This is a genomic window from Halomonas sp. MMH1-48, assembly GCF_022348105.1.
Taxonomy (GTDB): domain Bacteria; phylum Pseudomonadota; class Gammaproteobacteria; order Pseudomonadales; family Halomonadaceae; genus Vreelandella; species Vreelandella piezotolerans.
In genome coordinates this window covers 1-42849 of record NZ_JAKRFL010000024.1, presented here as the reverse complement: position 1 = coordinate 42849, position 42849 = coordinate 1, and the positions used below count along the sequence as shown (strand labels likewise).

Sequence of the window (42849 nt, the reverse complement as noted above, 5' to 3'; positions counted from 1 at the left end):
GGCAAGCGCCCACATGAATTACCTGATCAAATTGTTAAAGAGCAACTTTCTTAATGTCGCTGCGGCGGGCTCGATGACCTGACCCGTGTTGCCTCAGCGAGGAAGGCGTATTCTACGCATTCCGTGGCGTTTGTCAACCGCTGTTTTCAGCGGGCGAAGCGAGCGATCTGACCAACCTACCACAGAACTCTAACTTCCTGACAAACAAGAGGTTTTTCAACCTCATCACCGCTGGTAACGCTGAGCGTCCCCGGCAGCGGATGCGTACTTTACGGATTCGATGCCGGGTTGGCAAGGGCTAGTGTGAAAAAGTTTTCAAAATGTTCAGCGTTTGGGTTTTGCCTTACGCATGACGGCCAAGATGGGCCCTGAACATACGTAAGCCGCAAACAGCAGCAGCAGCATGACCGACGGCTCGACGGAGATCATTACGAACCCCAGCACGACCGCCAACAGTACCACGAAAGGCACGGGCTTCTTGAAGTCCAAGTCCTTGAAGCTGTAGTAACGGATGTTACTCACCATCAAGATCCCCGCCGCACCAACGACAACGAGCATCAGCAGCTTGAAGCCAAAGGCATCGGCATCGAAGCTGTGAAACGTCCATACGCTAGCGGCCACTAACGCCGCCGCCGATGGGCTAGGCAAGCCGATGAACCATTTTTTATCGACACTGCCGATTTGCACGTTGAAACGCGCCAAGCGCAGCGCAGCGCAGGCGACATAAAGAAAAGCGACCACCCAACCTGTTTTTCCAATATCTTGGAGAATCCAGGTGAAGGCGACCAGTGCCGGCGCCATACCGAACGAGATCATATCGGCCAAACTGTCGTATTCAGCACCGAACTCACTCTGGGTATTGGTCATACGCGCCACGCGACCATCCAGACCGTCCAGCACCATAGCAATGAAAATGGCGACGGCTGCCGAGGTGAACTCACCGTTGATACCGGCCACGACGGCAAAAAAACCGGAAAAGAGCGCAGAAGTCGTGAACAGGTTGGGCAGTAGATAGATCCCTTTACGGCGAATCTTTTTACCATCTTCGACGGCTTCTTCCACGACCTCGGTTTCTCGCAAAAACGCGGCGGCAAGATCTTCATTGCCGACGTCTTCGTCTTTGGCAGACGAAGACGGAAGGGTGTCATCGGCAGCCGACGTCTCGGAAGGCTGCGTGCTGCCGTGCTTTTGGTCGCGAGCATCCTGGGTCATAAGCATCATCCATTTGAAGTGAATTCACACGAAAAGGGTTCTCTTCTCATTCTACACGGTGACGCCCAGGCGACCAGCCAATTGCCCTGGACAACGAAAAACGCCCCGAAACAGCGCTTCGGGGCGTGGATAACGCTATGCGCCGTTTAGTTCTTGGACTTATCGACGAGCTGGTTAGCAGCAATCCACGGCATCATGCCGCGCAGCTTGGCACCGACCTGCTCGATCTCGTGTTCCGCATTCAGGCGACGACGAGCCGTCATGGACGGATAGTTGGTGTTGCCTTCCTGAATGAACATTTTGGCGTATTCACCGGTTTGGATACGCTTAAGAGCATTACGCATCGCCGCGCGAGACTCATCGTTGATGACCTCAGGCCCCGTCACGTACTCACCATACTCGGCATTGTTGGAGATGGAGTAATTCATGTTGGCGATGCCGCCTTCGTACATCAGGTCGACAATGAGCTTGAGCTCATGCAGACACTCGAAGTAAGCCATTTCCGGGGCATAACCGGCTTCGGTCAGCGTCTCGAAGCCCGCTTTCACCAGTTCGACCGCACCGCCACACAGGACAGCTTGTTCACCGAACAGGTCGGTTTCGGTCTCGTCTTTGAAGGTCGTTTCGATGATACCGCTACGGCCACCGCCGACACCGGCCGCATAGGAGAGTGCCAGTTCTTTGGCGCTGCCTGACGCGTCTTGGTGAATAGCGATCAGATCCGGAATACCACCGCCCTTGACGAACTCAGAGCGAACGGTGTGGCCCGGCGCTTTCGGCGCGATCATGATCACGTCGAGGTCTTTGCGCGGCTCGATCTGGTTGTAGTGAATGTTGAAGCCGTGGGCGAACGCCAGGGTTGCGCCTTCTTTCAGGTTCGGCTCGACTTCCTGCTCGTAAATCGCCTTTTGGTTTTCGTCCGGCGCCAGAATCATGACGAGGTCAGCGGTTTTACACGCTTCCGGTACGCTGGCGACTTTCAAGCCAGCCGCTTCGGCTTTTGCTGCAGACGAGGAGCCTTTGCGCAGGGCAACGGTGACGTCGACGCCCGACTCTTTCAGGTTGTTAGCATGCGCATGACCTTGCGAGCCATAACCCACGATGGTGACTTTCTTAGCCTGAATGAGAGAAAGGTCACAATCTTTATCGTAATAAACGTGCATGGCGAAACTCCAGAAGTCGATGAAACCAAAAGTTTTTATTGCGTAAGTGTCAGCGTTGATGGCCACCCGTGCCGTCTTTTGCAGCACTAGGATTTGGCGTTGAGGCCACTCTACGCCAGCGCAGCTATTGCGTAAAACGCTATGTTTGCAACATACTATTTCATATTATGAAATATCGTTCAGTCCAAAGGCTCTCATGGATTTCCGCTTACTCAGGCATGTCACCATCCTGGCCGATACGCTGCATTTTGGCCGCGCTAGCGAGCTTTGCCATATCAGCCCCTCGACGCTGAGCCGCTCCATCCAACAGGTGGAGAGCGAGCTCGGTACGCGCCTGTTTGAACGGGACAACCGCCATGTAACGCTCACTCCTCAAGGCATCACCTTCCAACGCTATGCCAAGGAGACGCTCGAGCAGTGGGAAACGCAAAAGCGCACACTGGCGGCGACGACGGCGCAGCTCAGCGGCGAGATCAGCATTTACTGCTCCGTCACCGCAAGCTATAGCTTTCTCTATGAACTGCTCAGCGATGTGCGCACCCGCCACCCCGGCATCGAGCTCAAGCTGCATACCGGCGATCCCGCCGATGCGATGTCCCGGGTACTGGAAGGCGCTGATGACATGGCGATCACGCCGCGACCGCGCATCCCGCCCAGCGCACTGGCCTTCAAGTCGCTGACCCGCTCACCGCTGCTATTCATTGCGCCTACCGACGCGCATGCGTGGCTGCCACCGCAGCCGGACAGCTCCACCGCCGAGCAGTGGCAGCACGTGCCGATGATCTTGTCGGAAGCCGGTCTCTCTCGGGAGTACGCCAACACGTGGTTCAAGGCCATGGGCATTACCCCACGGATTTATGCCCAGGTCGCGGGGCACGAAGCCATCGTCAGCATGGTCGGGCTTGGGTTTGGTGTGGGCGTGGTGCCCAAGATCGTTTTGGACAATAGCCCACTGGCAGAGCGCGTGCAGATACTCAATGTCAAACCCGAGCTCCCCCACTACGACGTTGGCCTCTGCGTACTGAACCGGCGGCTCAAAAATCCGATGATCGACGCGTTTTGGACGGCGGTGATCCCACGCTGAGGCGCCCCTTACGCACGAAAAAGCCGCCCGGCGAAGGGCGGCTTTGAACGTTGCAGCGTTGAGTCGCGATTTAAAGCGACAGGACTTTATCGCCCCGTGCAATACCCGACACCCCTGTACGTGCTACTTCGAGAATGCCCACGGGTGCCATGGCCTGCAGGAAAGCGTCCAGTTTCGACGCGTCGCCAGTGATCTGTACGGTGTACAGGCTGGGCGTGACGTCGACGATCTGCGCGCGAAAGATATCCACCGTGCGCTTTACTTCATCGCGGGCTGCACCGAGTGCTTTCACCTTCACCAGCATCAGCTCGCGCTCGATGTGGTTGCCTTCGGTGAGGTCCACCAGCTTCACCACATCGATCAACTTGTTGAGGTGCTTGGTGATCTGCTCGATCACTCGGTCGTCGCCCACCGTGGTGACCGTCAGGCGTGACAGCGACGGATCTTCCGTCGGCGCTACGTTCAACGTTTCAATGTTGAAGTTACGCTGGGAGAAAAGCCCGACCACACGCGACAGCGCACCCGGTTCGTTTTCCATCAGAATCGAGATGATATGACGCATCAGGTACGCTCCGTTTTGGACAGCAGCATGTCACGCATAGCACCCAACGGTACCTGCATCGGATAGACGTGCTCATGGGGATCGACCTTGACGTCCAGGAAGACCAGCTCATGCTTGTCGGCAAAGGCACGTTCCAGCGCCGGTTCCAACTCGTCTAGCGTCGTGACGGTGATCGCGGTGAACCCGTACGCCTCTATCAGCATATGAAAGTCGGGTAGCGACTCCATATAGGAGTGCGCATGGCGGGACTTGTAGTTCAAATCTTGCCACTGGCGCACCATGCCGAGCGATGCGTTATTCAGGTTGACGATCTTGACGCCCACGCCGTACTGCTTACAGGTGGAGAGTTCCTGCATCATCATCTGGAAACTGCCTTCGCCGGTAACGCACACCACATCGTCGTCCGGGAAGTTTTGCTTGATCCCCATGGCCGCCGGGAAGCCAAAGCCCATGGTTCCCAAGCCACCGGAGGTAATCAGGCGGTTGGGCTTATCGAACTTGTAATACTGCGCGGCAAACATCTGATGCTGACCTACGTCGGTGGTGACGTAGGCTTCGCCACGGGTGACGCGGCACAGCGCCTCGATGACTTCTTGCGGCTTCAGCGCCTCGCCAGCCTTGGAAGGCTCGTAGAGCTTACCTTCACGCTCGGCTCGCCAGCCGTCGATCTTCTGCCACCAGTCGGTCAACGCGTCAGGATGCGCAATGGCATTCCCCTGCACTAGGCTAATCATTTCGTTGATGACGCTGGAGGCCGGGCCGACGATCGGCACGTCAGCTCGCACGGTCTTGGAGACCGAACTGGGATCGACGTCGACGTGAATGATTTTCGCCGTCGGGCAGAACTTCGACGTATTGTTGGTCACCCGGTCATCAAAACGCGCGCCAATGGCAATGATCAAATCAGCGTGGTGCATGGCCATGTTGGACTCGTAGGAGCCGTGCATCCCCAGCCACCCCAAACACTGGCGGTCACTTTGCGGATACGCGCCGATGCCCATCAGCGTGGTGGTAATCGGAAAACCCAGCTGCTTCACCAAATCGGTCAAGCCTTCGCTGGCCTTGCCGGTCACCACGCCACCGCCGGTGTAGAATACGGGGCGCTTGGCCTTCAGCATCATTTCGACGGCTTTTTTGATCTGTCCCGTATGGCCACGGGTCACCGGGTTATACGAGCGCAGCTTGACCTTTTTCGGGTACACGTACTCGTAGCGCTCGGTAGGAGCGGTCATGTCCTTAGGAATGTCGACGACCACCGGGCCAGGACGGCCGGTCGATGCCAAATAGAAGGCTTTTTTCAGCACTTCCGGGATCTCGGACGGATGACGAATCGAGAAGCTGTGCTTCACGATGGGGCGCGTGACGCCGACGATATCGGTTTCCTGGAAGGCGTCGTCACCGATCAGGTGGCTCATGACCTGCCCACACAGCACCACCATGGGAATGGAGTCCATGTAGGCAGTCGCAATACCCGTCACCGCGTTTGTCGCGCCGGGGCCCGAGGTCACCAGCACCACGCCGGGCTTGCCGGAGGCACGGGCATAGCCATCGGCCGCGTGAGTGGCCGCCTGTTCGTGACGTACGAGAATGTGCTTCACTTTGTCTTGGCGGAACAGCGCGTCATAAATATGCAGCGCCGCACCACCGGGATAACCATAAATGTACTCGACGCCCTCATCTTGCAAGAAGCGGGCGATCATATCTGCGCCGGAAAGCAGTTCCACTGTGTTTCTCCCCTGGAGGTCTCGAGTGCGATCCGCAGGGCATCCTGCGGGGTCGAGTGCGGCGGTATGCCGCTGCCGGCCCATGCCGGCACCTGATGCCAAACCCTGGCAATATGGCCCGGTTAGGGCCTGCACTCTCATCGGGAACGCTCATTGATGGCAACCATAAAGAGCGTCTCCCTTACACGGCGGTTTACCGTGTCGGGGCGTTGGCCAGGTCAGGCGGTTAGCCCAAGCCCGGAAGTCCTTCGGCGGGTAAAGGCGTGAGCCTACCCTTCGCGCGGGGATGAGGGGTTGCCCGTTGGTTCCGCGCCCGCAAATCAGGAACCCACAAGATTCCATTAGCACCCTTAGCCTGTCAACCTCAGAACCGACCAAACGCAACAAAGGTCGCAGTCAGCGCAAAAAAATGCCCCGTCCGCGACGCTGACGGGGCATTTGCCCTATTTCATTGCGCAATATCCGCACGACATTGCGCTAAATCCGACTCTTCGAGAAGTTAAGATTAGTTAAACACCAACTTTCCTACTTCTGCACTGATGTGAATGGTCGTGCCGGGAAGATACTTGCCTGCGAGCAGATCCTGCGCCAGCGGATTTTCGATACGGCTCTGAATAGCACGCTTGAGTGGCCGTGCCCCAAACACAGGGTCGAAGCCCACCACCGCGAGTTGCGCCATGGCATCGTCGCTCAATTCCAGACGCAGATCGTGCTCCGCAAGCCGTGCCTTCAAGCGCTCCAATTGAATGCCAGCGATGGCCTGAATCTGCTCCTGACCAAGGGCGTGGAACACCACCACCTCATCGATCCGGTTGATCAGCTCAGGGCGAAAATGGTTACCCACGACCTCCATCACCGCATTTTTCATCAGCTCATAGTCGTTATCATCCCCGCCCATGCGCTGGATGATGTCCGAGCCCATGTTGGAGGTCATGACGATCACCGTGTTACGAAAGTCGACGGTGCGCCCCTGGCCATCGGTCAAACGTCCATCTTCCAGCACTTGCAGCAGAATGTTGAACACATCCGGGTGTGCTTTTTCCACCTCGTCCAGTAGCAGCACCGAGTAAGGCTTGCGGCGAACGGCCTCGGTCAAGTAGCCGCCCTCTTCGTACCCCACGTAGCCGGGAGGCGCGCCGATCAGGCGGGCCACGGAATGCTTCTCCATGAATTCCGACATGTCGATGCGCACCATGGCTTCTTCGGTGTCGAACAAGAAGTTGGCCAACGACTTGCACAGCTCGGTCTTGCCCACACCGGTTGGACCGAGAAACAGGAATGAGCCGTTGGGGCGGTTGGGGTCGGCAAGACCCGCCCGGGAACGGCGCACTGCGTTGGCGACGGCCTCGACCGCCTCGTTCTGGCCGATGACGCGCTCGTGGAGGGCCTCTTCCATGCGCAGCAGTTTATCCCGCTCGCCTTCCAGCATTTTGGATACGGGAATGCCCGTCCAGCGCGAGACCACCTCTGCGATTTCCTCTTCCGTGACGTTGGAGCGCAACAGCTGATGGCTGGCAGTATCGGCTTCGCCTTCTCCTGCTTCGCTGATCTTTTTCTCCAGCTCGGGAATCTTGCCGTACTGGATTTCCGACATGCGGCCCAAATCACCCTGACGACGCGCCTGCTCAAGATCGATACGCGCTTGCTCGAGCTCCGCTTTGAACTGCGCGGCGCCTTGAATGCTGGCTTTTTCCGCCTTCCAGATCTCATCCAGGTCAGCGTAGTCACGCTCTAACTCGTGGATCTGCTGATTGAGCGCCTCCAAGCGTTTTTTGGTCGCTTCGTCGGTCTCTTTCTTGAGAGCCTCCCGCTCCATTTTGAGCTGAATGAGACGACGGTCTAGACGGTCCATCTCTTCAGGCTTGGAGTCCAGCTCCATACGAATCCGCGAGGCGGCTTCATCGATCAGGTCGATGGCCTTGTCCGGCAACTGGCGGTCGGTGATATAGCGCGTCGAGAGCTTGGCCGCCGCGATGATCGCAGAGTCGGTAATATCAACGCCATGGTGCACCTCGTAGCGCTCTTTAAGGCCCCGCAAAATAGCAATGGTATCGGCCTCGGTAGGCTCGTCCACCAGCACTTTTTGGAAACGGCGTTCCAGGGCGGCGTCTTTCTCGATGTACTTGCGATACTCATCCAGCGTCGTCGCCCCCACGCAATGCAATTCGCCCCGTGCCAGCGCTGGTTTGAGCATATTGCCCGCGTCCATGGCGCCATCGGCCTTTCCAGCGCCCACCATGGTATGCAACTCATCGATGAACAGGATCACTCGTCCCTCTTCTTGGGAGAGCTCTTTCAACACGGCTTTCAGGCGCTCTTCGAACTCACCGCGAAACTTGGCTCCGGCGAGCAGCGCGCCCATATCCAACGACAGCACGCGCTTCTCTTTCAAACCTTCGGGTACTTCACCGTTGACGATGCGCTGGGCCAAGCCCTCGACGATGGCGGTTTTACCTACACCAGGTTCGCCAATCAGCACCGGGTTGTTTTTGGTGCGACGCTGCAACACCTGAATCGTACGGCGGATTTCGTCGTCGCGACCGATCACAGGGTCGAGCTTGCCGTCCAGCGCGCGCTGGGTGAGGTCCAACGTGTACTTGTTGAGCGCCTCCCGCTGCTCTTCGGCATTGGGGTCATCTACCCTAGCACCACCACGCAGGCTGTCGATCGCCGCCTCTAACGTTTTACGGCTGAGTCCAGCCTCTTTCATCAGCTTGGTGATGGCACTGTTCATCTCCAGCGCAGCCAGCAGCACGAGCTCGGAGGCGATGAATTGATCGCCGCGCTTTTGCGCTTCGCGGTCGGTGAGATTGATCAGTTTGACGAAGTCACGCGATGGCTGCACTTCGCCATCGAATTGGCTGACTTTGGGTAGGTCATCCACTAGGCGCTGCAGACCGTCGCGCAGGCGTGAACTGCTGCCGTCGGCTTTCTCGATCAGCGCTTTGATGCCGGTATCTTTGGTATCGATCAGCGCCAGCAGCAGATGCGCGGGATCTAACTGGTTGTGGCCTTGGCCCACGGCGAGGGACTGCGCCTCGGCAATGGCGGCCTGTAATTTGGCGGTGAATTTATCGAATCGCATGGTGTGCCTCCTGGGGATGCCGTGCGTTTGGACCCACGGCGCTGCCCATTGACCTGTCGTTGAACGTGCTAAAGACGATTAGCTTGACAAGTAAGATGGCGTCATATCCACGCATTTCAAGTGGCGATTAATTGATCCAGATCACACTCGCCATGCGACCAGTGTTGCCGTTGTCACGGCGATAGGAGTAAAAGCGCGATTCGCAGGCGGTGCAGAAGTGTCCGCCGCTAATGTGGTGGATGCCCAGTGCTTCTAGGCGAAAACGGGCCAGCCGATACAGATCGGCCATATAGTGGCCTAGCCGGTACGGGCTGTGGTCGAACGCGTCGGCCGTGTCTGGATGTACAGCCACGAAAGCGCCATACACTTCGGGTCCCACCTCGAACTGCGCATTCGAGATGGCCGGCCCCAACCACACCAGGATATCGTCCGGGTCGCAATTCATGGCGGCGATGGTGGCTTCCAACACGCCACCGGCCAGCCCACGCCAGCCCGCATGCGCAACCGCCACCTGCGTTCCTTGACGATTGCAAAACAGCACTGGCAAACAGTCGGCGGTGAGAACGACACAGGCGTACTCGCTGCTGCTGGCAAGCGCTGCATCTGCATCAGGTGTGTTGCTTTGGTATTCCTGCTGCACCCGCGCACCATGCGTTTGGTTAAGCCACAGTAGCGGGCGTTCATCGCCGATCTCTTTGTGTAGCAACCGTCGGCACAGTGCAACATGGTCGGCATTGTCCCCAACGTGAGCGGCCGGATTGAACGCCGCAAAGTCATTCTGACTCGGCCCCGTTTCACGCGTGGTCACAAAGGCTCGCACGTTGGCGGGCGCTGGCCAGTCCGGCAGCAGAAGCGTCGGGCGCAGATCTATGGCATCGCTCATCGCATGGTCTCGCTATCGTCGCGCAGGTAGTCCAACAACATTAGTAGATCATCGGGCAGATCGGCTTGAAAAGTAAGGGTTTCACCACTAACGGGGTGCACGAAGCTGAGCTTTCGGGCATGCAGCGCCTGACGGGGGAATTCGCGCAAAATCTCTTTCAACGGCCCAGCGGCCCCCGGTGGGAGCTTGGCACGGCCGCTGTAGAGCGGGTCGCCAATCAAAGGATAGCGAGCGTGGGCCATGTGCACGCGAATCTGGTGAGTGCGGCCGGTTTCTAGCTGGCAGCGCACGTGGGTATGAGCACGAAAACGCTCGACCACGCGAAAATGCGTCACGGCGGGCTTGCCGGACGCCGTCACGGCCTGGCGCTTGCGGTCTTTCGGGTGCCTGCCAATCGGCGCATCGATGGTGCTGCCCGCCACGGGCTTACCGATCACGATGGCATCGTACTGACGCGACACGGTACGGGCTTGCAACTGCTCGACTAGCGCTGTTTGCGCGGGCAAGGTCTTAGCGACCATCATCAGGCCGGTCGTGTCTTTATCCAAGCGGTGGACGATGCCTGCCCGGGGCACTTCGGCCAACGCCGGGTGATGATGCAGCAGGGCATTGAGCAAGGTGCCATCCGGGTTGCCCGCCGCCGGGTGCACGACCATGCCCGCCGCCTTATTGATGACGATGACGTCCTCGTCTTCGTAGACGATGTCCAGCGCGATGTCCTGGGGCTCGAAACGCGTGTCCTCCTCGATGGTCGCATTGAGCGTGAGCACTTCGTGGCCATGCAGTTTGGCTTTCGGCTTGACCTTGACCCCATCGACGGTGAGTTCACCGGCGTTGATCCACGCTTTCAAACGCTCGCGGGAGTAATCACTGAACAACTCCGCCGCTGCTTGGTCCAAGCGCGCGCCAGCTAACGTTGCGGGCACCCGCTGCGTGGCTTCAACAATACGAGACATGAATGACCTCTCTAAGACGCTAACCGCCCAATCGAACCACCTGAGATGCGCGACTTACCGCTACGACGTGTCGCTAAGCCTGCGTTTTGCGTCTAGGTGTTTTATAGTGGGCTCACTGCGACCTATTCTACCATTTCTACTTATGGCCATCGTCGCTTTTCGGTGATTGAGGCTTGTTTGCAACGAGGATGATGATGCGCGTTTTTTCCGCTGCCCACCGCTTTGGCGCCCTAGCCTTGAGCCTTGCCCTTCTCGCAGGCTGCGCCAGCAACGACACGACCCCGGAAGAGGAAGACGAGTTTGCGGGGGTCCAAGAGCGCGAGCTATATGAGCTGGCACGCACCGCGCTCGATAGCAACCGCTTCCCGATTGCTATCGAGCGCCTTGAAGCGTTGGATACCCGTTATCCGTTTGGCCCTCACGCCGAACAGGCTCAGCTCGAACTGATTTACGCCTACTACGAAAACAGTAACTGGGAAGAGGCGCGGGCGGCTGCCAGCCGCGTCATTCGCTTACATCCCGATCATCCTCAGGTCGACTATGCCTATTACCTCCGCGGGCTAGCCGCTTGGCAGGCGGGCCGCTTCAGCCTCGAGCGCCTGCGCCTGATCGACATCTCCAAGCGTGATCTGGGGGCCTCGCGCGATGCTTACAACGATTTCCGCGAACTGATTCAGCGCTTCCCACAGAGCCAGTACGCCCCGGATGCCCAGCAACGTATCGTCTACCTGCGTGAGCTCTTAGCACGCCATGAGCTGCACGTGGCCGACTACTACCTCCGCCGCGGCGCTTTTCTAGCCGCCGTCGAGCGAGGCCGCTGGGTGATCGAAAACTACCCGGAATCCAACGCGACTCGCGATGCGCTGGCGACGATGGTCGAGGGCTACCAGGGGCTAGGGATGGAAGATCGCGCGAGCGAGGTTCTCACCGTGCTGCGTGAAAATGCACCGGGTCATGAGCAACTTCGAGGTGGTCGTTTCGTGCCAAAGCATGACAACAGCGACTGACACCATTTGCCATTTGCTTTTCACTTACAAAAAACCACGCTTAGGCGTGGTTTTTTTGTACAAGAAAATAATTGTTTAATAACAAAACCTTAATCAAATGATAGACAAAATATCATTACAAATATTGTACATCACTAGCACTGAGCATTATGATTCTCCTGCAAACACATAATAAAGCGCCTCCACGGCGCCTAGGAGACCCTGGATGACCTCCCTAATGAAACGCTTGTCTGGAACGACAATCAGCACCCGGCTAGCCGTTGGCTTCTCTATTCTGTTGGCTCTCTTGGTGCTACTGACCATAGCGGGCATTCTTCAAGTCAATCAAATCGACCGTGATTTGACCGTCATCAACGATGTCCAAGGTGAAAAGCAAGGATTCGCCGTCGACATGCGGGGCAGCGTCCATGACCGCGCGATTGCCCTGCGCGATATCGTAATTACCGCTGGTAGCGGGCGTTTGGCCGAGTTGGAAGGCGATATACGCCAGCTAGAGGAGGCTTACCAAACAGCCACCGTCGGCATGGCACAAATCAATCAAACCTCCACGGCCTCTCCGGAAGAACAACAGATTCTCGCGAGCATTCGTGAACAAGCCGAAACGACGACCCGCTTGACCGAACAAGTCATCGCTGCTCGTGAAGTAGGCAACGACCAGCAAGCCGAAACCCTTTTGTTGGAGCAAGCAGGTCCGGCTTATACCGAATGGCTCAATCGCATCAATCAGTTTATTGACCTTCAGACACAGAATAGCGCCGCTACCACCGCATCTGCCCGCGCGACGGCTTCTGGTTTCCAGCTACAAATGCTCGGATTGACGCTCTTTGCCCTACTGATTGGCGGCCTGATTGCGGTCTTCCTATCACGTCAACTGCTGCGAGAACTCGGCGCTGAGCCCTATGAAGTGAAAGCCTTTGCTCAGGCCATTGGTCGTGGCGAACTCGCCACTCAAGGTCGGCTGAAACAAGGCGATACCCGCAGCATCATGGCCTCGCAGGTCGCCATGGCGAAGCATCTGCAGGAGATCGTGGCGCAGGTGCGCGCGTCAGCAGAAGCGGTTGCCTCGAACAGCGAACAGATTGCAGAAGGCAATAACGATCTTGCCTCACGTACGGAAGAGCAAGCCAGCGCTTTGGCAGAGACGGCCTCAGCTATGGAAGAGCTTAATAGTACGGTAAAGCAAAACGCCGATAATTCCGAGCAGGCCAGCCAAGAAGCCGCTAGCGCCTCGATAACGGCGAAGCGCGGTGGGGACGCAGTTCACCAAGTGGTCGCCACCATGAACGATCTGAATAAAAGCTCACAAGAAATAGCAGGTATCATTTCGACCATCGACTCGATCGCTTTCCAAACCAATATCCTGGCCTTGAACGCGTCGGTCGAGGCGGCGCGGGCAGGCGAACATGGGCGTGGCTTTGCCGTCGTCGCTGAAGAAGTGCGTAAGCTGGCTCAGCGCAGTGCCGACGCCGCACGCGAGATCAACAACCTCATTAGCAGCAATCTAGAGCGCGTCAATCATGGCAACGAGCGCGCTGAAGAGGCGAGCAAATCCACTGAAGAGATCGTCGAAGCCATCCAGCGCGTGACCACTATCATGCAAGAGATCAGCAACGCCAGCGCCGAACAGAGTGCCGGGGTTCAGGAAGTAGGCCAGGCGGTCACCGAAATGGACCAAGTTACGCAGCAGAACGCATCACTGGTGAATGAGAGCGCGACCGCTGCCAACAACTTACGTCAGAATGCCCACCAGTTGTTAAACGCCATGGGGGCGTTCAAACTCCCTGAGTCGGCGATGGCGCCGGCCGCTCAACATCGCGCCAACCCACCCTCGATGGCAAGCAGCTATGCTCGTCCCAAGGCCCCGTCGCTACCCGCCACACGCTCCAGCGCCCCTGCCGAGCTTGAATGGGAAAGCTTCTAAATAAAACGTCTTATCTGCCGTTAATTTTTAGAGAGGCCGTGGCATGTCCGCCACGGCCCACTGCCTTTCCCAGAGGTGACGATGAAACCCTCGCAGAGCTTGTTCATGGTGTTTCTGCTCCCCATCCTGATGGTGATTCTGCCGGTTGCACTGTTGCTGGGACTGGCCACCTACATGATCAAAGAGCAGTCGCTGCAAAACTACCGGCTTCAATCCAATGATCTGGAAACCCTCGTACAAATGGCGACCTTCGATCGCCAGTTGGGCGATCTTCATCAGCGGATGAGTGAGGTTTTCAGCCGGGCGGAAGCGACCGACCTTGGCACCATGCAGCGCTACGCGGAGTACGGTCGCATCAACCAAGAGCTATCGCGTATTGGGGAAAGCGTCGATCGGCTGTCCAGCTCGCCGCTGATTTTGGACTTGAGCCAGGAAAGCGCAGCTACCCTGCAGCGCGCCTTTTATGAATACCGTCGCTTCGTCAACATGGCCAACGAGGCCGCCACCCTGAATCAGGGGGATCCCGTTTTTTATTTGCAAGAAGCCCAACGTCATTTCACGACGTTCAACCTCTTTTCTCAGCAAATTTTCGAGGCGCTTACCCATCGCGCCAGTGACCGACACCGAGAGTCTTACGCCGATCTCAACCAGTCGCGCAACTCCACGCTATGGCTGGGCTTGGGTCTCTTTGCTCTGCTGATCAGTGCCGCTTTTTTGGCCGCATGGCGCATCAACCAGCGGCTCGTCACGGTGGGCGATGCCATTTTGGCGCTGTCCGACAATCGCCGAGCGCTGCCTGACTTGCAAGCGATCGAACGGTTGAGTCAACAACACAGCGGCCCGTTAAAGCGTATTGCGCTTTCACTTCTTTCTTTTCGCGATACCGAGCAGCAGAGACGAGAAGCAGAGCGCCAAGTGCATCAATTGGCTTACTACGACACGCTCACCGACCTGCCCAACTGGCGACTGATGAAAGAGCATCTACAGCACTCGTTGGAGACCAACAGTCAAACCAACACTTACGGCGCGCTGGTGTATTTGGACGTAGACGAGTTCAAACGTATCAACGATGTCATCGGCCATCGGGCGGGAGACGAGCTGCTCATACAGATGGCGACGCGTCTTAAAACCTTGGAGCAGCAGGGCTGCACGATGGGCCGCCTGAGTGGCGATGAGTTCGTACTGATTGTGGATGGTTTGGATGCCGATAAGTTGAAAGCCGCCGAAAAAGCCGAGTTCATGGCACAGCAGATCCAGCACGCGCTGACCCAGCCTTACTGCTTGGATGGGCATCACCAGTATCTTAACGTCAGTCAAGGGCTCGTGCTGTTCAAAGGCATCGATGATAGCGTCGATCAGCTTTTTCAATACGCTAATTCAGCCGTTCACCTCGCCAAGCGTGATGACCAGAATACGATCCGCTTTTATGACCCAGCTGTACAAGCTCAGTTGGAAACGCGCACCGAGCTAGAGCGCGACCTGCGCCTCGCCATCGAGCGGGAAGAGTTCGTGCTGGTCTATCAAATGCAAGTAGATAGCCAAGGGCGTGCCATCGGTGCCGAAGCACTCATCCGTTGGCAGCACCCCATACAAGGCTTCGTATCGCCGGGCACATTCATTCCTCTGGCAGAGGAGACGGGGCTCATCATTCCCATGGGCACCTGGGTACTGCATGCCGCCTGCGAACAGCTCGCCCTGTGGGAAGCGGCTGCGCATACCAAAGACCTAGTGCTGGCCGTGAACGTCAGTGCAAAACAGTTTCAGCAGCCACACTTCGTCGAGGAAGTGGCCAAGGCATTGGAACTTAGCGGTGCGTCGCCTCACAAGCTGAAACTCGAGCTCACCGAGAGCACGGTCATCGGTCAGGTGGAAGATACCATCGCCCGCATGCACCGGCTCAAGGCACTCGGCATCAGCTTTGCCATGGACGATTTTGGCACCGGCTACTCTTCCTTGCAGTATTTGAAGCGTTTGCCGCTGGACCAAATCAAAATCGATCAATCCTTCGTGCGCGACCTTCATCAGGACGCAGATGACATGGCCATCGTCGAGACGATCATTGCCATGGGGCGCTCGCTGGGCCTTAACGTCATTGCCGAGGGCGTAGAGACCATGGAGCACTGGCGATATTTGAACGAACACCAGTGCCACGCTTACCAGGGTTATTACTTCTGCAGGCCGGTGACGCCAGAAGATATGGCTAAACAGTGCTTAGCCCCGCCCCCGGTGCTCACGTAAGCCGCCGATGCCCCATCTGAGGGCTTACGTCAATCGCCCGGCTGCCAGCCATTGACGATAGGGTAGCGGCGATCTCGCCCGAAGCCCCGCGGGGTCACTCGCACGCCTACCGGCGCCTGGCGGCGCTTGTACTCACAGCGATCCACCAGTTTGACGACCTTGTAGACATCCTCTTCCTCGAAGCCTGCAGCAATGATCGCCTCGGCACTCATGTCTCCCTCGATGTAGCGGACCAGAATGGCATCCAACACATCATAGTCTGGGAGCGAATCGCTATCCTGCTGGTCGGGCGCAAGTTCGGCGCTGGGTGGACGCTCGATCACGCGCTCGGGAATGGCCGGCGACTGGGTATTGCGCCAGCGCGCCAGGCGGTATACCCAGGTTTTATAGACATCTTTGATGGCGTTGTAGCCCCCCACCATATCGCCATACAGCGTGGCATAGCCGACAGCCATTTCGCTCTTGTTGCCCGTGGTCAGCACCATCAGGCCTTTCTTGTTGGAGATCGCCATGAGCAGCACGCCACGGCAACGCGACTGAAGGTTCTCTTCGGTAGTATCGCGCTCGGTGCCTGCAAAACTCTCGGCCAGCGTCCCCATGAAGGCTTCGACCATGGGCTCTATGGGCATCACGTCATAATGAACGCCCAGCAGGGTCGCCTGTTCGGCCGCATCCTGCTTGGATATATCCGCAGTGTAATGGTAAGGCATCATGACCGCTTGTACCCGCTGCGGTCCCAGCGCATCCACCGCAATGGCCAGCGAGAGCGCCGAATCGATGCCGCCAGAAAGCCCCAGCACCACGCCTTTGAAACCGCTCTTGTTGACGTAGTCACGCAGGCCGGTCACCAGCGCGCAGTAAAGGCTTTCCTCGGGTTCCACATCTGGCTCGATTTCGCCAGCCTGGGGTTCCCAGACGTTCGCACTAGTTTGCAGGAGCTGAATGGGCATTAGCCCCGCCTGCCAGTAGGGCGCCAGTACCTTGAGTTGACCGTTGGCATCGACACAGCTAGAGCCACCGTCGAACACCAACTCGTCCTGGCCACCGATGGTATTGACGTACACGACGGGCAATTGCACGTCTTGGGCGCGCTGTTCTAGCAAGCGCAGCCGTTCGGCGGGCTTGTCTTGATGATAGGGCGAGGCGTTCAAACTGATCAATACTTCAGCCCCCGCCTCGCGCGCGGCCTTCACGGGCACACCTTCCCACAAGTCTTCGCAAATCAGTAGACCTAACTTGGCCCCTTTATGCTCGTACACCAGCGGCTCGGTGCCCGGCGTGAAGTAGCGCTGTTCATCGAACACTTGGTAATTGGGCAGCGCTTGTTTGGCGTACTCCGCCTCCCATTGGCCGTTGTAGAGCACCCCCGCCAAGTTGTAACACTTGCCTTCACGCACGCCGGGGTAACCAATGATGACCAGCACGTCGCGGGAGATTTTTTCCGCCATCGTGGCGCGCGCCTCACGCAAGCGGGTTTCCATGGAGGGACGCAACAGTAAATCTTCCGGCGGGTAGCCGGATAAAAACAGTTCAGGAAAGACGACGATATCCGCCCCATGCTCGATCCTCGCTTCACGCACCGCTTCGATGGCACGCGCGGCGTTGCCGGGAATATCGCCGACCAGCGGGTCGAGTTGGGCCATTACCAGCGTTAAGTCTTGCATGGGCGTCAAAATCTCTTGAGAATCTTCAGAATACGGTGGCATCTACCTAGTCGCTGCATTGTCCCGCAAGGCGTGCTCAGTGGCAAAGGTCATTGTTACGAATGCCATGTCGTCGCCTTTTCCCACCAGGGGAGCCATTGAGGATGAACCTATTGATCATTCGGCTAATTATCTTTGCCGCGCTGTTTTATGTAGGCCTAAAGCTTTACGGACTCTATCGCCAACGCAAGCTGGCCCATCAGCAGCAGGCACCGTCGCGCCACGAAGGCGGCAACATGGTGCGCTGCCGCTGGTGCGACGTTCACGTGCCGGAGAACGAGGCGCTACGTGACGTCGAGCAGTGGTTCTGCTGTAGCGCTCACCGTGACCGCTTCCTACAAGAGCAGGAAGACAATCGTCGCTAGCGATCATGGCCACGCCAAGCGCTCGGCCGTTGGCTGGTAAGGTGTTGGGTCCAGCAAGGGTTTGCGCCCCAGCACTTGATCGACCAGTAGATGCGTCGAAGCAGGCGCCAGCACCAAGCCATTCCGATAATGCCCGGCATTGACAAACACATTGGGAAACTCGGGCAGCGCGCCAATGAACGGTATACCTTCCGGCGAGCCGGGGCGCAGTCCCGCCCAATGGTACGCAACAGGGCAATCGGCTAACGCAGGGATAATGTTTTCCGCACTCCGCTTGAGCGATGCTAACGCCTCTTCATCGGTGGTTTTATCGAAGCCCGCCTCTTCCAAGGTAGACCCCACGAGCAGCAAACCATCGCTACGTGGAATCACGTAGCGACCATCCTTGAGCACTACGCGCTGGACTAAACCGGGCGGCGCTTGATAAGCGATCATTTGTCCTTTGACGGGCCGAATCGGCAATCGCACGTTCAGCCCGTCAAGCACGCTTGCACTCCAGGCCCCGCCACATACGATGAACTGCTCTGCTAGCTGGTCACCTCGGCTCGTCGCAACCCCCACTACGCGGCCTTGACGCTGCAGAAAACCTTCGACACGACACGCCTCGATCAGCGTCACGTGAGACAGGGCAGCCAAACGAGCGCGCAGCGCTTGGCCCAAGCGCGGGTTGCGCACGCTGCCTAGTGTGGGCATCCAGAGCGCACTGCCTTCGGGAGTAGCAGCTTCAGGCTCTTTATGATGAACGAAAGCGGCGGTGACTCGCTCTAGCGGCTTGCCGAGTTGTCGCGCCCAGTGCAAGGCCGCCTCGTCATCGTCCACATTCAAGTAGAGCAAGCCCTTTTGCCGATACTCCGGGTCGATACCGGTCTCTTCCAACAAGCGCAGGGCTAGCGTGGGATAGGCGCCCTCTGACCAGCGCGACAGCTGAGACACCGGCTCACCATAACGCCAGGGATAGAGCGGCGAAACGATCCCGCCGCCTGCCCAGGATGCCTCTTTTCCGCAAGTTCCGCGCTCGATGAGCGTGACCCGCTGACCAGCGTCCGCTAGCTGAAGTGCCGTCATCATTCCGATCACGCCACCTCCTAAAATTAAGAGATTGCTCACAACGTTTGTCCGTTTTGGCTTACATAAAAAGTGCGCGGTGCCCCCTAGGATCAACAAGATCACGCAACGTTAACCAGCGCAACGAGCATCGCGCTCGTCGACAGGAGGTCAAGCGATGAAATGCGGTGGCACGCACGGGCAGCACTCGTCCTATCAGCGGGGGTTTACACTCATCGAGATGTTGGTGGCGATGCTGTTGATGACCGCCATGATAGCGTGGCTGACACCAAGCGTTCAGGCACTGAGTCACCACAGCCTTCTCAATAGCGAAGTAAGCCGCCTGCGCTCTGCGTTTGCCCTGGCCAGACATACGGCCATTTCACAACGTACGAAGGTGACCGTGTGTCCGGCAAGCGCAAACCTCACCACCTGTGCGTCGACGTGGGGCGACGCACTGGTCGTCATAAAGGGAGACGTCGAGGACGGCTTTCAACCGGACGATATCCTGCGCGTCTTTCCCGGGCAGGCGGCGTCTTACACCACCTATAGCCGCGGCTGGCGACACGTTCGATATAACGTGCTGGGCCATACCAGTGGCTACAACGGCAGCTTCGCGATATGCGCCACACAAGCAGAAGGAAAACGGTTGGTACTCAGCCAGTTAGGCAGGTTACGCGTGGATGAGGCACCTATCGACTGCTAAGATCGCCAACAGGTGCTCTCCTCCAGAATGCAGCTACATTAAGCAATGCCATCCAGATAGCGTTCGGCATCCAGGGCTGCCATACAGCCGCTGCCTGCCGAGGTGATCGCCTGGCGATAGATATGGTCCATCACGTCGCCACAGGCAAATACGCCCGGCACGCTCGTAGCCGTTGCATTGCCTTCACTGCCCGATGTCACTTTGATATAGCCACCGTTCATCTCCAACTGCCCTTCGAAGATGCCCGTATTGGGACTATGGCCGATGGCAATGAATAGCCCCGGCGCGTGAATCTCTTTCGTGCTGCCATCCTTGGTGGACTTGACTCTTACGCCGGTCACGCCGGTGTTATCCCCTAACACCTCCTCGACTTCGTAGAACCACTCCAGGGCAATTTTACCCGCCTCGGCTTTCTCAAAGAGCTTGTCTTGCAGGATTTTTTCCGCGCGCAGGGTATCGCGGCGATGCACCAGCGTGACCTTGGAAGCGATGTTAGACAAGTAGAGTGCTTCTTCGACCGCCGTATTGCCCCCTCCAACGACGACGACCTCTTGATTGCGGTAGAAAAAACCATCGCACGTCGCACAGGCCGACACGCCCTGCCCCATGAACTGTTGCTCGGTGGGTAAGCCCAGATAGCGTGCACTGGCACCGGTGGCGATGATCAGCGCATCACAGGTATAGGTGCCACTATCGCCTTTTAGGGTATAAGGTTTTTCAGCTAAGCTGACTTCATTGATATGATCGAACAGCACCTCGGTGTTGAAACGCTCGGCATGCTGCTTCATGCGCTCCATCAACGCCGGCCCCTGGACACCGTCGGCATCACCAGGCCAGTTATCCACGTCGGTCGTGGTGGTCAATTGGCCACCTGCCTGCATCCCGGTAATGAGCAGGGGCTTGAGGTTGGCACGCGCGGCATACACCGCCGCAGTGTAGCCTGCTGGGCCAGACCCAAGAATAATCAAACGTTCATGACGTGTTTCCATGACACCACCTTTGTCACAATTGAGCAGATAACGTTGCAAGAGAGTCTGCCTGAAATGGCGTCAAGTACAAGCGATTACAAGGGCTCGCCTACGCTATTAGGCGAAGACGGCTTGAAAGCGCACCGTGAAACACCCATGTCTGATTAATCAGCCATACTGATATTACGTCAGTCGTCGTTAAACCCCACGATGAGACCGCCATAGCCAACATCGCCATACCCAGATAAACAGTGACCGTCGCGCAACGCCAAGCAATCAGAGGAGAATGGAATGAGCAAGATACCCAACACGCTTCATACCTTGACGGCAGGAAGCCAAGAGTATCACTACTACAGCCTGCCCACGGCGGCTGAGACGCTAGGCAATATCGACCGACTGCCCAAGACGCTCAAAATCCTGCTCGAAAATCAGCTGCGTTTTGCAGACGATGAGAGCGTCGAGCGGGACGATATGCAGGCGCTGGTGGACTGGCAAAAAGAGGGCAAATCCAGCCGTGAAATTGGCTACCGGCCGGCGCGGGTATTGATGCAAGACTTTACCGGTGTGCCTGGCGTGGTCGACCTCGCCTCCATGCGCGCGGCGGTGGAAAAGCTGGGCGAAGACCCTGCCCGCATCAACCCACTCTCTCCAGTGGACTTGGTGATCGACCACTCGGTGATGGTCGATAAGTTCGGTCATCCGACGGCGTTCCAGGAAAACGTCGATATCGAGATGCAGCGAAACGGCGAGCGCTACGAATTCCTACGTTGGGGCCAGAAAGCCTTCGACAACTTCAGCGTCGTGCCACCCGGCACCGGGATTTGCCACCAAGTGAACCTGGAGTACCTAGGCCGCACGGTGTGGACCAAAGAGGAAGATGGCAAGACCGTTGCCTACCCCGACACGCTCGTAGGAACCGACTCTCACACCACCATGATCAACGGCCTGGGTGTGCTGGGCTGGGGGGTGGGCGGCATCGAAGCCGAGGCCGCCATGCTGGGCCAACCGGTCTCCATGCTCATTCCGGAAGTGATTGGCTTCAAACTGACCGGCAAACTGCGGGAAGGTATTACTGCCACGGACCTCGTTCTCACCGTGACTGAAATGCTGCGCAAGAAAGGCGTGGTCGGTAAATTCGTCGAATTTTATGGCGACGGCTTAAAAGACCTGCCGCTAGCGGACCGCGCCACCATTGCCAATATGGCCCCTGAATATGGCGCCACCTGTGGCTTCTTCCCGGTGGATGACGAAACGCTCAACTACCTGCGCCTAACCGGCCGTGAAGATAGCCAGATTGCCCTGGTCGAGGCTTACAGCAAGGCCCAGGGCCTGTGGCGTGAGCCGGGCGATGAGCCGATTTTCACGGACACGCTCAGCCTGGACATGAACGAGGTAGAGGCCAGCCTAGCGGGCCCCAAACGCCCGCAGGACCGTGTTGCACTCAAAGATATGGTCAGTGCGTTTGGCAAGGTCATGGAAGAAGACGGCAAGGCGCTGCCCAGCACCGAAAAGGGCAAACTAGCCTCTGAAGGCGGCCAGACCGCCGTGGGCATCGACCGCAGCTACGAACACGACTTCAAACACAGTGATAGCCAGACCGTCACGATGGGCGAGCAGGACTTCAGCCTGGACCCTGGTGCCGTGGTCATTGCGGCGATTACGTCGTGCACGAACACCTCGAACCCCAGCGTGATGATGGCAGCAGGCTTGTTGGCGCGTAACGCCCGTGAGAAGGGCTTGACCACCAAACCTTGGGTGAAAACATCGCTCGCGCCCGGCTCCAAAGTCGTCACCGACTATCTCGCCGCGGCCAGCCTCGACGATGACCTGGATGCGCTGGGCTTCAACCTCGTGGGCTACGGCTGTACCACCTGTATCGGCAACTCAGGCCCCCTGCCAGAAGAGATCGAAAAAGCCATCAACAATGGCGACCTCACCGTGGCATCGGTGCTGTCGGGCAACCGCAACTTCGAAGGCCGCGTTCATCCCCTGGTCAAAACCAACTGGCTGGCATCGCCGCCCCTGGTCGTTGCCTATGCACTGGCGGGCAACGTGCAGTGCAACTTGACCACCGACCCGCTCGGCCAGGATAGCGACGGCAACCCGGTGTATCTTAAAGACATCTGGCCTTCGCAGGCCGATATCGCCAGCGCCGTCGAGAAGGTGAACACCGAGATGTTCCGCAAGGAGTACGGTGCCGTCTTCGAAGGCGATGAGACGTGGAAAGCCATCAAAGTGCCGGAGGGTAAGGTATACGAGTGGCCGGAATCGACCTATATTCAGCACCCGCCCTTCTTTGAAGGCATGCAGCGGGAGCCAGACGCCATCGAGGACGTGAAGAACGCCCGCATACTGGCGATACTGGGTGACTCCGTCACCACCGACCATATCTCGCCTGCTGGCTCTATCAAGCCGGATAGCCCCGCCGGGCGCTACCTGCAAGAGCACGGCGTGAAGCCGATCGACTTCAACTCCTACGGCTCGCGCCGGGGCAACCATGAAGTCATGATGCGCGGCACCTTCGCCAACGTGCGGATCAAAAACGAAATGCTCGACGGCGTGGTAGGCGGCGAAACGCGCCATGTGCCGAGTGGTGAACAGATGGCCATCTACGATGCCGCCATGAAATACAAAGAGGAAGGCACGCCGTTAGTGGTCATTGCCGGTAAAGAGTATGGCACCGGCTCCTCGCGTGACTGGGCAGCCAAAGGCACCCGACTGCTGGGCGTGCGTGCTGTGATCGCCGAGTCCTTCGAACGCATTCACCGCTCTAACCTGATCGGCATGGGCGTGGTACCGCTGCAATTCCCGGAAGGCGAAAGCCGTGAGAGCCTGGGATTAACGGGGGATGAAGAGATCTCGATTGCGGGGTTGAGCGATTTGAGCCCCGGCGGTAACGTTCAGGTCGTGATTAAAAATAGTGACGGCGAACGTACCGTTGATGCCAAGTGCCGAATTGATACCGTCAATGAGCTGGCGTACTACCGTCACGGTGGTATCCTTCACTACGTGCTGCGCAAGATGATCGGCGCAGCCTAAAGGTACGACCTACCAATGCTTGCATCGCCCCCACCTCGGTGGGGGCTTTTTTTTGCTCGGGTGCCGAGATTAGAAGGCGCGGCGGCGATAGAAACGATACTCCGGCGACCAGCACGCAGACTCGATACGCTCGCGCAGCGCGGTACCGCTGGTTTTCAACGCGACACCGTTTTGCTGCGCCTGTGCCGCCACCTCAAAGGCTATCGATTTGCTAATGTCACGGATGCGCGACAGCGGCGGCAGCAGCGCGCCTTTACCCTCTTTCACGAGCGGTGCTTCACGCGCCAGCGCCCTTGAGGCGCTCATCAGCATCTCATCGGTGACCCGGTTGGCGTTCGCGGCAATCACACCCAAGCCAATGCCGGGGAAGATATAAGCATTGTTGCACTGGGCAATCGGATAGGTGCGGCCGTTATACACTACGGGGGCAAACGGGCTACCGGTCGCGACTAACGCTTGGCCATCGGTCCAACGAATCACGTCTTCTGGTACCGCTTCAGCCTGCGAGGTGGGGTTGGAGAGCGGCATGATGACCGGATGCTCGCAGCCTGCGTGCATGGTCCGAACGACTTGTTCGGTGAAGATACCGCGCTGACCGCAGACACCAATCAGAATCGTTGGCTTGATGTTGGCAATGGTCTCTTCAAGCCCTTGGCCATTCCACTCTGCGACCAGGGCAGGGTCATGAGCTAAGCGACGCTGAAAATCCCGCTGCCACGACTGATCCGTGGTCATGAGCCCTTCACGGTCGACGATGAAGATACGTGCCCGTGCTTCGGCTTCGGTCAGACCTTCGGCTTCCATGGCCACGACCACCTGCTCGGCAATACCACAGCCAGCAGAGCCGCCGCCCACGAAAACCACACGCTGCTGGGCAATCGTCTCTTCACGGGCTTGGCAAGCCGCCATGAGCGTACCGACCACCACAGACGCCGTACCCTGCACATCATCGTTAAAGCAGCACAGTTCGTTACGATAGCGCTCTAGCAGCGGTACGGCGTTAGCCTGAGCGAAGTCCTCAAACTGCAGTAGCACGTTCGGCCAGCGACGCTTCACGGCACAAATGAATTCCGCCATGAAGGCATCGTACTCTTCCTGACTCACCCGCTCATGACGCCAGCCCATGTACATCGGGTCATCCAGCAGCGCCTTATTGTTCGTTCCTACATCGATCATGATGGGCAGCGTATAGGCCGGACTAATCCCGCCACAGGCGGTGTAGAGCGCGAGCTTCCCAATCGGAATACCCATGCCGCCGATGCCCTGGTCCCCCAGGCCCAAAATACGCTCGCCATCGGTGACGACGATCACTTTGACGTTATCTTTGGTAGCACTGCGCAGAATGTCATCCATATGCTCGCGATCGGGGTAGCTAATGAATAGCCCCCGGTGATTGCGATAAATATTGGAAAACTCCTGACACGCCTGCCCCACCGTCGGCGTATAGATAATCGGCAGCATTTCCTCCAGGTGCTCTGACACCAGCCGGAAATAGAGCGTTTCGTTATCGTCTTGAATGGCGCGTAGATGGATATGGCGTTCGAGATCGCTATGGCACTGCTGGTACTGACGGTACACACGCTCCAGTTGGTCGTCGATGGTTTCGACTTTTTGGGGTAGTAGCCCTATCAAGTTAAACGCCAACCGCTCCTCTTGAGTAAACGCGCTGCCTTTGTTCAATAGCGGCATTTCAAGTAAAGAAGGACCGGCGTAAGGAATGTATAAGGGGCGTTTACTCGTCGTAGACATAGGCACTCTCTTTTTATGTCAATTGCTGTTGCAATGCAGCAACGCTGGGCGTTGGCGGCGTTTGAGCGTAATGTAACATGCTAGTACGACAAAGGTGGAAGAGACATAAATAAAGGGCATAAAAAAAACGCCTCAGTATTGCCGAGACGTTTTCTAGACGCCACTAATGTCATTCTTCTAACAGCTTTTGGCGACGGGTCGACGTCCCGATTCCCCATCAAAGAAGAACGGGCGCAGCTTAACACCCACCATATTCCCGGCGAACGCCGCCACCATCCATACCCAGCCGTGGAGGCTGCCAGAGGCAATACCGCTGAAGTAAGCGCCGATGTTACAGCCAAAGGCCAAGCGGGCGCCGTAACCCAGCATGATTCCACCGATCACCGCGGCCAGTACCGATTTCAGTGGAATGCAGAAGTTGGGTGCAAAACGCCCTGCCAAGCTCGCGGCGGCCAAGGCGCCAAGCATAATGCCGACGTTCATCACCGTGGTAATGTCGCTCCATACGCTGGCTTCCAGCGCGGCGGCATTGCCAGGCGATTGCCAATAGCCCCACTGGCTCACATCGCCAGCGACTAGCTCAAAGCTCTTGGCGCCCCATAGCGCAAACGCGGAGGTGATCCCCCACGGACGCCCCGCCAATGCCAGCGTGGCAAAATTCAGCAGTGCCAGCGCCACCGCGCCGGCTACCAGCGGCCAAGGACCCGACAACCAACGCTCACTACCCGGTTTATCCACTACCGGTGCCTGCTCCAAATGGCCATGGCGGCGCTTTTCCATCATCATTGTGAACGCAGCAATCGCGGCAAACAGCACCAAGCTAATGCCGATGCCTCCCCCTACACCAGCGACATTGACCAGCGATACCGGTTGGAAAGCAGGCAGGCTTTGCCACCACGCAAAGTGAGCGGTGCCAATCACCGAGCCGACAATGAAGAACACCAGGGTAATCAGCATGCGCGCGTTACCACCGCCTGCGGTGAAGAGCGTGCCAGAGGCACAGCCGCCGCCTAGCTGCATACCTACCCCGAACAGAAAGGCACCGACCAGCACTGACAGACCAATGGGGGCAACGAAGCCACTCACCTCGGTACCAAACAGGCTGCCCGCGCCGAGCGCCGGTAAGAACAGCACCACCGCAATCGCCAGCATGATCATTTGCGCCCGCAGCCCACGACCACGGCGTTCGGTAATGAAGACCCGCCACGCGGCCGTAAAACCAAACGCCGCATGGTAAAGCACCATGCCCAGCAGCCCGCCCACGATCATCAGCAAGCCGATATTAGCGCTGAACACCACGCCAATGACCAGCGAACTCAGCACAATGGCCGCCGTCGCTAAAAGAGGCACGCGATAATCGATCGGTGCCGACGTTGAGGTCGTTGCCATAATTCACCTATAAGTAACGCCAAAAGCGCCTGCAATAGCGAGGCGCTTGGCTAATTTTGAGCATAAATTATTGAACTATCGCTTTTGAGCAATAGTACTTATACAGTAATTATCATCCTAGCGCTGGCCGTAGAATGCTGAAAATTCTTAATTGGGCAGAACTTATGCTTTTAAAGAATATTAAACGAACCGCCCCAAGCCAACCGCAGAACGTAACCGGTCCATCGTGACCGTCGCCTCTTCTCTGGCACGCTCGGCGCCTTTTTGAAGTACGGCTTCGATATGTCCGGGATCTTCCATCAATGCATTATAGCGCTCCCTTGGCTCGCTGAGATGCGCGTTGAGGTAATCGAACACTCGGTCTTTCGCCTCCCCCCAGCCAATGCCTTCAGCGTATTGCTCGCGCATATTCGCCGTCTCAGCATCGCTGGCGAAAGCAGCGTAAATCTGGAACAGCGTGCAGGTATCAGGATCTTTCGGCTCACCCGGCTCGAGCGAGTTGGTTTTGATTTTTCGCACCAGCTTTTGCAGCTTTTTTTCGCTAACGAACAGCGGGATCGTATTGTTGTAGCTCTTGGACATTTTGCGACCATCCAAGCCCTTCAATACCTCGGCCTTTTCGCTCACCACCGCTTCTGGCTGAGTGAAGTACTGACCTTTGAAAAGGTGATTGAAGCGACCCGCGATGTCTCTCGCCATTTCAATGTGCTGAATCTGATCGCGCCCTACCGGCACCTTGTTGGCGTTGAACATCAGTATGTCGGCGGCCATCAGCACCGGGTAGCCAAACAGCCCCATGGTGATCCCTTTATCGGGGTCTTGGTCGCCCGCTTCTTCGTTCTCGGCCACGGCGGCCTTATACGCGTGAGCACGGTTCATCAACCCTTTCGCGCAGACACAGGAGAGCATCCACATCAGCTCAGGAATCTCATGGATATCCGACTGACGGTAGAAAATGGCGTTGTCGGTATCCAGACCCAGCGCCAGCCACGTGGCCGCAATCTCTAAACGCGACGCTTGCACACGCTTGGGCTCTTGGCACTTGATCAGCGCGTGATAGTCAGCGAGAAAATAGAACGACTGCACGCTCGGGTCTTGGCTTGCTTCGATGGCAGGCTTGATAGCGCCCACGTAGTTACCAAGGTGCGGCGTTCCGGTCGTGGTAATCCCGGTCAGCACGCGGGTTTTGGCTGTCTGACTCATGATCTGAATCCAACTGAATGAAGGTCAAAAACGATACGCTATTGTACGCTTATTGCCAAACCACCGCTGCCTCTGCTCCTACTTCATGAGGGTTTTCGCGGCGAATGAGCAGCGGCGCACTTTGTGCGATCACCGCCCCGCTCCCTTCGAAGGTGGCTCCCATGGCCATGACCCATCGCTCGCTATGGTAAATGACCGGCATATAGAAACAGCTGTGCTGGGGACAGTGATGCGATGTCGATACTTTGGCGTGCGTGCCATACTCCTCAAAACGTGCCGTCTCGGGCGCATCTAGCAGTGGAGCGCCCTGCCAATCGAGTTCCTCCCAACGGGCCAAGGCTTCTGACGCCGCCGTTTCAGATCGCATTTGCGCTTGTATCGATGCACGAAAGTTACCTGCCAAGCGCTCGTCGATCAGTGCCGTTTGCATACTGACGAGCGCCATGACCAACGCGCTGGCCAGCAGTACCATGACGATGACCAAAGCCGCGCCCTGCTGTTGCTTCACTCCGCTCTTCTCCATGGTTATTCCCCTTGGGGTGCTAGTAGACTGGCACGGTGCGTTACATGAAAACGCAATTCGCTGCCGCCGGGGCCTAATGGCAATGACACGAGGCTATCGGCGCCGTCAGCCGTTTGGCTTCCCAACGGTACATCGCGTTCGCACGTACTCGTCGAGGGGGTGGCAAAATTGACCATGGGTTGAGCGCGCGACATGTCTTGCAACGTACAGCGGCACTCTTTGGCGACGCTCTGGCAACGTAAATGATAAAACGCCTGCCCCGACGCATCATAAGGCCCCTGCCGTCGCAGGGTTTGTGTCATCGTCGTCACTGCAAAAATCAGTGCTTCCTGCTGGCGACTCAGCATATCGACATGGCGATGGGTTTTCAGCGTGCCTAGAAATAGCTGCCCTGCCCCTAATACGATGACTAGCCCTATCGCCATCGCTACCATGACTTCCGTTAGGGTAAAACCGCGCTGCCTTTCCTTTAGCACAGAGACTCCTTGACCCTTACTTCAAAGCGGTAATAAGAACCGATACTCCATTCTGCCCCCGTTCTCATCCTGGGGCGTATCGAGTTGCACCGTGACATCGAACTGGCAGCCCGACCGGGCAATCCCACTTTGGCCCGGATTCACGCTATGTCGTAGAGGAGCCCCCTTCGCCAGAAACCAGGCGTCACGCCACGCGTTTTCAATCGAGGCGACCGGTACGTCTTGGCACGCTTCTATATGAGAGATGGCGGCCCACACACGCTCTTGCGCGTCCAATGCAGCCACGGAGGCCAGCGACCGTTGATAACCACTGTGAGCGCTTTGCATCGATTTCAGCTGCATTGCAGCCACACTGAGCACTCCCACTGACAAAATGACGAGCGCGACCAGCGCTTCCACCATAGAGAGTCCTCGCTGGCGCGTCTGCATTACCAACAGACTACCGGCGTGCGCTCGCCGCGCGCATTGAGTTGAATATCGCCATGACAGCCATCGGCCTGAGGGGTGGTCGCAGTGAGAAGAAAACCGCCGTCTCTCTCCCCCCCTGCCGCGACAGAAAGGGTGTAGTTGCCATCAGGCGACGTCGTGGTGATGGCACAGCCGGTGTAGTTGTATTGACGAGAGTAGCAGCGCTCCATTTCAGAAGCGGCTTGCAGCAGCCCCGCATGCGCATCAGTGCGAAGCGAGCGTTCTACATAGCGTGTGTAACTGGGATAGGCGATACCTGCGACGATGCCAATGATGGCCACGGCAATCAGCATTTCGATGAGGGTAAAACCTTGCTGGTGAGTCTCCTGCTCGCCAGCAAGGGAAAATGAAGGGCTAGGCACCGAGTCAGCTCCTGTATCGGTTAAACCATACTTCGAGTATGTCGGAAACCGATACGCTTTGCATCACTCGCTGACGTCTATTCACTCACGCAAGTTCACCGATGAGCGCTTCAGCACACTCATCTTGTAAAGCGCGTTACTCGCTGACGATCACTCGTTCACGCAGCTCTCTTGGCATCGAGAACGTAATCGTCTCTTCACGCCCCTGCAGTTCGACAGGGGCTTCCGCGCCCAGTGTCTGCAACTTATCAATGACGCCTTTGACGAGCACTTCAGGGGCGCTCGCCCCGGCAGTGACGCCAATACGCTTGACGCCATCGAGCCAAGTCGCATCAATTTGCTCAGCGTTATCGATCAAATAGGCAGGAGTGCCCATTCGCTCGGAAAGCTCACGCAGCCGGTTGGAATTCGAACTGTTGGGGCTGCCGACCACCAAGACTAGGTCGCTATCCGCCGCCAACTCACGCACCGCGTCCTGACGGTTTTGGGTGGCGTAGCAGATATCGTCCTTACGCGGCCCCTGGATGTCGGGAAATTTTTCCCGTAGCGCGTCAATCACCTTGGCGGTGTCGTCCATGGAGAGTGTGGTTTGCGTCACGAACGCCAGTGCCGAGGGGTCGTTCACGACTAAGCTGGCCACATCCTGCTCGTCTTCGACCAAGTAAATCTTGCCGCCATGGGAGGTGTCGTAGCGCCCCATGGTGCCTTCGACTTCCGGGTGGCCTTCATGGCCAATCAAAATGCACTCCTGGCCGCGCTTGGCGTAGCGCAGCACTTCCATATGCACTTTGGTGACCAGCGGGCAGGTGGCATCGAACACCTTTAGGCCACGCTGCTCTGCGTCTTGCTGCACCGCGCGGGAAACGCCGTGGGCGGAGAAGATGACGATCACATCGTCGGGCACTTCGTGAAGCTCTTCCACGAAGACCGCGCCGCGTTCACGTAAGGTTTCCACCACGAAGCGGTTGTGCACCACCTCATGACGCACGTAAATCGGCGGACCGAAGACATCCAGCGCACGGTTGACGATATCGATCGCGCGGTCGACGCCCGCACAAAACCCGCGCGGGTTGGCTAGCTTGATCTGTACGGGCTGAGATGACTCTGATGACTGCATAAAAGCGCCTTGATGCAACCTGCATCGCTCAGGAAATTAGTGTTTGGTGATCGGCGTGACGTCGAGCACTTCGACATCGAATGTCAATGTACGCCCCGCCAGCGGATGGTTGAAGTCGACCTCGACGCGGTCACCATCAATGGCTTTGACCACGCCAGGCAATTCCGTTCCCGCTTTGTCGGCAAACGACATCACCATGCCGATCTCAGGCGATTCGTCACCAAAGTCTTCCCGCTTCAGCGTTTGAATGTTCTGCGGATTGTGTTGGCCAAACGCATGCTCTGGCGTGATATCGAACGAGCCGTTCTGGCCTGCGGCCATGCCTTTGATGGGATGCTCGAAGCCGGGCGGCAGATTGCCATCGCCAAATTGGAACGTCGCTGGCGCTTTCTCTTTGGTGGAATCGACGACCGTGCCATCTTCCAGCTTCAGGGTAAAATGCAGGGTGATTTCCATCCCATCGTCAATTAGGTAGTCCATGGTGCCTCACTCATTGATGTTAAGAAGAGGATGACTGCGCGGCTTTCTTACGCCGACGCTCACCCATGACCGACTCCCAAATCAAGCCCACGGCCCCTAGGGTAATGCCGATATCCGCCACGTTAAAGGCAGGGTAGTACCAGCCCGCCGCATGGAAGGAGAGAAAATCCACCACATAGCCGTGGATCAAGCGGTCGTACAAATTGCCCAACGCGCCTCCGATGATCAGCGGCAGCGCGATGGCCAACAGCGTCTCATCGGCGCGCACCCGAGATAGCCACACGGTGAGACCGATACTGGCACCGATGGCAATCGCCGCAAAGAACCAGCGCTGCCAGCCGGGATGCTCGGCTAAAAAGCTAAACGCCGCCCCCGTATTATGCAGCAACGTGAGGTTGAAAAATGGCAGCACCTCGACCGGCTGAGCATAGTTCAGGAAATGGCTAGCGGCGTACTTGGTGGCCAAGTCCACTACGATGATCGCGACGGCGAGCCACAACCAGCGCAGCGGCCGCCGCATGGGCGGCCGCTGGGAGTGTAGATCGTTCGCTGAAGAGGCGTTAGGCATAATGACGAATCTCACCGCTACCGTCGGGTAAATTACTCACGCAGCGGCCGCACAGGTCAGGATGCTCGGCAATGCTGCCTACGTCCGCCCGATGATGCCAGCAGCGCTCACACTTGGCGTGCTCACTGGCACTCACCGCGACCTTCAGACCAGCAAGCTCGGTGCTTTCGGCATGGGCGGCCTTTGCGAGCGGCGCTAAATGCACTTCACTAGTGAGCATCACGAAGCGCAACTCGTCGCCAAGCTTGGTTAACGTTGCGTGCAGCTCCTCATTGACGAACAGCGTCACGTCGGCCGCCAGGCTGCCCTTGATCACTTTGGCATTACGCGCGTCTTCCAGGCACTTGTTCACCGAGTGCTTCACTTCCAGCACCTGCTCCCAGAACGCCCGGCCCATTTCGGCACCCTCGTCCAGCGTGGAGAGGCCAGTGTAGTAGGTCTCCAGCAGCACGCTATCGCCACGCTCGCCGGGGATATGCTCGAAAATCTCTTCGGCGGTAAAGGACAGAATCGGCGCCACCCAGCGACTCAGCGCTTCCACCACGTGATAGAGCGCGGTTTGCGCGCTGCGGCGGGCCAGCGAGTCGGTTTGGGTGGTGTACTGGCGATCCTTGATCACGTCCAGGTAGAAGCCGCCTAGCTCCCGGGCGCAAAAGCCGTGCACCTGCTGATACACATCCAGGAAGCGGTACTCCTCATAGGCGGTTTCGATGCGGCCTTGAAGCTGTGCGGCACGGTCCACCACCCACTGGTCCAGCGCCAGCATATCGCCAAACGCGACTTGATCCCGCGTGGGATCGAACCCGTTCAAGTTGGACAGCAGGAAGCGGGCAGTGTTACGGATACGGCGATAGACATCGGCGGTGCGCTTGAGGATTTCATCCGAAACGGCCATTTCACCGGAGTAGTCGGTCGACGCTACCCATAGGCGCAAGATATCGGCCCCCAGCTTATCCATCACGCTTTGCGGCGCGACCACGTTACCAATGGATTTGGACATCTTGCGGCCCTGGGCATCCACCGTGAAGCCGTGGGTCAGCAGCTGGCGATACGGGGCATGACCATCGATCGCTGCACCGGTGAGCAGCGACGAGTGGAACCAACCGCGGTGCTGGTCGCTACCTTCCAGGTATAAATCTGCCCGCGGGCCGCTTTCATGACCGTGGGGGTGCGAGCCGCGCAGCACATGACGGTGGGTAGTGCCCGAGTCGAACCATACGTCCAGCGTGTCGGTGACTTTCTCGTAATCCGACGCCTCTGCGCCGAGCAGCTCGGCGGGGTCGAGCTTGAACCATGCCTCGATGCCCTGCTGTTCCACGCGTTTGGCGGCTTCTTCCATCAGCGACACGGTGTTCGGGTGTAGCTCACCGGTTTGCTTATGCAGGAAGAACGGAATCGGCACGCCCCAGTTACGCTGGCGAGAGATACACCAATCTGGGCGGTTGGCGATCATGCTGTGCAGGCGCGCCTGACCCCAGGCCGGGGTAAACTCGGTGGCCTCGATACCGGCCAGCGCGCGCTCGCGCAGAGTCTTGCCATCTTTGCCTTTGATATCCATGCCAACGAACCACTGGGCCGTGGCGCGGTAGATCACCGGCGTTTTGTGGCGCCAGCAATGCATGTAGCTGTGGGTGATCGGCGTATGGGCCATCAGCGCGTTCACGTCACGCAGCTTCTCGATGATGTTCGGGTTGGCTTTCCAGATCATCTGGCCGCCGAAGAACGGGAGGTCATCGGCGTAAACGCCGTTGCCCTGTACCGGATTCAGCATGTCATCAAAGCTCATGCCATGCTCACGGCAGGTGACGAAGTCATCCATACCGTAAGAAGGGGCAGAGTGAACGATACCGGTACTGCCGACTTCAGACTCGACGTAATCCGCCAGATAGACCGGCGATAGACGGTCGTAGAACGGGTGGCGGAAGTTGATCAGGTCCAGGTGTTTGCCCTGAGTCGTCGCGACCACCTCGCCTTTTAAACCAAAGCGCTCTAGGCAGCTCTCGACCAGCTCCTCGGCCAGCAGCAGCAGGCGCTCACCGGTGTCGACCAGCGCGTAGGTGAAGTCGGGGTGAACGTTCAGCGCCTGGTTGGCGGGAATGGTCCAAGGCGTAGTGGTCCAGATGACCACCGCCGCAGGCTTGGCCAGCTCGCTCAGACCGAACGCCGCCGCCAGCTTGTCGGCGTCTTCCACGGGGAAGGCCACGTCGATGGCCTCGGACTTCTTGTCAGCGTACTCGACCTCCGCCTCGGCCAGCGCCGAGCCGCAGTCGAAACACCAGTTCACCGGTTTCAAACCTTTGAAAACGTAGCCCGCGTCGACCATGTCGGCCAGCGCTCGGATTTCACCCGCTTCATTGGCGTAATCCATGGAGCGATAAGGGTGGTTCCAGTCGCCAATGATGCCCAGGCGCACGAAATCCACCAGCTGGGTTTCGATTTGGGCACCGGCGTACTCCCGGCAAAGCTCGCGGGCTTTATCGGCAGCCAGGTGCTTGCCATGGGTGGTTTCCACCTTGTGCTCGATGGGCAGGCCGTGGCAGTCCCAGCCGGGCACGTAGGGCGCATCGAAGCCCGCCAGGTTTTTGGACTTGACGATGATGTCCTTGAGAATCTTATTAACGGCGTGACCGATATGGATACTGCCATTGGCGTAGGGAGGGCCATCGTGCAGTACGAACAGCGGCGCACCCGCACGGGCGTCGCGCAGGCGCTGGTACAGGTTCATGTCCTGCCACTGGGAAACGCGCCCTGGCTCCTGCTTCGGCAGCATGCCGCGCATGGGAAAGTCGGTTTCTGGCAAGTTTAGCGTATGCTTATAATCCATAGTCCGGTCAGCCGTCGTTTGTATCGGCGGCGTCATCCGCCGAAGTGAAATCAGAAGAAGCGGTCTCACGCCCAAGCGGGGCCGAGGCCAGCGGAAGAGAGAGTGCAATGCCAGTCTCCACGGCCGCAAAGTAACGGCGCGCCCTGGCTTGGTCATGGTGAATCTGTGTTTTCAGTGCCTCGAAATCGTCAAACTTCACTTCCCCCCGTAGCCGTGCGCAGGGGTAAACCGTCAGCCGCTGGCCGTACAAATCGCCCGTAAACGCCAACAGGTGCACTTCCAGCGTGGGGCGTTTGGCTCCCACCGTGGGCCGAAAGCCGACGTTCGCCACGGCGGGATAGCGCTCACCGCTGGCAAGCTCGGCCACGACCGCAAACACGCCACGCAGCGTCAGCGGCTGGGGCAGCAGCGGTAGGTTCGCGGTTGGCACGCCAATGGTGCGCCCCAGTTGCTGGTCGCGCACCACGCGGCCATGCAGCGAGTAGGGCCGGCCCAACAAACGGGCAGCTACGTCGAAGTTGCCGCTGGCCAGCAGGGTGCGCACACGGGTGCTCGACACGCGCTCGTCATCGACCTTGAAGGTGCGGGTGTGCTCGACGCCAAAACCGTGGGTACGCCCGACCGCTTCCAACAGGCTGAAGTCCCCCTTTCGGTCGCAGCCAAATCGAAAGTCGTCCCCCACCACCAAGTGCTTGACACCCAACCCCTCGATGAGCACTTGATCGATGAATTCACGGCCGGTCAGGCTACGCAGCGCATCGTTGAACGGCAGACAGAGCACCTGCTCGGCACCGTGGTCGCGTAGCAGACGCACCTTTTCGCGTAGCCGTGTCAGGCGAGGCGGCGCTTGATCACCGGCAAAAAACTCGCGGGGCTGAGGCTCGAACACCACCACGGTCAGCGGAACGCCCAGGCGCGCAGCGTGCTCACGGCACTGCTGCAGGATCGCCTGATGCCCCCGGTGCACCCCATCGAAATTACCAATGGTCGCCACGCAGCCACGATGGGACGCTGTCAGATTGTGCAGACCTCGAATGACGTGCATGGCACCCCTGTTTTAAAAGCGTTAGTTTTTAAAAACGTTAGGTTTTAAAAGCGCTGGCCGTGATCAAAGCATTTGATTATAACGAACACGCAGGCCAGGTGCAGGAGTAGATCATCCCCCCCAACGCCTAACTTAACCGTTCATTCTAAAGTGGCGCAGCCGCAGGCCAAGCGCCGTTAACCAGATGAAGTAGAGCCCGCCGCCCAACACGATCAAGGCCGCCACCCACCCCACGCGCTGCCATAGACCGAAGTCGAGCCATGCCTGCCAGTCAGGCGAGACGACCAGGAGCGCGAGACTCATGAGTACGCTGCCACCGATCAACTGTACGCCAAACCGCCCCCAGCCCGGCTGGAACACCAACACCTGCTGGCGATAGAGCAAGTACCCCAGCAGCCCTGCATTCAAAAACGCCGAGAGCGCCGTCGCCAGCGCCAAACCCGCGTGGGCCAGCGGCCAAATCAGCACCAGGTTGAAGACCATGTTCGCAACCATGGCGATAATGCCTACTTTGACTGGCGTTTTGGTGTCTTGGCGAGCAAAGAAACCCGGCGCGAGCACCTTGATCAGCATAAAGGCCACTAAACCGAAGGCGTAGGCACGCAGGCTCATGGCCGCCATCTGAATATCGTTATCGGTCATCGCCCCGTAGTGAAACAGGGTAATCAAAAACGGCTCGGCCAGTACCGCCAGCGCCAATGCCGCCGGCACGCCCAGCAGCAGCACCACGCGAAGCCCCCAGTCCAGCATGGCGGAAAAGTGCTCGGTGGACTGCTCCGCGTGCCGCTTGGAAAGCGCAGGCAAGATAATGGTGCCAATCGCCACCCCAAACACGCCAAGCGGTAGCTCTACCAACCGATCCGAGTAGTAGAGCCACGAAACGCTCCCCGCCGCCAACAGCGATGCCAGCACCGTATCCAACAGCAAATTGATCTGCGACACCGATACGCCAAACAGCGCCGGGGCCATCAGTTTTAAAATACGCTTGACGCCGTCATGGGCAAAGTTGGGCCACGGCGTGGGCAAAAGTCCTAAACGCAGCAAAAACGGCACCTGAAACGCAAGCTGAGCCGCCCCTGCAATCAGCACGCCCCACGCCAGCGCCATGGCGGGCTCTTCCATCAGGGGCATCAAAAACAGCGCCGCACCGATCAACGACAAGTTCAGCAGTACTGGGGTAAATGCGGGCACTGCAAAGCGGTTCCAAGTGTTCAGCACGCTGCCTGAGAACGCGGTGAGCGAAATGAGCAGCAAATACGGAAACGTCAGCCGCAGCATATCGGCGGTCATCGCGAGTTTGTCAGGGTCGCGACCAAAGCCAGGGGCAAACAGCCACACCAGCCAGGGCGCGCCCAGCATCGCCAGCGCCGTGATCAGCGCTAGCAGTGCCGTCAGGCTGCCCGCCACCGCGTTCAAAAGCTCACGGATCTCCTGCTTGGTGCGCTGAGAAGAGTACTCCGAGAGCACCGGTACGAAGGCTTGATTGAATGCGCCCTCAGCAAAGAGACGGCGTAGGAAATTGGGAATCTTGAACGCCACGAAGAACGCATCGGAGCCATTGCCCGCCCCGAGGAACGTCGCTACGACCACATCGCGTACCAACCCCATCACCCGGGAGAGCATGGTCATGGCGCTGACCACCAATCCAGAACGCATCAGTCCTCGGCGGGGTGGCGGCATATTGGCATGCGGTGATGTATTGGCGCTCATCAAGTACTTTCCTACAGGCGACTAGAGGCTAAATAGAGACTCGTACATCGCCTGCGAGGCGACGTTCAGGCACAAAAAAACCGGCCGCAGCCGGTTTTTTTATGGCGCCTGCCGGCTTACGCCGCCAGAGCCTTAATGCGCTTGTTCAAGCGGCTTTTCAGACGTGCAGCTTTCTTCTTGGAAAGAACGTCTTTGTCAGCAATACGGTCAACGACCGGCTGCATTGCCTTGAACTCTTCCATCGCTTTGCCATGGTCGCCGGTGTTGATCGCTTTGATCACACGCTTGATGTAGGTGCGGACCATGCTGCGCTGGCTGGCTTTCAGGACGCGACGAGTCTCGGCCTGGCGGGCGCGCTTGCGTGCTTGCTTGCTGTTCGCCACAGGTATCTCCTTGGAGAATAAGGGCTGCCTATCAACGGCAACGAATTTACTATGTGTTTGTCGGCTGGCAGTTGCCAAATCACGACATTTCCGTAACAACCAATTGATTTAGCAGGGTTTTCAACACTGCTAAATATAGTGTAACGAGCAGTCTTATAGCTGCCCGCTCACGGGTCTTGTCTGAGAGGATGGCGTAGTCTATCACGCGCAAAGCGGGCTTACTAGCCGGTGTCAATGCTTTTCGATGGTGCACTTACGGCAGTGCCTGGCCCGTGGGTGCCAAAATCTTGCGCAAAAAGCGCCGCGTGCGCTCGTCTTGGGGATTGGTGAAAAGCTGCTCTGGGGGGGCCTGCTCGACGATTTGACCTTCGTCCATAAATACCACGCGGTCGGCGACGTCTCTGGCAAATTGCATCTCGTGGGTGACCACGATCATGGTTTGCTTCTCGGCCGCCAGTTGCTTCATGAGAGCCAGCACTTCCTCCACCCACTGGGGGTCGAGCGACGAGGTCGGCTCATCGAACAAAATGACGTCGGCATTCGCCGCCATGGCACGGCCAATGCCCACCCGCTGCTGCTGGCCGCCGGAGAGCGATGCAGGGTAAGCATCCGCTTTATCCGCCAAACCGATGCGCGCCAGAATCTCCCTGGCGCGAGCGTGGGCCTGCGCCTTGGGTAGCTTGTCCACCACGATCATGCCTTCGCTAATGTTTTCCAGCGCGGTTTTATTGGCGAACAGGCCGTAATTCTGAAACACGAAGGCGGTGCGACGGCGCAGTGCCAAAATATCCGCCCGACTCGCCTTTCGCGCATCGACGCGCAGATCACCGACGGTAATATGCCCTGCCTCTGGGCGCTCTAAAAAATTGATACAGCGCAGCAGGGTCGACTTACCGGTGCCCGATGGGCCGATGATCACGATGATCTCACCCTGCTCGAGGTGTAAATCGACATGACTGAAGACCGGCTGCTGGCCAAACTGCTTGCTGACAGATTCAAGCGTGATCATCGCTGGTACGCCTTATTCAGATACGTTTCCAAGCGGCGCTGGCCCCAAGAGAGTGCTTCCACTACGACCCAGTAGATGATCGCCACCAACAGGAAAGCTTCCAGATACAAAAAGCTGCCCGAGGCCTCTTTCTGGGTGGCGCCCATCAGCTCCGTCACGCCCAGCGTAAAGGCCAGCGAGGTTGCCTTGATCATATCGATGAAGTAGTTCATCAACGTGGGCGTGGCCACGCGGGTGGCTTGGGGCAGAATGATGCGCCGCATCAGCTGCGGCTGGGTCATGCCTATCGAGAGCGCCGCTTCGGTTTGGCTACGGTCGATACCCACGATGGCCGCACGGATGGATTCCGCCATATACGCCGAAAAGTGCAGCGTCAGGCCCAATACCGCTGCGGTCACGCCATTAATGGAAATCAGCGCATCGATGAGCTGGGGCAGACCGTAGTAGAACAGAAATAGTTGCACCAACAGGGGCGTGCCGCGAAAAAACGAAATGAACAGCAGCGCGGCGCCGTTCAATACGGGAATCTTCAACACCCGCACGACCGCCAACAAGCAGGCAATGACTAACGCAAATACCATGGCGATGCTCGCCATCTGCAGCGTCAGCGGTAAATAACTCAGCAGGACCGGCAACAGGCCCCACATATACTCCACATTTAGCATCGTCGTATCGCTTATCAACAAAACGGCCGTGGTCATGCCACGGCCGCCATCATCAGAGGTTCGCCGAGCTTATGGCGTCGTGATGTCAGTATCGAACCATTTCTGGGAGATTTCACCCAGCGTGCCGTTTTCACGCAGTTCAGACAGCGCAGCGTCGACGCGGTCGCGCTGCGCCCGCCCCTCCTCGTCGTCACGGAACGGCAGCGCGTTTTCGATGGTGGTGAACGGTTGACCTGCCAAGGCGAGCGGCAAACCGCGCTCACTAATGACCTGGCTGGCACTCACTCGATCCATCACGAAGGCATCGACACGGCCCAGCGCGACATCCTGCTCCACATTGGATTCGTAGGTGCGGATATCGATCTCGTCGGCGTTCGGCTGCTCACGCAACAGCTGCTCGTAGTTAGAGCCTAGGTTCACCGCCACGCTTTTGCCGGACAAATCGTCGACGCCTTCGATGGTGTCGTTACCGGCACGTACGACCACTTGGGCACCGTCGTATACATAAGGCGCGGTAAAGGCATACTTGGCTTTGCGCTCATCGGTGATAGTGATTTGGTTGGCAATGGTATCGATACGGCCCGATTCCAGCATACCCGCCAAGCCCGAGAAGCTCGCGGTCACGAATTCGATCTCGTCGCCGGTGATCTCCCCTACTGCATTCATCACATCGACTTCGAAACCCTTCAGCTCATCTTGCTCGACATAGGTGAACGGGAAGTAGCCACCCGACATACCGACACGCAGCGTGTCAGCCTGGGCAGCTATGGATGCCCATCCCGCAATGCCCAAGGAGAGCGCCATCACAGTCTTTTTCAAACGGCTTACGTTCATAATACGGTTTTCCTCATCGGGCCTTAGGCCCCTCGTAGAGATAGGGGCACTGGCGTCGGGGTGCCCGTCACCAGCGCAATGTCGACAAGATACCAGCAAAAAAGAAATAATAAACCGCCTGCTTATGATTTTTTGGAACTAGCCATCTCTCAAGTTGACTGCATCGACTCGCCGCCCAGGCCGACGACCTGCTCTAACTGCTCATAGGCATGCCGTAGCCACACCTTCATGCGCTGGCGCTCGGCAATGTTCATCAGGCGGCGGTCGTTGGCCACCGCCCAGAAGCTACTATTATTGAAATCGATTTTTTGGGTGAGCTTGGCATGCAGCCTTGGAAGCTCGATGAGCGCCACCCCCTGGTCAAGAGCTTGCGTATAGGTATCTGACTGCAGAAAGCGCCCGAAATGTTCGCCGCGGCCTTTGTTCTGCACCACCACGATGTTGACGGGTTGCGATGCGTAGCGCGTCAACACCTGAGACAGCAGCGTCACCGAATCGGCGCCATCGTCCATCACGTGCCACCACACGACTTGCATACCCAACTCATCGAGCAGGCCGAACACATCGGTTTCTTCGATCCAGCGATTGATGGGCTGGGCCGATTGCGCGGCCAAGTCGATGATCAAATCGCGATCCGGGTGCTCCTCGACCGCCGAGAGCATGCCGTCCAGGCTGTCGTCGTCGCCTACCACCACCGGCGAAGCGTACTCTTGATAAAAGCGTGAAAACGTGCCGTGGGAGGCGTCGCAATCAAAGCCCAAAAACGGCCGTTCGTGATCGATGTAGTACTGCGCCAACACCCGCGCCGTCATCGACTTGCCCACCCCGCCCTTCTCACCGCCAATAAAGTGAACCTTACCCATCCGTGTCTCTCCGCCGTCGGGCCCGATGCCCTGTTGGGAATTTAGCAGGAAAGTGATGGGCAGGGGGAAATCATCGTAATGAAAAGACCTTTGCCCTATAGCAGGGAAGTGAGGCAAACATATAAGCGTTATACTCTCGCCTGCCCTTGAATCACCGCATGAAAACCTGCGGAAGTAATCGGCTGCTGTTCGGCATCCACCACCGTGCCCCCTAAGCGCGCCAGCTTTTTAGATAGCGATACCAATTTCGCCAGCTGAAGTTTGCTAGGTGTCAGTGTACGGCTGTTTTTAACAATTTTAATGCTCACCCCCTTAATTGGCGGGTGGCTCGCTTGTGATTCGGTTAAGGGGGGAAGCTGACCAGCGCCTACAGCGTTTTCGATGACGATCGGCGTACGCGAGGAATCCCCTGTCATGGCAAAGGTCTTGCTGCGCTGTTCGTATACCGCGCCTGCGGATGATAGCGTCACGCCTAGGCGGTCATTCAACGCGGGGGAGGGGGCTTCAAACAGCACCTGAACTTCCCAAGCGGCGCTCTGTTGATTGAGTAACACCGGTGCTGACTGGGGAGGCAGCGAATCATTGGAAACGACAGCCGCACCCTGGGCAACAGGCACGCCCCCCGCCCTTCCACGTACCAGAAATAGATATAGTGCTACACACCCACAAGTAACACTTAGCCAAATCGCGCCAATCGCCAGCACCAATAAAAGGGTTTGCGTGTCCATTGCCCATATCTCATGTTGTTAGCCAAGCAAAGCTTTATTTTTATGCATGAAACATTAGCCTAGGACAGAAAATTTGCAAGCTAACTATCTGTTACGTTGTGTCACTCTTTGTTGAGCATTTGAATCGTATGTTCGCGCTGCTGATTAACCGCTTTTCCCAAAATAGTCAGTAACTGGTCGTAATCTTCTGGCTGGGTTTGGTCTAATCCGTGCTGCTCTACTTTTTCAATCAGCAACCGCGTTTCTCGAATAAGAGCATCTAGCTTCAATATGACGGTTTCGTGGTCTTGGGAGGTCATCAATTGGTCAGCCGCTCTGCTGTAACTGTTGCACACGCTGATAGAGCTGCTGGGCATTTTCAATCGCCGTGGCTTCAAAGGCATCTAGACGCAGCAACACGTCTTGGCGCGGGTCTTGCACGACCGCCTCTAACTCTTTGTGGTAGCGCGTCAGCAAATGTTCAAGATTCATGCGAATCATGGTCAGCTCGAGCTGGAATTCTGCCTGCAGCTTGGTGTAATGCTCGATGTGTGCTGGGACCTGACTGGTATTGACGACAGCACAGATCATTTTCTCAACTTGCTTTTCAACAGCAGATAGTTTGGGGACAAGCTCTGTCACCACGTATACAGCGGAAATGGTAGCGGCATTTGGCTTCACGGCATTCCGATGCCTGTCAAGCTTGTTGGAACCTGGAATCAGGCGGCTTCTAATCGCTGATCGCGTTGAACCAGCGGGTCTTCCCGGTCCGGGTTCAGCCAGACCGTCCGGCGCGGTGTCCAGTTCCGAGTGG

General features: G+C 57.7%; 38 protein-coding genes. 7 read left to right on the top strand and 31 right to left on the bottom strand.

Features of this window, described 5'->3' with window-relative positions:
* Window positions 1-324: 324 nt before the first annotated feature.
* Window positions 325-1212: a CDP-diacylglycerol--serine O-phosphatidyltransferase gene (gene pssA / locus MHM37_RS15700; RefSeq protein ID WP_139525680.1), complete on the bottom strand. Its 888-nt coding sequence runs from the start codon at window positions 1210-1212 to the stop codon at window positions 325-327.
* 146 nt (window positions 1213-1358) lie between these two features.
* Complete coding sequence (ilvC, locus tag MHM37_RS15695) at window positions 1359-2375, bottom strand: ketol-acid reductoisomerase (RefSeq protein ID WP_153843120.1); 1017 nt, start codon at window positions 2373-2375, stop codon at window positions 1359-1361.
* A gap of 196 nt (window positions 2376-2571) precedes the next feature.
* On the opposite strand from ilvC, the gene ilvY reads away from it, so the two are divergent.
* Window positions 2572-3459 carry an HTH-type transcriptional activator IlvY gene (ilvY, locus tag MHM37_RS15690; protein ID WP_239297259.1) on the top strand — a complete coding sequence of 296 codons (888 nt, stop codon included), beginning with the start codon at window positions 2572-2574 and terminating at the stop codon, window positions 3457-3459.
* A gap of 70 nt (window positions 3460-3529) precedes the next feature.
* Here ilvY and ilvN read toward each other — a convergent pair whose 3' ends face one another.
* From ilvN to rluD, 5 genes are all read right to left on the bottom strand, one after another.
* Window positions 3530-4021 carry an acetolactate synthase small subunit gene (gene ilvN / locus MHM37_RS15685; RefSeq protein WP_030074339.1) on the bottom strand — a complete coding sequence of 164 codons (492 nt, stop codon included), beginning with the start codon at window positions 4019-4021 and terminating at the stop codon, window positions 3530-3532.
* Window positions 4021-5745, bottom strand: coding sequence for an acetolactate synthase 3 large subunit (locus MHM37_RS15680; RefSeq protein ID WP_139525682.1), 1725 nt, complete (start codon window positions 5743-5745; stop codon window positions 4021-4023). The genes ilvN and MHM37_RS15680 overlap by 1 nt, the downstream gene beginning before the upstream one ends.
* 505 nt (window positions 5746-6250) lie before the next feature.
* The gene (gene clpB, locus MHM37_RS15675) at window positions 6251-8830 is read right to left on the bottom strand and encodes an ATP-dependent chaperone ClpB (RefSeq protein WP_239285541.1); all 2580 of its coding nucleotides are present in this window, start codon (window positions 8828-8830) and stop codon (window positions 6251-6253) included.
* A gap of 127 nt (window positions 8831-8957) precedes the next feature.
* On the bottom strand, window positions 8958-9713 hold the full coding sequence (pgeF, locus tag MHM37_RS15670) for a peptidoglycan editing factor PgeF (protein ID WP_139525684.1): 756 nt from the start codon (window positions 9711-9713) through the stop codon (window positions 8958-8960).
* Window positions 9710-10669 carry a 23S rRNA pseudouridine(1911/1915/1917) synthase RluD gene (rluD, locus tag MHM37_RS15665; protein WP_139525685.1) on the bottom strand — a complete coding sequence of 320 codons (960 nt, stop codon included), beginning with the start codon at window positions 10667-10669 and terminating at the stop codon, window positions 9710-9712. The genes pgeF and rluD overlap by 4 nt, the downstream gene beginning before the upstream one ends.
* Before the next feature lie 194 nt (window positions 10670-10863).
* Between rluD and MHM37_RS15660 the strand changes: the two genes are divergently transcribed.
* The 3 genes from MHM37_RS15660 to MHM37_RS15650 all read left to right on the top strand — a co-directional run bounded on the left by MHM37_RS15660 (window position 10864) and on the right by MHM37_RS15650 (window position 15835).
* Window positions 10864-11676 carry an outer membrane protein assembly factor BamD gene (locus MHM37_RS15660; protein WP_239285543.1) on the top strand — a complete coding sequence of 271 codons (813 nt, stop codon included), beginning with the start codon at window positions 10864-10866 and terminating at the stop codon, window positions 11674-11676.
* A gap of 205 nt (window positions 11677-11881) precedes the next feature.
* Window positions 11882-13597 carry a methyl-accepting chemotaxis protein gene (locus tag MHM37_RS15655; protein WP_239297261.1) on the top strand — a complete coding sequence of 572 codons (1716 nt, stop codon included), beginning with the start codon at window positions 11882-11884 and terminating at the stop codon, window positions 13595-13597.
* Between the two features lie 81 nt (window positions 13598-13678).
* Window positions 13679-15835: a GGDEF domain-containing phosphodiesterase gene (locus tag MHM37_RS15650; protein WP_239297263.1), complete on the top strand. Its 2157-nt coding sequence runs from the start codon at window positions 13679-13681 to the stop codon at window positions 15833-15835.
* Window positions 15836-15864: 29 nt separating this feature from the next.
* Here the strand turns inward: MHM37_RS15650 and MHM37_RS15645 are convergent, their stop codons facing one another.
* Window positions 15865-17499 carry an NAD+ synthase gene (locus tag MHM37_RS15645; protein ID WP_139526212.1) on the bottom strand — a complete coding sequence of 545 codons (1635 nt, stop codon included), beginning with the start codon at window positions 17497-17499 and terminating at the stop codon, window positions 15865-15867.
* 143 nt (window positions 17500-17642) lie between these two features.
* On the opposite strand from MHM37_RS15645, the gene MHM37_RS15640 reads away from it, so the two are divergent.
* A complete protein-coding gene (locus MHM37_RS15640) occupies window positions 17643-17903 on the top strand; it encodes a PP0621 family protein (RefSeq protein ID WP_139525689.1) in 261 nt (86 codons plus the stop codon).
* Window positions 17904-17906: 3 nt separating this feature from the next.
* Here MHM37_RS15640 and thiO read toward each other — a convergent pair whose 3' ends face one another.
* The gene (thiO, locus tag MHM37_RS15635) at window positions 17907-19010 is read right to left on the bottom strand and encodes a glycine oxidase ThiO (RefSeq protein ID WP_239297265.1); all 1104 of its coding nucleotides are present in this window, start codon (window positions 19008-19010) and stop codon (window positions 17907-17909) included.
* A gap of 115 nt (window positions 19011-19125) precedes the next feature.
* Here thiO and MHM37_RS15630 point away from each other — a divergent pair, with 115 nt between their 5' ends.
* A complete protein-coding gene (locus tag MHM37_RS15630; RefSeq protein ID WP_153843115.1) occupies window positions 19126-19653 on the top strand; it encodes a GspH/FimT family pseudopilin in 528 nt (175 codons plus the stop codon).
* Window positions 19654-19691: 38 nt separating this feature from the next.
* On the opposite strand, the gene trxB is transcribed toward MHM37_RS15630, so the two are convergent.
* A complete protein-coding gene (gene trxB / locus MHM37_RS15625; RefSeq protein ID WP_139525692.1) occupies window positions 19692-20642 on the bottom strand; it encodes a thioredoxin-disulfide reductase in 951 nt (316 codons plus the stop codon).
* 270 nt (window positions 20643-20912) lie between these two features.
* On the opposite strand from trxB, the gene acnA reads away from it, so the two are divergent.
* Window positions 20913-23660 carry an aconitate hydratase AcnA gene (gene acnA / locus MHM37_RS15620; RefSeq protein WP_239285553.1) on the top strand — a complete coding sequence of 916 codons (2748 nt, stop codon included), beginning with the start codon at window positions 20913-20915 and terminating at the stop codon, window positions 23658-23660.
* 69 nt (window positions 23661-23729) lie between these two features.
* Here acnA and MHM37_RS15615 read toward each other — a convergent pair whose 3' ends face one another.
* The 21 genes from MHM37_RS15615 to MHM37_RS15515 all read right to left on the bottom strand — a co-directional run bounded on the left by MHM37_RS15615 (window position 23730) and on the right by MHM37_RS15515 (window position 42626).
* Window positions 23730-25409 carry an NAD-dependent malic enzyme gene (locus MHM37_RS15615; protein ID WP_239285555.1) on the bottom strand — a complete coding sequence of 560 codons (1680 nt, stop codon included), beginning with the start codon at window positions 25407-25409 and terminating at the stop codon, window positions 23730-23732.
* Between the two features lie 177 nt (window positions 25410-25586).
* Window positions 25587-26798, bottom strand: a complete 1212-nt coding sequence (locus tag MHM37_RS15610; protein WP_239285557.1) for a YeeE/YedE family protein — start codon at window positions 26796-26798, stop codon at window positions 25587-25589.
* 180 nt (window positions 26799-26978) lie between these two features.
* Window positions 26979-28001, bottom strand: coding sequence for a tryptophan--tRNA ligase (locus MHM37_RS15605; RefSeq protein ID WP_139525723.1), 1023 nt, complete (start codon window positions 27999-28001; stop codon window positions 26979-26981).
* Window positions 28002-28050: 49 nt separating this feature from the next.
* Window positions 28051-28524, bottom strand: coding sequence for a PilX N-terminal domain-containing pilus assembly protein (locus MHM37_RS15600; protein ID WP_239297267.1), 474 nt, complete (start codon window positions 28522-28524; stop codon window positions 28051-28053).
* 2 nt (window positions 28525-28526) lie between these two features.
* Entirely contained in the window at window positions 28527-29000 is a 474-nt protein-coding gene (locus tag MHM37_RS15595) for a prepilin-type N-terminal cleavage/methylation domain-containing protein (RefSeq protein WP_231125590.1), read from the bottom strand.
* Between the two features lie 21 nt (window positions 29001-29021).
* Complete coding sequence (gene pilV, locus MHM37_RS15590) at window positions 29022-29429, bottom strand: type IV pilus modification protein PilV (protein WP_153843093.1); 408 nt, start codon at window positions 29427-29429, stop codon at window positions 29022-29024.
* Window positions 29429-29830 (bottom strand): type IV pilin protein, encoded by a 402-nt coding sequence (locus MHM37_RS15585; protein WP_289073317.1) that lies wholly within the window; start codon window positions 29828-29830, stop codon window positions 29429-29431. The genes pilV and MHM37_RS15585 overlap by 1 nt, the downstream gene beginning before the upstream one ends.
* Window positions 29831-29966: 136 nt before the next feature.
* A complete protein-coding gene (gene ispH / locus MHM37_RS15580) occupies window positions 29967-30947 on the bottom strand; it encodes a 4-hydroxy-3-methylbut-2-enyl diphosphate reductase (protein ID WP_239297270.1) in 981 nt (326 codons plus the stop codon).
* Window positions 30948-30983: 36 nt separating this feature from the next.
* Window positions 30984-31427 carry an FKBP-type peptidyl-prolyl cis-trans isomerase gene (gene fkpB / locus MHM37_RS15575; RefSeq protein WP_139525727.1) on the bottom strand — a complete coding sequence of 148 codons (444 nt, stop codon included), beginning with the start codon at window positions 31425-31427 and terminating at the stop codon, window positions 30984-30986.
* Window positions 31428-31446: 19 nt separating this feature from the next.
* The gene (lspA, locus tag MHM37_RS15570; protein WP_139525728.1) at window positions 31447-31995 is read right to left on the bottom strand and encodes a signal peptidase II; all 549 of its coding nucleotides are present in this window, start codon (window positions 31993-31995) and stop codon (window positions 31447-31449) included.
* Window positions 31988-34819: an isoleucine--tRNA ligase gene (ileS, locus tag MHM37_RS15565; RefSeq protein WP_239297272.1), complete on the bottom strand. Its 2832-nt coding sequence runs from the start codon at window positions 34817-34819 to the stop codon at window positions 31988-31990. Before ileS ends, lspA begins: the two co-directional genes overlap by 8 nt.
* Window positions 34820-34826: 7 nt before the next feature.
* The gene (gene ribF, locus MHM37_RS15560) at window positions 34827-35864 is read right to left on the bottom strand and encodes a bifunctional riboflavin kinase/FAD synthetase (protein ID WP_219861816.1); all 1038 of its coding nucleotides are present in this window, start codon (window positions 35862-35864) and stop codon (window positions 34827-34829) included.
* Window positions 35865-35996: 132 nt separating this feature from the next.
* On the bottom strand, window positions 35997-37574 hold the full coding sequence (gene murJ / locus MHM37_RS15555; RefSeq protein ID WP_239297275.1) for a murein biosynthesis integral membrane protein MurJ: 1578 nt from the start codon (window positions 37572-37574) through the stop codon (window positions 35997-35999).
* A gap of 116 nt (window positions 37575-37690) precedes the next feature.
* Window positions 37691-37957 (bottom strand): 30S ribosomal protein S20, encoded by a 267-nt coding sequence (gene rpsT, locus MHM37_RS15550; RefSeq protein WP_083024671.1) that lies wholly within the window; start codon window positions 37955-37957, stop codon window positions 37691-37693.
* Window positions 37958-38210: 253 nt separating this feature from the next.
* Window positions 38211-38966, bottom strand: coding sequence for an amino acid ABC transporter ATP-binding protein (locus tag MHM37_RS15545; protein ID WP_219861820.1), 756 nt, complete (start codon window positions 38964-38966; stop codon window positions 38211-38213).
* Complete coding sequence (locus MHM37_RS15540; protein WP_139526218.1) at window positions 38963-39631, bottom strand: amino acid ABC transporter permease; 669 nt, start codon at window positions 39629-39631, stop codon at window positions 38963-38965. The genes MHM37_RS15545 and MHM37_RS15540 overlap by 4 nt, the downstream gene beginning before the upstream one ends.
* A 69-nt stretch (window positions 39632-39700) precedes the next feature.
* Window positions 39701-40465, bottom strand: a complete 765-nt coding sequence (locus tag MHM37_RS15535) for an amino acid ABC transporter substrate-binding protein (protein WP_239297277.1) — start codon at window positions 40463-40465, stop codon at window positions 39701-39703.
* 149 nt (window positions 40466-40614) lie between these two features.
* Entirely contained in the window at window positions 40615-41328 is a 714-nt protein-coding gene (locus MHM37_RS15530; protein WP_239297279.1) for a mobilization protein, read from the bottom strand.
* A gap of 128 nt (window positions 41329-41456) precedes the next feature.
* Window positions 41457-42056: a hypothetical protein gene (locus tag MHM37_RS15525; RefSeq protein WP_239297281.1), complete on the bottom strand. Its 600-nt coding sequence runs from the start codon at window positions 42054-42056 to the stop codon at window positions 41457-41459.
* A gap of 101 nt (window positions 42057-42157) precedes the next feature.
* Window positions 42158-42355 carry a hypothetical protein gene (locus MHM37_RS15520; RefSeq protein ID WP_239297283.1) on the bottom strand — a complete coding sequence of 66 codons (198 nt, stop codon included), beginning with the start codon at window positions 42353-42355 and terminating at the stop codon, window positions 42158-42160.
* Between the two features lie 7 nt (window positions 42356-42362).
* Window positions 42363-42626, bottom strand: coding sequence for a hypothetical protein (locus MHM37_RS15515; protein ID WP_239297285.1), 264 nt, complete (start codon window positions 42624-42626; stop codon window positions 42363-42365).
* Window positions 42627-42849 lie beyond the last annotated feature (223 nt).

Excerpts from the sequence above, each read along its gene's own strand:
- pssA (WP_139525680.1), bottom strand. The coding sequence starts at position 1,212 with ATGACCCAGGATGCTCGCGACCAAAAGCACGGCAGCACGCAGCCTTCC.
- ilvC (WP_153843120.1), bottom strand. The coding sequence starts at position 2,375 with ATGCACGTTTATTACGATAAAGATTGTGACCTTTCTCTCATTCAGGCT.
- ilvY (WP_239297259.1), top strand. The coding sequence starts at position 2,572 with ATGGATTTCCGCTTACTCAGGCATGTCACCATCCTGGCCGATACGCTG.
- ilvN (WP_030074339.1), bottom strand. The coding sequence starts at position 4,021 with ATGCGTCATATCATCTCGATTCTGATGGAAAACGAACCGGGTGCGCTG.
- clpB (WP_239285541.1), bottom strand. The coding sequence starts at position 8,830 with ATGCGATTCGATAAATTCACCGCCAAATTACAGGCCGCCATTGCCGAG.
- pgeF (WP_139525684.1), bottom strand. The coding sequence starts at position 9,713 with ATGAGCGATGCCATAGATCTGCGCCCGACGCTTCTGCTGCCGGACTGG.
- rluD (WP_139525685.1), bottom strand. The coding sequence starts at position 10,669 with ATGTCTCGTATTGTTGAAGCCACGCAGCGGGTGCCCGCAACGTTAGCT.
- MHM37_RS15660 (WP_239285543.1), top strand. The coding sequence starts at position 10,864 with ATGCGCGTTTTTTCCGCTGCCCACCGCTTTGGCGCCCTAGCCTTGAGC.
- MHM37_RS15655 (WP_239297261.1), top strand. The coding sequence starts at position 11,882 with ATGACCTCCCTAATGAAACGCTTGTCTGGAACGACAATCAGCACCCGG.
- MHM37_RS15650 (WP_239297263.1), top strand. The coding sequence starts at position 13,679 with ATGAAACCCTCGCAGAGCTTGTTCATGGTGTTTCTGCTCCCCATCCTG.
- MHM37_RS15645 (WP_139526212.1), bottom strand. The coding sequence starts at position 17,499 with ATGCAAGACTTAACGCTGGTAATGGCCCAACTCGACCCGCTGGTCGGC.
- MHM37_RS15640 (WP_139525689.1), top strand. The coding sequence starts at position 17,643 with ATGAACCTATTGATCATTCGGCTAATTATCTTTGCCGCGCTGTTTTAT.
- MHM37_RS15630 (WP_153843115.1), top strand. The coding sequence starts at position 19,126 with ATGAAATGCGGTGGCACGCACGGGCAGCACTCGTCCTATCAGCGGGGG.
- trxB (WP_139525692.1), bottom strand. The coding sequence starts at position 20,642 with ATGGAAACACGTCATGAACGTTTGATTATTCTTGGGTCTGGCCCAGCA.
- acnA (WP_239285553.1), top strand. The coding sequence starts at position 20,913 with ATGAGCAAGATACCCAACACGCTTCATACCTTGACGGCAGGAAGCCAA.
- MHM37_RS15615 (WP_239285555.1), bottom strand. The coding sequence starts at position 25,409 with ATGTCTACGACGAGTAAACGCCCCTTATACATTCCTTACGCCGGTCCT.
- MHM37_RS15610 (WP_239285557.1), bottom strand. The coding sequence starts at position 26,798 with ATGGCAACGACCTCAACGTCGGCACCGATCGATTATCGCGTGCCTCTT.
- MHM37_RS15605 (WP_139525723.1), bottom strand. The coding sequence starts at position 28,001 with ATGAGTCAGACAGCCAAAACCCGCGTGCTGACCGGGATTACCACGACC.
- MHM37_RS15600 (WP_239297267.1), bottom strand. The coding sequence starts at position 28,524 with ATGGAGAAGAGCGGAGTGAAGCAACAGCAGGGCGCGGCTTTGGTCATC.
- pilV (WP_153843093.1), bottom strand. The coding sequence starts at position 29,429 with ATGCAGACGCGCCAGCGAGGACTCTCTATGGTGGAAGCGCTGGTCGCG.
- ispH (WP_239297270.1), bottom strand. The coding sequence starts at position 30,947 with ATGCAGTCATCAGAGTCATCTCAGCCCGTACAGATCAAGCTAGCCAAC.
- fkpB (WP_139525727.1), bottom strand. The coding sequence starts at position 31,427 with ATGGACTACCTAATTGACGATGGGATGGAAATCACCCTGCATTTTACC.
- lspA (WP_139525728.1), bottom strand. The coding sequence starts at position 31,995 with ATGCCTAACGCCTCTTCAGCGAACGATCTACACTCCCAGCGGCCGCCC.
- ileS (WP_239297272.1), bottom strand. The coding sequence starts at position 34,819 with ATGGATTATAAGCATACGCTAAACTTGCCAGAAACCGACTTTCCCATG.
- ribF (WP_219861816.1), bottom strand. The coding sequence starts at position 35,864 with ATGCACGTCATTCGAGGTCTGCACAATCTGACAGCGTCCCATCGTGGC.
- murJ (WP_239297275.1), bottom strand. The coding sequence starts at position 37,574 with ATGAGCGCCAATACATCACCGCATGCCAATATGCCGCCACCCCGCCGA.
- MHM37_RS15545 (WP_219861820.1), bottom strand. The coding sequence starts at position 38,966 with ATGATCACGCTTGAATCTGTCAGCAAGCAGTTTGGCCAGCAGCCGGTC.
- MHM37_RS15540 (WP_139526218.1), bottom strand. The coding sequence starts at position 39,631 with ATGCTAAATGTGGAGTATATGTGGGGCCTGTTGCCGGTCCTGCTGAGT.
- MHM37_RS15535 (WP_239297277.1), bottom strand. The coding sequence starts at position 40,465 with ATGAACGTAAGCCGTTTGAAAAAGACTGTGATGGCGCTCTCCTTGGGC.
- MHM37_RS15530 (WP_239297279.1), bottom strand. The coding sequence starts at position 41,328 with ATGGGTAAGGTTCACTTTATTGGCGGTGAGAAGGGCGGGGTGGGCAAG.
- MHM37_RS15525 (WP_239297281.1), bottom strand. The coding sequence starts at position 42,056 with ATGGACACGCAAACCCTTTTATTGGTGCTGGCGATTGGCGCGATTTGG.
- MHM37_RS15520 (WP_239297283.1), bottom strand. The coding sequence starts at position 42,355 with ATGACCTCCCAAGACCACGAAACCGTCATATTGAAGCTAGATGCTCTT.
- MHM37_RS15515 (WP_239297285.1), bottom strand. The coding sequence starts at position 42,626 with ATGATCTGTGCTGTCGTCAATACCAGTCAGGTCCCAGCACACATCGAG.